53 protein-coding genes (2 of these 53 cut by a window edge) are annotated in these 55,810 nt (G+C 64.4%); 12 read left to right on the top strand and 41 right to left on the bottom strand.

Annotation, left to right across the window (positions count from 1 at the left end):
• Positions 1-4,688, top strand: the 3' portion of a protein-coding gene (locus ACO2Q4_RS09170) for a caspase family protein (protein WP_423318803.1). Its footprint begins 727 nt before the window's first position; only the last 4,688 of its 5,415 coding nucleotides appear in the window; its start codon lies beyond the left edge, outside the window; its stop codon occupies positions 4,686-4,688.
• A 25-nt stretch (positions 4,689-4,713) separates the two neighbouring features.
• Here ACO2Q4_RS09170 and ACO2Q4_RS09165 read toward each other — a convergent pair whose 3' ends face one another.
• On the bottom strand, positions 4,714-5,268 hold the full coding sequence (locus ACO2Q4_RS09165; protein WP_423318801.1) for a MarR family winged helix-turn-helix transcriptional regulator: 555 nt from the start codon (positions 5,266-5,268) through the stop codon (positions 4,714-4,716).
• A 107-nt stretch (positions 5,269-5,375) separates the two neighbouring features.
• Between ACO2Q4_RS09165 and ACO2Q4_RS09160 the strand changes: the two genes are divergently transcribed.
• Positions 5,376-6,929 (top strand): MDR family MFS transporter, encoded by a 1,554-nt coding sequence (locus ACO2Q4_RS09160; protein WP_395133124.1) that lies wholly within the window; start codon positions 5,376-5,378, stop codon positions 6,927-6,929.
• Positions 6,930-6,981: 52 nt separating this feature from the next.
• Here the strand turns inward: ACO2Q4_RS09160 and ACO2Q4_RS09155 are convergent, their stop codons facing one another.
• Genes ACO2Q4_RS09155 through paaN form a run of 7 tightly spaced genes read right to left on the bottom strand, consistent with a single transcriptional unit; the run spans position 6,982 to position 15,102 of the window.
• Positions 6,982-8,925, bottom strand: a complete 1,944-nt coding sequence (locus ACO2Q4_RS09155) for a 3-hydroxyacyl-CoA dehydrogenase NAD-binding domain-containing protein (protein WP_423318798.1) — start codon at positions 8,923-8,925, stop codon at positions 6,982-6,984.
• Positions 8,926-8,927: 2 nt separating this feature from the next.
• Positions 8,928-9,629, bottom strand: coding sequence for an ABC transporter ATP-binding protein (locus tag ACO2Q4_RS09150; protein WP_311759196.1), 702 nt, complete (start codon positions 9,627-9,629; stop codon positions 8,928-8,930).
• The gene (locus ACO2Q4_RS09145; RefSeq protein WP_423318796.1) at positions 9,616-10,392 is read right to left on the bottom strand and encodes an ABC transporter ATP-binding protein; all 777 of its coding nucleotides are present in this window, start codon (positions 10,390-10,392) and stop codon (positions 9,616-9,618) included. The genes ACO2Q4_RS09150 and ACO2Q4_RS09145 overlap by 14 nt, the downstream gene beginning before the upstream one ends.
• Positions 10,389-11,345: a branched-chain amino acid ABC transporter permease gene (locus ACO2Q4_RS09140; protein ID WP_311759198.1), complete on the bottom strand. Its 957-nt coding sequence runs from the start codon at positions 11,343-11,345 to the stop codon at positions 10,389-10,391. Before ACO2Q4_RS09140 ends, ACO2Q4_RS09145 begins: the two co-directional genes overlap by 4 nt.
• A gap of 1 nt (position 11,346) precedes the next feature.
• On the bottom strand, positions 11,347-12,219 hold the full coding sequence (locus tag ACO2Q4_RS09135) for a branched-chain amino acid ABC transporter permease (protein ID WP_311759199.1): 873 nt from the start codon (positions 12,217-12,219) through the stop codon (positions 11,347-11,349).
• A gap of 60 nt (positions 12,220-12,279) precedes the next feature.
• Positions 12,280-13,425: an ABC transporter substrate-binding protein gene (locus ACO2Q4_RS09130; protein ID WP_423318793.1), complete on the bottom strand. Its 1,146-nt coding sequence runs from the start codon at positions 13,423-13,425 to the stop codon at positions 12,280-12,282.
• Positions 13,426-13,455: 30 nt separating this feature from the next.
• Positions 13,456-15,102 carry a phenylacetic acid degradation protein PaaN gene (gene paaN / locus ACO2Q4_RS09125; protein ID WP_423318792.1) on the bottom strand — a complete coding sequence of 549 codons (1,647 nt, stop codon included), beginning with the start codon at positions 15,100-15,102 and terminating at the stop codon, positions 13,456-13,458.
• Positions 15,103-15,204: 102 nt separating this feature from the next.
• On the opposite strand from paaN, the gene paaG reads away from it, so the two are divergent.
• From paaG to ACO2Q4_RS09105, 4 genes are all read left to right on the top strand, one after another.
• Positions 15,205-15,993 (top strand): 2-(1,2-epoxy-1,2-dihydrophenyl)acetyl-CoA isomerase PaaG, encoded by a 789-nt coding sequence (paaG, locus tag ACO2Q4_RS09120; protein ID WP_423318790.1) that lies wholly within the window; start codon positions 15,205-15,207, stop codon positions 15,991-15,993.
• 14 nt (positions 15,994-16,007) lie between these two features.
• Entirely contained in the window at positions 16,008-16,439 is a 432-nt protein-coding gene (gene paaI / locus ACO2Q4_RS09115; RefSeq protein ID WP_423318991.1) for a hydroxyphenylacetyl-CoA thioesterase PaaI, read from the top strand.
• Positions 16,440-16,470: 31 nt separating this feature from the next.
• On the top strand, positions 16,471-17,781 hold the full coding sequence (paaK, locus tag ACO2Q4_RS09110; RefSeq protein ID WP_395133112.1) for a phenylacetate--CoA ligase PaaK: 1,311 nt from the start codon (positions 16,471-16,473) through the stop codon (positions 17,779-17,781).
• Positions 17,782-17,895: 114 nt separating this feature from the next.
• Positions 17,896-18,495 (top strand): TetR/AcrR family transcriptional regulator, encoded by a 600-nt coding sequence (locus ACO2Q4_RS09105; RefSeq protein ID WP_423318788.1) that lies wholly within the window; start codon positions 17,896-17,898, stop codon positions 18,493-18,495.
• Positions 18,496-18,777: 282 nt separating this feature from the next.
• On the opposite strand, the gene paaZ is transcribed toward ACO2Q4_RS09105, so the two are convergent.
• The 15 genes from paaZ to osmF all read right to left on the bottom strand — a co-directional run bounded on the left by paaZ (position 18,778) and on the right by osmF (position 33,351).
• Positions 18,778-20,841, bottom strand: coding sequence for a phenylacetic acid degradation bifunctional protein PaaZ (gene paaZ / locus ACO2Q4_RS09100; protein ID WP_423318786.1), 2,064 nt, complete (start codon positions 20,839-20,841; stop codon positions 18,778-18,780).
• A gap of 45 nt (positions 20,842-20,886) precedes the next feature.
• On the bottom strand, positions 20,887-21,639 hold the full coding sequence (locus ACO2Q4_RS09095) for a Phenylacetic acid catabolic protein (protein WP_423318784.1): 753 nt from the start codon (positions 21,637-21,639) through the stop codon (positions 20,887-20,889).
• Positions 21,640-21,658: 19 nt separating this feature from the next.
• Entirely contained in the window at positions 21,659-22,735 is a 1,077-nt protein-coding gene (gene paaE, locus ACO2Q4_RS09090; RefSeq protein ID WP_423318782.1) for a 1,2-phenylacetyl-CoA epoxidase subunit PaaE, read from the bottom strand.
• Between the two features lie 34 nt (positions 22,736-22,769).
• Entirely contained in the window at positions 22,770-23,294 is a 525-nt protein-coding gene (gene paaD, locus ACO2Q4_RS09085; RefSeq protein ID WP_395133107.1) for a 1,2-phenylacetyl-CoA epoxidase subunit PaaD, read from the bottom strand.
• 4 nt (positions 23,295-23,298) lie between these two features.
• The gene (gene paaC, locus ACO2Q4_RS09080) at positions 23,299-24,075 is read right to left on the bottom strand and encodes a 1,2-phenylacetyl-CoA epoxidase subunit PaaC (protein WP_423318780.1); all 777 of its coding nucleotides are present in this window, start codon (positions 24,073-24,075) and stop codon (positions 23,299-23,301) included.
• Positions 24,075-24,362 carry a 1,2-phenylacetyl-CoA epoxidase subunit PaaB gene (gene paaB, locus ACO2Q4_RS09075; RefSeq protein WP_311759210.1) on the bottom strand — a complete coding sequence of 96 codons (288 nt, stop codon included), beginning with the start codon at positions 24,360-24,362 and terminating at the stop codon, positions 24,075-24,077. The genes paaC and paaB overlap by 1 nt, the downstream gene beginning before the upstream one ends.
• A 39-nt stretch (positions 24,363-24,401) precedes the next feature.
• Positions 24,402-25,844: an amidase family protein gene (locus ACO2Q4_RS09070; RefSeq protein ID WP_423318778.1), complete on the bottom strand. Its 1,443-nt coding sequence runs from the start codon at positions 25,842-25,844 to the stop codon at positions 24,402-24,404.
• A 2-nt stretch (positions 25,845-25,846) separates the two neighbouring features.
• Positions 25,847-26,833: a 1,2-phenylacetyl-CoA epoxidase subunit PaaA gene (gene paaA / locus ACO2Q4_RS09065; RefSeq protein ID WP_423318776.1), complete on the bottom strand. Its 987-nt coding sequence runs from the start codon at positions 26,831-26,833 to the stop codon at positions 25,847-25,849.
• A gap of 14 nt (positions 26,834-26,847) precedes the next feature.
• Positions 26,848-28,053 carry a 3-oxoadipyl-CoA thiolase gene (gene pcaF / locus ACO2Q4_RS09060; RefSeq protein ID WP_423318774.1) on the bottom strand — a complete coding sequence of 402 codons (1,206 nt, stop codon included), beginning with the start codon at positions 28,051-28,053 and terminating at the stop codon, positions 26,848-26,850.
• 153 nt (positions 28,054-28,206) lie between these two features.
• Positions 28,207-29,040, bottom strand: a complete 834-nt coding sequence (locus tag ACO2Q4_RS09055; protein ID WP_423318772.1) for a PaaX family transcriptional regulator C-terminal domain-containing protein — start codon at positions 29,038-29,040, stop codon at positions 28,207-28,209.
• A 100-nt stretch (positions 29,041-29,140) separates the two neighbouring features.
• The gene (locus ACO2Q4_RS09050; protein ID WP_423318770.1) at positions 29,141-29,605 is read right to left on the bottom strand and encodes a PPC domain-containing DNA-binding protein; all 465 of its coding nucleotides are present in this window, start codon (positions 29,603-29,605) and stop codon (positions 29,141-29,143) included.
• Positions 29,606-29,624: 19 nt separating this feature from the next.
• Positions 29,625-30,368: an ABC transporter permease gene (locus ACO2Q4_RS09045; RefSeq protein WP_423318768.1), complete on the bottom strand. Its 744-nt coding sequence runs from the start codon at positions 30,366-30,368 to the stop codon at positions 29,625-29,627.
• The gene (locus ACO2Q4_RS09040) at positions 30,365-31,294 is read right to left on the bottom strand and encodes an ABC transporter ATP-binding protein (protein WP_423318766.1); all 930 of its coding nucleotides are present in this window, start codon (positions 31,292-31,294) and stop codon (positions 30,365-30,367) included. Before ACO2Q4_RS09040 ends, ACO2Q4_RS09045 begins: the two co-directional genes overlap by 4 nt.
• A complete protein-coding gene (locus ACO2Q4_RS09035) occupies positions 31,291-32,430 on the bottom strand; it encodes an ABC transporter permease (protein WP_423318764.1) in 1,140 nt (379 codons plus the stop codon). Before ACO2Q4_RS09035 ends, ACO2Q4_RS09040 begins: the two co-directional genes overlap by 4 nt.
• A gap of 6 nt (positions 32,431-32,436) precedes the next feature.
• Entirely contained in the window at positions 32,437-33,351 is a 915-nt protein-coding gene (osmF, locus tag ACO2Q4_RS09030; protein ID WP_311759219.1) for a glycine betaine ABC transporter substrate-binding protein OsmF, read from the bottom strand.
• Positions 33,352-33,569: 218 nt separating this feature from the next.
• On the opposite strand from osmF, the gene ACO2Q4_RS09025 reads away from it, so the two are divergent.
• Entirely contained in the window at positions 33,570-35,624 is a 2,055-nt protein-coding gene (locus ACO2Q4_RS09025; RefSeq protein ID WP_423318762.1) for an NAD(+) synthase, read from the top strand.
• A 9-nt stretch (positions 35,625-35,633) separates the two neighbouring features.
• On the opposite strand, the gene ACO2Q4_RS09020 is transcribed toward ACO2Q4_RS09025, so the two are convergent.
• Entirely contained in the window at positions 35,634-36,113 is a 480-nt protein-coding gene (locus ACO2Q4_RS09020) for an Lrp/AsnC family transcriptional regulator (protein ID WP_395133092.1), read from the bottom strand.
• Positions 36,114-36,249: 136 nt separating this feature from the next.
• On the opposite strand from ACO2Q4_RS09020, the gene hppD reads away from it, so the two are divergent.
• Entirely contained in the window at positions 36,250-37,356 is a 1,107-nt protein-coding gene (hppD, locus tag ACO2Q4_RS09015) for a 4-hydroxyphenylpyruvate dioxygenase (RefSeq protein ID WP_311759221.1), read from the top strand.
• A 55-nt stretch (positions 37,357-37,411) separates the two neighbouring features.
• Here the strand turns inward: hppD and ACO2Q4_RS09010 are convergent, their stop codons facing one another.
• The 9 genes from ACO2Q4_RS09010 to ACO2Q4_RS08970 all read right to left on the bottom strand — a co-directional run bounded on the left by ACO2Q4_RS09010 (position 37,412) and on the right by ACO2Q4_RS08970 (position 45,863).
• The gene (locus ACO2Q4_RS09010; protein WP_423318759.1) at positions 37,412-38,323 is read right to left on the bottom strand and encodes an ABC transporter permease; all 912 of its coding nucleotides are present in this window, start codon (positions 38,321-38,323) and stop codon (positions 37,412-37,414) included.
• Positions 38,320-39,390: an ABC transporter permease gene (locus ACO2Q4_RS09005; protein ID WP_311759223.1), complete on the bottom strand. Its 1,071-nt coding sequence runs from the start codon at positions 39,388-39,390 to the stop codon at positions 38,320-38,322. Before ACO2Q4_RS09005 ends, ACO2Q4_RS09010 begins: the two co-directional genes overlap by 4 nt.
• Positions 39,380-40,888 carry an ABC transporter ATP-binding protein gene (locus ACO2Q4_RS09000; RefSeq protein WP_423318757.1) on the bottom strand — a complete coding sequence of 503 codons (1,509 nt, stop codon included), beginning with the start codon at positions 40,886-40,888 and terminating at the stop codon, positions 39,380-39,382. The genes ACO2Q4_RS09005 and ACO2Q4_RS09000 overlap by 11 nt, the downstream gene beginning before the upstream one ends.
• Complete coding sequence (locus ACO2Q4_RS08995) at positions 40,888-41,982, bottom strand: BMP family ABC transporter substrate-binding protein (RefSeq protein ID WP_423318755.1); 1,095 nt, start codon at positions 41,980-41,982, stop codon at positions 40,888-40,890. Before ACO2Q4_RS08995 ends, ACO2Q4_RS09000 begins: the two co-directional genes overlap by 1 nt.
• Positions 41,983-41,997: 15 nt before the next feature.
• Complete coding sequence (locus ACO2Q4_RS08990; RefSeq protein ID WP_423318753.1) at positions 41,998-43,365, bottom strand: amidohydrolase; 1,368 nt, start codon at positions 43,363-43,365, stop codon at positions 41,998-42,000.
• Complete coding sequence (locus tag ACO2Q4_RS08985; RefSeq protein ID WP_423318752.1) at positions 43,362-44,021, bottom strand: glutathione S-transferase family protein; 660 nt, start codon at positions 44,019-44,021, stop codon at positions 43,362-43,364. The genes ACO2Q4_RS08990 and ACO2Q4_RS08985 overlap by 4 nt, the downstream gene beginning before the upstream one ends.
• Positions 44,018-44,857, bottom strand: coding sequence for an aromatic ring-hydroxylating dioxygenase subunit alpha (locus tag ACO2Q4_RS08980; protein WP_395133080.1), 840 nt, complete (start codon positions 44,855-44,857; stop codon positions 44,018-44,020). Before ACO2Q4_RS08980 ends, ACO2Q4_RS08985 begins: the two co-directional genes overlap by 4 nt.
• On the bottom strand, positions 44,854-45,480 hold the full coding sequence (locus tag ACO2Q4_RS08975) for a Rieske 2Fe-2S domain-containing protein (RefSeq protein ID WP_423318750.1): 627 nt from the start codon (positions 45,478-45,480) through the stop codon (positions 44,854-44,856). The genes ACO2Q4_RS08980 and ACO2Q4_RS08975 overlap by 4 nt, the downstream gene beginning before the upstream one ends.
• 128 nt (positions 45,481-45,608) lie before the next feature.
• Positions 45,609-45,863 carry an acylphosphatase gene (locus ACO2Q4_RS08970; protein ID WP_311759230.1) on the bottom strand — a complete coding sequence of 85 codons (255 nt, stop codon included), beginning with the start codon at positions 45,861-45,863 and terminating at the stop codon, positions 45,609-45,611.
• A gap of 313 nt (positions 45,864-46,176) precedes the next feature.
• On the opposite strand from ACO2Q4_RS08970, the gene ACO2Q4_RS08965 reads away from it, so the two are divergent.
• Positions 46,177-48,192, top strand: a complete 2,016-nt coding sequence (locus ACO2Q4_RS08965) for a cellulase family glycosylhydrolase (protein WP_423318748.1) — start codon at positions 46,177-46,179, stop codon at positions 48,190-48,192.
• A 75-nt stretch (positions 48,193-48,267) separates the two neighbouring features.
• Here the strand turns inward: ACO2Q4_RS08965 and ACO2Q4_RS08960 are convergent, their stop codons facing one another.
• Positions 48,268-48,561: an excinuclease ABC subunit A gene (locus tag ACO2Q4_RS08960; RefSeq protein WP_395133075.1), complete on the bottom strand. Its 294-nt coding sequence runs from the start codon at positions 48,559-48,561 to the stop codon at positions 48,268-48,270.
• A gap of 17 nt (positions 48,562-48,578) precedes the next feature.
• Positions 48,579-48,707, bottom strand: coding sequence for a hypothetical protein (locus tag ACO2Q4_RS08955; protein WP_423318746.1), 129 nt, complete (start codon positions 48,705-48,707; stop codon positions 48,579-48,581).
• On the opposite strand from ACO2Q4_RS08955, the gene ACO2Q4_RS08950 reads away from it, so the two are divergent.
• Entirely contained in the window at positions 48,706-49,071 is a 366-nt protein-coding gene (locus ACO2Q4_RS08950) for a hypothetical protein (protein WP_423318744.1), read from the top strand. The genes ACO2Q4_RS08955 and ACO2Q4_RS08950 overlap by 2 nt on opposite strands.
• Positions 49,072-49,082: 11 nt before the next feature.
• Positions 49,083-50,429: an esterase-like activity of phytase family protein gene (locus tag ACO2Q4_RS08945; protein ID WP_423318742.1), complete on the top strand. Its 1,347-nt coding sequence runs from the start codon at positions 49,083-49,085 to the stop codon at positions 50,427-50,429.
• Between the two features lie 19 nt (positions 50,430-50,448).
• Here the strand turns inward: ACO2Q4_RS08945 and ACO2Q4_RS08940 are convergent, their stop codons facing one another.
• From ACO2Q4_RS08940 to ACO2Q4_RS08930, 3 genes are all read right to left on the bottom strand, one after another.
• Positions 50,449-50,631 carry a hypothetical protein gene (locus tag ACO2Q4_RS08940; RefSeq protein WP_423318740.1) on the bottom strand — a complete coding sequence of 61 codons (183 nt, stop codon included), beginning with the start codon at positions 50,629-50,631 and terminating at the stop codon, positions 50,449-50,451.
• 145 nt (positions 50,632-50,776) lie between these two features.
• Complete coding sequence (locus ACO2Q4_RS08935) at positions 50,777-51,043, bottom strand: hypothetical protein (RefSeq protein WP_423318738.1); 267 nt, start codon at positions 51,041-51,043, stop codon at positions 50,777-50,779.
• Positions 51,044-51,198: 155 nt separating this feature from the next.
• Entirely contained in the window at positions 51,199-52,077 is an 879-nt protein-coding gene (locus ACO2Q4_RS08930; RefSeq protein ID WP_423318736.1) for an NAD(P)-dependent oxidoreductase, read from the bottom strand.
• Between the two features lie 155 nt (positions 52,078-52,232).
• On the opposite strand from ACO2Q4_RS08930, the gene ACO2Q4_RS08925 reads away from it, so the two are divergent.
• Entirely contained in the window at positions 52,233-53,228 is a 996-nt protein-coding gene (locus ACO2Q4_RS08925; protein ID WP_423318734.1) for a siderophore-interacting protein, read from the top strand.
• Here ACO2Q4_RS08925 and ACO2Q4_RS08920 read toward each other — a convergent pair.
• The 3 genes in view from ACO2Q4_RS08920 to fhuB are tightly spaced (at most 19 nt apart) and all read right to left on the bottom strand, a layout consistent with a single transcriptional unit that may run on beyond the window.
• Positions 53,207-54,907, bottom strand: a complete 1,701-nt coding sequence (locus tag ACO2Q4_RS08920; protein WP_311759239.1) for an ABC transporter ATP-binding protein — start codon at positions 54,905-54,907, stop codon at positions 53,207-53,209. The two genes, ACO2Q4_RS08925 and ACO2Q4_RS08920, sit on opposite strands and share 22 nt — an antisense overlap.
• A 19-nt stretch (positions 54,908-54,926) precedes the next feature.
• Entirely contained in the window at positions 54,927-55,703 is a 777-nt protein-coding gene (locus ACO2Q4_RS08915) for an ABC transporter ATP-binding protein (protein WP_311759240.1), read from the bottom strand.
• Positions 55,700-55,810 carry the 3' portion of a Fe(3+)-hydroxamate ABC transporter permease FhuB gene (gene fhuB, locus ACO2Q4_RS08910; protein WP_423318732.1) on the bottom strand. 1,860 nt of this gene lie beyond the right edge of the window, so only the last 111 of its 1,971 coding nucleotides appear in the window; its start codon lies beyond the right edge, outside the window; its stop codon occupies positions 55,700-55,702. Before fhuB ends, ACO2Q4_RS08915 begins: the two co-directional genes overlap by 4 nt.

Genomic DNA, 55,810 nt, shown 5'->3' with positions numbered 1-55,810 from the left:
CCGAGCCAGATGCGCCACGTGCGCGCGGAATGGCGCTTTGGACCTATGCTGACTGGGCGAAAAGCATAGTCGACGGCTGGGTGCTACGGCTGGGGGTGCCGGGCCGCGACGCCTTTCTGGTCAGCGCGGGCCCACAGGGAACCGAGCGGGAAACAGAGACGCCGGGCTCGACCCCATATCGCATGCTGCAGGGGAATTTCGTCAATCTGGATGCCGGTTGTCCGCAGGAAACGGGCACCTATGCAACCCCTCAGGCCGCGATCGATTCCACCGTCACCGGCATCCTGGACCGGCTCAGGGGCGACAGTCGTGGCGTGGTGCTGAGCCTGCCGGGAGTCATGGAAACCGAAACCCAGGCCTTCGCCCGCGTCGTTCGGCAAAAGCTGAAATTCGAGTCCGAAGGCCTTGATTTCTTGACATGCTTCTGGTCCGCAAACTTCGCTGCAGACCTGGATGCCGTGCTGGAAGACATCTTCGAACGTTGCCGCAAGCAGGCCGGGGCAGCGGTCGAGTCGCTCGACCGGCTCTTCGAGCTGTCGGCACGCGGCTCGGGCCACGCCTTCTGGCGCGAGATCGAACGGCACGCCCTTTGCGCGGCACTGCCCGGCGGTGCCGATCCCGGCCACGCTGAGCCCTGCGCAGCCAGACGCCGAGGCGAACTTGGGGCGATTGTCGAACGCATCGCCGATGCCTGCGCAGAGCAGGCAAAGCCGCTCCACATTCTTGCGAACGGAGCCGGCGCGCTGGTTGTCGACGGGTTGCTGGAACGGTTTCGTCGGCGTGCGGTGCTCAGCGATCCCTTGTCCTGGGTGCCCGCGCTGGGAAGCCTCGTGCTGACCTTTCCGGCCGTCCCATTGCTCCAGGCCAATGAAAGACTGCTGCCGCTGGCGCGGGCGATGGCGGCGCGTGGCCCCGATTCCGGTGCCGCGATTATTGTCCCCACCCCCGATCTGGAGCGCAGGCTGACCGTCCACGGCTATGGGCGTTCGATCCTGCATCTTGCCTCGCGCGCCTTTCTGGAACGTGATGGCGCAAGCACGGACCAGCCGATGCTGGGCAGCTATCGCGCTGCAGAGCCAGATGCCCCGGGATCCGACCTGCTGGTCGATCCGCTGGCCGCGCATCCTGACCGGGTGGAACCGCCCTTTGTGCCCTTCGGCGGGTTTCCGGCCATCCGCCTGGAACAGCACGAGCTTGATTCCAGCCCCGACCTTGAAGACCGGATCCTGCGGACCATCAGGCAGGCCCCGCCCCCTTACCCGGCCGCGCGCACCCCGCGGCCCGCTTTCCCCACGGAGGATAGCATCATGACCTCACAGGAAATTCCGACCATCACAATGTCCGAGCTTCAGCAGAAGATCTCGGAAGGCACTCTCGATCCCGAGGCGGCGCGGTACTATTTCCGGTTGGACGAAGCCGCGTCCACTCCGTTTTCGCCCGTTTACCTACCCAATCCCGATTATGTCATCATGCCGGGGGCGGATTCGCGTTCGGCCCTGGCGCTGAACTCGGCCAACACCTTGGCCCGCTGGTCGCGGCTGGCGGCCTATTACAGCAAGATCGGACATGGTTATGACGGCCCGCGCCTTGCGGCCGAAGGTGACAGCTGGTTCCAATATCCGGTCCGGCTGTTCGACGTGATCGACTATGTCGCCGAACGCTATGCCGTCTTCGATTCCTCGGCTGCGGGCGACCTGCTGGAGAACATGGCCCGTCAGCGGGAATATATCGACGCCTTGCGCCAAAGCGGGGCGGATATCCTGCTGTTGTCGGCGGGGGGCAACGATGTCTGCGCCGGTGGCGCGCTGGCGGATCATCTTGAGGATTTCGACCCCGCGCTTCAGCCCGCCGATTACCTCAAGCGCGGGTACCAGGACCTTCTGGACAGCGCCATCGCCTTTTACGAGCGGATCTGCCGCGACGTGAACGGCCATTTCCCGGGCGTCACCATCATCACCCATGGCTATGACTATGTCGTGCCCTCGGGCGGGCGCTGGCTGGGTCGCCCGATGGAAAGTCGCGGGATCACCGATCGCGGCCTGCAAAAGCGCATCGCTGCCGAGATGATCGACCAGTTCAACCGCGCGTTGCGGCGCATGGCAGCCACCATGTCCCATGTCGCCTATGTCGATTGCCGCAATGCTGTTCCCGCCAACCAGTGGTTCGACGAGCTGCACCCCACCAATGCCGGCTTCGCTCCGGTGGCAGCCCGGATCCTGACCAAGGTCAAGGAGATCACCGAAAGCCGGCGCGAACGCGAGCTGATGGTCAATCGGGTCGTCCCCGGCGGCCGCCAGCAAGCGTCGCCGCAGTTGGTTCCGCAGTCTCTGGCCGGGTCGCGAAATCTGGCCCGCTCGCTGCATCTTGGCCTGAATGAGATCGATCCCGGGCATTATGCTGGCGATTCCGGGTATCTGCGCGGCTGCGAGAATGACGCCCGCGCGATGCGGGACCTCGCCGAGGCGCAGGGCTATGCCACGACCACCCTTCTGTCCCGTGAAGCCACCCGCGATGCCGTCATCGAGGAATTGCGCCGCGCGGCGCGCGATCTGCGCGCAGGCGACCAGTTTCTGTTCACCAATGCAAGCCACGGCAGTCAGCTTGCCGATTTCAACGGCGACGAGGGCGAGATCGGCAACCGCAATCCCGACAGCACGATCTGCCTTTACGACGGCCAGATGATCGATGACGAGCTGTGGTCCCTGTTCTCGCAGTTCCAAAGCGGCGTCCGCATCGTCATGATCTCGGACAGCTGCCATTCGGGAACGATCGCCCGCGCCCAGCGTATGGGCTTTGATCCGACCTCGCTGGCCTCGGTCGGGGCGCTGGACAATCCGGCGGCGCTGGCTGCGATGGCGGTTCGCGCCGATCCGGGCCTGCTGCCCAGAAGGCTGCGCGATGCGACGGCCAGTGCGGTGCAGGATCTGCATCGCGACTTCTATGCCGATCTGTCGCGGCAATACCGCCATGTCGACCGGCAAGTGCTGGCTTCACCCGTGCGGCCGGTGCTTGCGGCCTCGCTTCTGCAGTTCAGCGCCTGTCGCGACGATCAGGTGGCAATGGACGGAGAGGAGCACGGAGTCTTCACGGCAGCGCTGCTGAATGTCTGGGATCGTGGTGGCTTCGGGGGCAGCTATCGCCAGTTCCATGACCGGATCGTCGATGCTCTGGCAACGATGGAGCAGAAACCGGCGCTATTCACCCCCGCTCCCATCGATCCGGCCTTTCTGCGGCAGCGTCCCTTCACACTCGTCGGGGCCGAGCTGAACCGCGAAACCGAAGGCATGATGCGTCCGGCCGAAGCCACCTCTCCCGCCGCTCCGGAAGAGGATCGGACAGAGGCAACCGAAAGCATCGCCACGCTTGACGGAACCGAGGGGGCAGAAGATCCGGGCGAAGCCTTGGCTGCCACATCCCGTGCGTCGGCACCCGGTATCCCCGCCGCCACCATGCAGCGGTTCAGCAGCTTCATCGCGCCTCTGGGACTACGCCACTTCGCCGCGGAAGAGTTCCTGGCCCTTGGCGCGGGGCATTTCGGGGGTGGCGCGGCCCATGGCCTGAACAGCGCCCCTCCCGAACAGCTTTGGCCGAATATCTTGCCCACGGCCCAGGTGCTGGACCAGTTGCGCGCGCGGCTGGGCGTTCCGGTCACGATCAACAGCGCCTATCGCAATGCCGCCTATAATCAGGCGATTGGCGGAGAGCCTCATTCCTGGCACATGCAGTTCCGCGCCTGCGATATCTCGGCAGACGGCGCCTCGGCTCGCAAGGTCGCGGACACGCTGTCCGAAATGCGCGGCGAAGGCCTGTTCCGCGGCGGGATCGGGCGCTATGCGGGCTTCACCCATGTCGATACGCGCGGCGTCAATGCCGACTGGTCTGGCGCGGGCCGGGGTCTGGACGCCGGCCAGAATGCCGGGGCCACCACTGCCAGTCGCAGGTTGCGCGAATTCGCGCAGTCGATCCCGGTCGATCCGAAACAAGGTGGCCGCAGCCGCAGCACCGGACCGGGCGACCTCGCCGATGCCGATGCGGCGGTGAACGGCGCGCAGATCATGGCGCTGGACCGCAAGCTGTCGCCCGAATTGCGCAAGGCCGTGCTTTATTCGACTCAGTTCGCGCAGCGCGCCGCCAATGCCGCCGCCGATCCGGTCGAGGATCACGATACCTGGTGGCAAACGCTCAACTCAGCTCTTGGCGCGGTCGGGTGGAGCGTCCAGCAATCGACCTATCGCCGGGCATCGAACAGCGACCAGGACGCCACGCTCGACTCGCTGGCGATCGATGCGATTGCCGCACTGACCAGCGTCGCGGGCAAGCTAAATGCCATTCGCGCGGTTCTTGACGCGCTGCGCGGCGCGGCGGCCGGAGACAAACGCCTGAAACTGCTGGACCTGCACATGTCCGAGAAAGCCAGCGGCGCCTTTCAGATCGGCGAGACCGAACTTGGCGAGAATGACGAGGTGCTGATGAGCATTGGCGCGGTGCAATTCCGCAGCCTTGACACGCGCAAGGGCGTCCTGTTCGCGCAATGGGGCAAATCGGTCGACTCGGTCGGGATCGCGGCAGAGCGGATGATCTTCAACCATGACTTCTATGAGAACATGGCCCGATCGGTGGTCGAACAGCGCCTGACCGACGCGCAAAGCCAGATCCTCGCCTTCAAGCTGGAACGGCAGCCGTCCTGAGGGCGAACGGCAGGCGCGGGGCGATCTAGCCCCGCGCTGCCTTGGCGTCGGCCGCGGCAGGCTCGGGCTGCCCCTGCGCGGTTGTCATGCGGCCCTCCAGCGCCAGGGTGAAGGCCTCGAACCCCTCGGCAAAGGCGGTCACGCGTTCCTCGGGCCATTCCGCCAGGATCTCGGCGATCATGTCCAGCTTGACGCGCCGGATCTCGGAAAAGATGCGGTCGCCCGCTTCGGTCCTTTGCAGGACGGCGCGACGCGCATCCTCCTGCGAAACGGCGCGGATCAGGTAGCCCTGCTCGACCAGCCCGGCGACAAGGCGGCTGGCACGCGACGGATCGACCCGCAACTGCCGCGCGATGTCGCCCACCGAAACCTCGCCTTCAACATGGCGGGGATCTTCACGGCCCGGCTGTGCGGGGACAAGCGTCAGCGCGTCCAGATCGGATATGTCCAGGCTTGGCGCGACATTGGCCAGCGCAAGCCTGCCGATCACCCGGCGACCGATCAGGACCCGGAACCGTCCCATCGCGGCCGAGATCCTGTCCAATCCCGCCTGCTTGCGCGCCTCGTTCACCACGTCCATCCTTTCCCGCAGAATTTATGTGCGGTTGACATATATATGATCTTTGCACATATATGGCGACAGTCATCGCGTTGCAACGATTCGCAGCCGGAAGCAGGTTCCAATTCATGTCCAATCACGTTCAGCCCACGGTCGGGCCTTCGGGTCTGACCCATCGTCGCCGCATGGCGATCTTTTCATTTCTGATGCTCAGCCTGTTCATGGCAACCTTGGACAACCAGGTCGTATCGACTGCGCTGCCGACGATCATCGGCGAATTCGGCGCGATCGAGCGTTTCGCCTGGATCGGCTCGGCCTATCTTCTGGCGCAAAGCGCGATCATGCCGGTCTATGGCAAGCTGGGCGACCTGTTCGGGCGCAAATACGTCATGATGTTCGCGGTCGGCCTGTTCACCATCGGATCGCTGCTTTGCGGCCTGTCCTGGTCGATGGACAGCCTGATCGCGGCGCGCGTCTTCCAGGGCCTGGGCGCGGGCGGGATCATGGTGTCGATCTTCTCGATCAACGCCGACCTGTTCGAGCCGCGCGAGCGCGCGCGCTATCAAAGCTTTTCCAGCCTGGTCCTGATGGCATCCGGGTCGATCGGTCCCACCCTTGGCGGCACGATGAGCCAGTATCTGGGCTGGCGCTCGATCTTCCTGATCAACCTGCCCATCGGCATCATCGCCTTGGCGGGGCTGATGTTCATGCTGCCCTATCGCCGCCCTGAACGGCAGCCCAAGATCGACTATGTTGGCGCGTTGACGCTGGCCATCGCGATCTCGGGGCTGGTTCTCTGGGCGGACAGCCAGTCGCTGTTTGGCTCGCTGACGGCCTGGCCCTCGCTTGCGCTGCCCGTGATCTCGGCGCTGGCCCTGACCATCTGGCTGCGAGTCGAGCGTCGCGCGGCCGAACCCGTCATTCCGTTGGGGCTGTTCCGCGACCGGAATTTCTCACTGCTGCTGATCGTTGGCATCGTCAGCGGCGGAATCGGCATCGGGCTGGTCAACTATCACGCGCTGTTCCTGCAGATGACGACAGGCCTGTCTCCTGCCCACGCGGGCCTGTTCTTCATCGCGATTACCGCTGGTATCGCCGGCGGATCGCTGACCGCGGGGCGGCTGATCTCGCGCACGGGGCACTATAAGCCCTGGCTGGTGCTGGGCCTGTTCCTGTCAACCCTGTGTCTGGCCGGACTGATGGTGCTGCCGCTGCACGTGCCCTTCTGGGCTGTCGCCGCGGTCCTGCTGGCGCAGGGCATCGCCATCGGGCTGGGCCAGCAGGCACCGGTGATCGGGGTGCAGATCGCCTCTCCGACCAAGGATGTGGGTGCAGCGACGGGCGCGGTGACGCTGTCACGCATGGGGGGCGCGGCCCTTGCAATTTCTATCTACGGCGCGATCCTGACCGACCAACTGATGCGGGCAGTGGTGCCGGGCGTCGGTTCCATCGCCGAGATGACGCCGGACCGTATGGCGGCCCTGCCCCCCGCTGCCCGCGAGGGGGTGGCTGCCGCGTTCCGAGGTGCCTTCGACTGGGTCTATTTTTCGGCGGTCGTCATCGCGGCGGTCGGCTTCCTCGCCGCGGCCATGTTGAGGCCGGTCCAGCTGGCGCCGATTGGCGAAGCGGAAAAGCCGCAGGCAAAGCCCGCCGACATGCAGGCCGCGCCCCGCGCCGGCTGACCCTATCCTGACAGAACGGGGCGCGACGATCCTGCGCCCCGTTCGCGCGGATTTAGATGCGCGAGCGGCTCGCAAACATCGGCCCGCCGCGCCAGCGCGGAAAGCCGTAGCCGTGGATCTTGACCAGATCGATATCCGCAGGGCTGGCGGCAATGCCTTCGTCCAGGATTGCCTGCCCCTCGGCCGCCATCTCGCCAACCAGAACGGCGGCAATCTCATCCTCGGTCATCCCCGTTTCGGGAGCAACCTGCCCGCGCAGCAGTTCCGCGACGACCGCCGAGACCTGCGGCCGACGGTCGCCCGCGACATAATCATACCAGCCGCCACCGGTCTTCTGCCCCTTGCGACCCGCACGAACCAGGATATCGCCCAGTGTCTCGGGCACGTCCTGACCCTTGGCGCGCGCGCCCTCACGCTGCAGGAAGGCGATGTCGAGCCCGCCCAGGTCCTGCGCCTCGAACGGTCCCATCGCAAGGCCATAGCCCCGCATCGCCGCGTCGATCCGCGCGATGGGCACGCCCCGCCGAAGCAGCCCTTCGGCCGCAGCGCGATAGCGTTTCAGGATCCGGTTTCCGATGAATCCATCGCAAATACCTGATTGCACGGGTATCTTCTTCAGAAGGCGTCCAAGAGCAAAGCCGGTCGCCAGCGTCTCGGGCGAGGTGTCAGGCGTGGGCACGATCTCCAGCAGCTTCATCACATTGGCCGGGCTGAAGAAATGCAGGCTGATGAAGCGATCCGGGTTTGGCAAAGCCTCGGCAATCTCGCGCGGGTCAAGATACGAGGTATTGGTGGCCAGCACCGCATCCGCGCGGCAGACCGCACCAAGCTGGGCAAAGACCGCGCGCTTGACGCCGATTTCCTCGAACACGGCCTCGATCACCATGTCCACATCGGCCAGCGCCTCGTAATCGGTCGTTCCGGTGACGCCATCCCTGAGAGCTTGCGCCTGAGCTTCGGTCAGTTTGCCGCGCTTGACCCCGCCCTCGAAGACATTGGCGACATTGGCGAGACCACGCGCGACGGCATCGTCGTCGCGCTCGATCAGGATGACCGGTAGACCCGCGTCGCGGATCGCCGAGATAATGCCTGCGCCCATCGTGCCGCCGCCAATGACGGCAATCTTCTTTAGCGGCAATGCCGCGACATCGCGCAGGGCAGCCGGACGGGAGGCTGCACGCTCGGCAAAGAAGACAGTGCGCAGGGCGGCGGCCTGTTCCGTGCCGCGCAGCTCCATGAAAGTCTTGCGTTCAAAATTCATCGCATCCGCGAAGGGTGCTTCAGCGGCCTTGCGGATCGAGGCCAGAACGCGGGCGGGCGCGGCCGCGCCTTTGGCGGATTTTGCGACGGCTTTCTCGGCGTCAAGCCAAAAGGCCGCATCGGGGGTCTCGATCGGGCGGGCCGAAACCGGCAGCGGCAAGGGCTGTTCGATCGCCGCGCGGGCAAAGGCCACGGCACCTTCCAGCAGATCGCCCTGAATCACCGCGTCGATCAGACCTGCGGCCAGAGCTTTCGGCGCGCGCAGCGGCTTGCCGGTCGTCGCCATCTCGACCGCCTTTGCAACGCCGCAAAGGCGCGGCGTGCGCACCGTGCCACCCGCGCCGGGAATGATGCCCAGCGTCACCTCGGGCAGGCCGATCTGGGCATCGGCCAACGCCACGCGGAAACGACAGCCAAGGGCGATCTCGAAGCCGCCACCAAGCGCCGAGCCGTGAATCGCCGCGACCCAGGGCTTTTCCGCCGCCTCGATCCGGGCGACCAGATCGGGCAGATGAGGCTCGACCGGGGGCTTCCCGAATTCCGTGACATCCGCGCCTGCGATGAAGGTCCGACCCGCGCAAACCAGCACCACCGCCCGGACAGAAGGATCGGCGTCCAGTTCTGCCACGGCGTCCCAAAGCCCTTGGCGCAGCGCCAGACCCAGCGCGTTGACGGGCGGGTTGTCCACGGTGACGGTGGCGATTTCGCCGATACGGGCAATGGTGACGACGGACATGTTCAAATTCCCAAGTAAGCTTCGCGAATGCGGGGATCGGCGATCAGTTCGGCCGCCGCGCCCTGCATGGTGATTTGGCCGGTTTCCATGACATAGCCACGGTCAGCGATCTTGAGCGCGCCGAAGGCGTTCTGTTCGACCAGCAACACGGTGACGCCAAGCGCCTTCAGCCCGCTGACCACGTCGAAGATCTGCTGCACGATGATCGGAGCAAGCCCCATCGAAGGCTCGTCCAGCAGCAGGCAGCTTGGCCGCCCCATCAACGCACGGGCCATTGCCAGCATCTGCTGCTGGCCGCCCGAAAGGCCCCCCGCCGCCAGATTGCGCTTCTCGCGCAGGATCGGGAACATGGCGAAGGCGTCGTCCATGTCCTTCTGGACCCGGTCGTCATGGAAAAGGAACGCCCCAAGCCGCAGGTTTTCCTCAACCGAAAGGTTCGTGAAGATCTGCCGCCCCTCGGGCGATTGCGCCAGCCCCCGCGACAGCCGCTTATAGGCCGGAACGGTGGTCAGCGCCTCGCCCCGGAAGGTGATCTTGCCTGCGGATACCGGCTGCACGCCCGACAGGCAGCGCAGAAGCGTCGTCTTGCCCGCGCCATTCGCGCCCACCACGGTGACAATCTCGCCGCTGTCAACCTGCAGATCCAGGCCGTGCAGCACCTCGATCCGGCCATAGCGCGAGCGCAGTCCCTCAACTGTCAGCATCGGCGGCCTCCGTTCCCAGATAGGCGGCGATGACCGCCGGGTTGCGGCTGACCTGTTCGGGGGGGCCTTCGGCGATCTTCTCGCCGTGATCCAATACGACGATATGGTTCGAGATGCGCATCACCATCTTCATGTCATGCTCGACCAGCAGGATTGCGACGCCGGATTTGGCGACCTCGGCGATCAGGTGGTCGATTTCCTCGGTCTCGACGGCGTTGCAACCGGCGGCGGGCTCATCCAGCAGCAGCACAGCCGGGTTCATCGCCAGCGCGCGGGCGATCTCCAGTCGCTTGAGAGAGCCATAGGACAGGTTCCCGGCCTCGCGGTCAGCGGCCCGGTCAAGTCCGACACGGGCCAGAAGCTCGCGCGCACCCTCCTCGGCCATGCGCGAACGACGCCTCGACGAGGGCAGGTTCAGAAGATCAGCAAGAACCGGTCCGCATTCCCGCAGGTGAAAGCCCGCCATGGCGTTTTCCAGCACCGTCATGTTCTGAAATATCTGAAGGTTCTGAAACGTGCGGGACATGCCGCGCGCGGCCAGCAGGTAAGGCTCCATCCCGGTCACGTCCTCACCCTTCAGGCGGACGCGGCCCGAACCGGGGCGATAGACGCCCGAAATCATGTTGAACAGCGTGGTCTTGCCCGCGCCATTCGGCCCGATGACCGAGACGATCTCGCCCGGTTCAACGGAAAAGCTGACATCATGGACGGCGCGCAGCCCGCCAAAGGCGATGCCAAGGCGCTCGATCTGCAACAGGCTCATTCGCCCCTCCCCCGGATCTTGCGCATGATCGAGGGCACCAGCCCTTCGCGCAGAAAGATCATCACCAACATCATGACAAGGCCAAGGATCAGCTGTTCATATTCGGCGAACACGGTCAGCACCTGCGGCAAAAGCGTCAGGATGCCCGCGCCAAGGATCGCGCCGGGGACAGACCCCACCCCGCCCAGCACGGCCATCGTCACCATTTCCACCGAATGCATGAAGCCCGCGATGTCCGGGGTGACGAACTTGTTCTGAAGCGCCAGCAGCGACCCGGCCACCGAGGCATAGACTGCCGAGATCACGAAAGCCTGCAGCTTGACCCGCGCGACATCGATGCCGACGGTCCCGGCGGCGATCTCGGACCCGTGCAGCGCGCGCAGCGCCCGTCCGGTCGGACTGGCATGCAGGTTCAGCGCGATCCAGGCCCCGATGACAAGGCAGAGCCCGGTAAAGGCATACCAGAATTCCCCATTCGAGAGGTTCAGGCCCCAGTCCTTCAGCAGCCCCCGCAGGCCCAGATCCGCAACCTCGATCCCGTCCGGGCCCTTGGTCAGGTGCCGTTCGTTGTTCAGGACCATCGCGACAAGAATACCGAACCCCAGCGAGGCGACGCCAAGGTAATAGCCCTTGAGCCGCAGGATTGGCTTACCGACAAGATAGGCAAGGATGGCCGAGATGACCGCGCCCAACACCACGGCCAGCGCCGGGTGCAGGCCAAGATGCACCGGGGCCAACGCGCAGGCATAGCCGCCGATCCCCGCAAAGCCGGCATGACCCAGGCTGATCTGCCCGGCATAGCCGGTCAGGATCACGATGCCGGTCACGGCCAGCGCATTGACGAAGATCAACGCGCCGACGCGGAAGTAATAGCCCGAGGGAAAGAAGAAGGGCGCGGCCGCGATCAGCACGGCCATGGCAAGAATGGTCAGGTGTTTGCCGGAAATGCGCATGTCAGACCCGTTCCGTTGATTTCCGGCCAAACAGGCCCTGCGGCATGAAGAACAGGACCGCCAGGATCACGACAAAAGCCGCCGCCTCCTTGTATTGCGAGGAGAGGTAGCCCGCGGTCATCGCCTCGATCAGTCCCAGCAGAAGCCCGCCCGCGAAAGCGCCCTTGGGATTGCCCATGCCGCCCAGCATCGCGCCCGCAAACCCCTTCAGCGCAAGGCCAAGGCCCACGTCATACGAGGTCATCGTGATCGGCGTGATCAGCACCCCCGCGAAGGCTCCGATACCCGCCGAAAGCGCGAAGGACAGCGTCATCACGAAATCCGTATTGATCCCGACAAGCTGCGCGGCCAGCCGGTTGTTAGATGTAGCGAGCACCGCGCGGCCAAGGATGGTGCGGGTGAAGAACAGCCACAGCCCGACAAAGACCGCAAAAGCCCCGCCGATGGCCCACAGGCTTTGCGACAGGATCGTGGCCCCCATGACATGGATCGGGTCATCGCCCGAAAAGGCCGGGAAACTGTGGATCTGCTTGTCGAAGATCAACTGCGCCGCGCCCCGGATGAAGATCGAGGCACCGATGGTGATGATGATCAGCGACACGACCGGGGCCCCGCGCGCGGGCTCGATCGCCAGCTTGTTGAGCGCGACCCCGACCGCCGCTGTCGCGGCAATCGCGACAAGGGCGGCCAGTGGCAGGGGCAAGCCCGCCGCCGTGGCAAAGACGGTGATCATGCCACCCAGCATGACGAATTCGCCCTGTGCGAAGTTCACCACCCCCGAGGCGTTGTAGATGATCGTGAAGCCAAGCGCGACAAGCGCGTAGACCGCTCCGACGGTCAGGCCTGAAAACAGGAATTGCAGGAATTCGGACATGCTGGGTCCTGTGGCTAAGGGCTCAGGGCGAATGCGGCCCCGAAGGCGGGGCCGCGGGGATCATTCGACGATGGTCCAGTCCCCGTCCTTGATCTCGAGCATCCGGAACGCGGTCAGGTCGAGGCCAAGGTGGTTTTCGGGTGACATGGTGTAGATGCCGGTCGTGCCCGCCAAACCAGAGACCGTCTCCAGCGCATCGCGGATTGCCTCAGGCTCGGTGCTGCCCGCACGGGTGATCGCGTCGACCAGCAGCGAGAAGCCGTCATGGGCATAGCCGCCGAAGGTGCTGACCGGGACCTTGTATTTCGTCTCGAATGCCTCCTTGTAGGCGGCAACCACCGGTTTTTGCGCATCGCCATCGGCCAGCAGCCCCGCGACCAGCAGCGCCGTTCCGGGCAGGCGCACACCTTCGGCGGCGTCCTTGCCGGCAAGTTCGATGAACCCATCGGACGCCACGCCATGCGACTGGTAAAGCGGCAGGCCGATCGCCAGCTGCTTGTAGTTCCGCGTCACGATCGACGGACCCTGACCAAAGCCCGGGTTCAGCACGGCCTGAACGCCTGCGGCATTCTTGATCTTGGTCAGCTGCGCCGTCATGTCGGCGTCCTTCGGGTCATAAGTCTCGTCCGCGACGATCTCGATCCCGTATTCGCCGATGACGTCCTTGCACTGCGCCTGCATCGACGCGCCGAAACCGTCCGTTCCCGAGATCAGGCCGATCTTGGTGATGCCCTGCTTCTTCATGTCCTCGAAGATCTTCTGGCAGGCCATGCGGTCGGTGTGCGGGGTCTTGAACGTATAGGGCTTGACCGGCTGGATAATGTCGATCGCGCCCGCCAGCGAGATGAATGGGATCTCGGCATCCTCGGCGACCGACAGGATCGACATCGAGGTTCCGGTGGTGGTGCCGCCAATGATCGCCTGGACCTCGTCATCCTCAATCAGGCGGGTGGCGAAGGTGCGCGCCTTGTTGGCGTCGCCACCATCGTCATACAAGACCAGCGCGACCTCTTCGCCGTTGATCCCGCCCTTGGCGTTCAACTGCTCGACCAGCATTTCAAGCGTCTTGGCCTCGGGATCGCCCAGAAAGGCGGCAGGGCCGGTGGCCGAGATCGAGGCGCCGACCTTGATTTCAGCGCTGGCGGCGGTCGCAAGGCCAAGCGCGATCAGCGCGGCCGGAACGGTCGTGGTCAGGGTCTTCTTCATGTCGTCTCCTCCCAGAGAACTTGATACGGATCAGGCAGCAGCAGGGCGTCGCCACATCACCCGGCGGAAACGGGTGGCGACGAAGGCGGTATCGGTCAGGCTGGCATTGCCGGCGGGATTGGCGCCGGTGACGTGAAAATCGCTGAAGGCCGCCGACTGGTTGACGAAGATATTGCCGGTGAGGTTGATCGACAGGTTCACCCCGGCATCCGCAAACGCCAGCACGGCGCGGGCAATGCGGCCCTCGTCCAGATCATAAAGCGCCGCCGTGATCGCGCCCTTGTCACGGGCGAGGCTGGCGGCGCGGGCGATGCCCGCATCTGCATCATCGACCGCGACCAGATAAGTGATGGGGCCGAAACATTCCCGCTCGCAAGCCGGGTCGCCATCCTCGACCGCCAGCAGCAACGGCGTCGCGGTGCGTCCTTCGCCCAGCGGCGTCGAGTCGCGGATAACCCGTCCGCTCGCGCGCGCAGCATCGATTCGCGCCAGCGTCGCCGGATTGGCGATGGCCCCGCAAACACCCGCCGCGCGAGCCGGATCGGAAAGAAGGGTATCGATCGCGGCCGCGATGGCCGATGCGACCTGATCGAAGCTTTTCCACCCCTGATCGGTCTGGATGCCCCGGCGCGGGATATGGATGTTCTGCGGCGCGGTGCACATCTGGCCCGAATAAAGCGCCAGCGAGAACGCAAGATTCGCACACATGCCCGCAAGATCGTCGGTCGCGGCAATGGTGACCGTGTTGACGCCCGCCTCTTCACTGAAAAGCGCGGCAGTCGTGTTCCTCCGCAACCAATCCCCGAATGTGCCGGAGCCGGTATAATCGATCAGGCGGACCGCCGGGTCGGTTGCAAGCTGTTTGGTGATCTCTGCCCCCGGCCCGTCCACGGCCAGAAGCACGGCATCGGCGGGAAGTCCGGCTTCGTCCAGCACCTCGCGCAATACGCGCACGGTCAGCGCAAGCGGCAGGATTGCGGCCGGATGGGGCTTGATCACGACGGGGTTGCCGGTCGCGAGGCTGGCGAAGATGCCTGAATAGGAATTCCAGGTCGGAAACGTGTTGCAACCGATCGCCAGCGAGACCCCGGCCGGAACCACCGTCCAATGCTTGTCCAGCACGACGGGCGCGCCTTTGCCCTGTGGCTTTTCCCAGCGCGCAGCGCCGGCGAATCGGGTCATTTCGTCCCAGGCCATCGCCACGGCCTCAAGCCCGCGATCCTGCGCATGGGGCCCGCCAGCCTGGAACGCCATGGCGAAGGCTTGCCCGGTGGTGTGCATCGTCGCATTGCCGATCAGGAAGCTCATGCGGTTCAGCCGAACCAGCGCCTCAAGGCAGGCACCGACCCGAACCTCGATTTCCGCCTGCGCAAGGGCGGGTGCTGCGGCCTGCGATGCGGCGATCAGGGTATCGACCGATGCCGAGGGATAGGAAATTTCCAGTGCCGGGCCAAAGGGTGACTGCTCGGCACCAAGGCGGCTTTCTTCGGGATGGCCGGGCAGATCAAAGGGGCGACGCTGCAACGCGGTAAATGCGACGGCTCCGTCCTCACGCGCAGTCTCGCCATAGATCTTGCCGCTGGGAACCTCGGGAAACGGGGTCCAGAATTCTCGCCGGCGCAATGCGGACAGAGCAGTGTCCAACATCGGCCGGTGGCGGTCGAAAAACTGTGACATGGCATCCCTCCCAAACGCGTCATATTATCATTGACCGACCGGTCGGTTTATGCAACAAAAATCTTCGAGGAGCCTCGGAAGATGAGGCAGGGAGTTTCAGACATGACAGAAACGGTTCTGGTCACGCTGGTCGATGGCGTCCTGACGCTGACCCTCAACCGCCCGGAAAAGCTCAATTCCTTCAACGAGGAAATGCATCTGGCCCTGCGCGCGCAGATCGAACGCGCCCATGCCGACCCTGCTGTCCGCGCGGTCCTGCTGACGGGCGCGGGGCGTGGCTTCTGTGCCGGTCAGGATCTGGGGGACCGCGATCCGCGCAAGGGCGGTCCTGCCCCGGATCTGGGACACACGCTCGAAACCTTCTACAACCCGACGCTGCGGCTGCTGCGCAATCTTGAAAAGCCGGTCATCTGCGCGGTCAACGGCGTGGCGGCGGGCGCAGGCGCAAATATCGCCTTTGCCTGCGACATCGTGCTGGCGGCCCGATCGGCAAAATTCATCCAGGCATTCTCGAAAATCGGGCTAGTTCCCGACGCGGGTGGAAGCTGGAGCCTGGCCCGCATCCTGGGCGAGCCGCGCGCCAAGGCGCTGGCCCTGACGGCCGAGCCGCTCAGCGCCGAGCGGGCCGCAGATTGGGGCCTGATCTGGAAGGCGCTCGATGACGAGACCCTGATGACCGAGGCGGCGGCACTGGCAGCCTCGCTTGCCGCGGGGCCGACGCTGGGTCTGGGGCTGACCAAGCGACTGATCCAGTCTGCCGCGACCAACAGCCTGGACGAACAGCTTGATCTGGAGCGCGATTGCCAGCGTCAGGCCGGCCGCAGCAGCGACTATGCCGAAGGCGTCACCGCCTTTCTTGAAAAACGCAAGCCGGAGTTCAAAGGTCAATGAAAGCCCTTGCCAAGATGACCCCGCAAGAGGTGGCCGAGGCATCGGCCAAGGCCATGTGGAACGACGACTCGGCAAGCCAGCGACTGGGGATGAGCCTGGATCACATCGCGCCGGGCGAGGCGGACCTGACCATGACGATCACCGCTGACATGTCGAACGGGCACGGAAACTGCCACGGCGGCTATATGTTCACACTGGCCGACAGCGCCTTTGCATTTGCCTGCAACAGCTACAACCAGCTGGTCGTGGCGCAGCACTGCGCGATCACCTATCTTCAACCCGGCCGGATCGGAGACCGGCTGACGGCCCAGGCCCGCGAAGTCTCGCGCCGGGGTCGTTCGGGGATCTACGACATTCGCATCACCAACCAGCACGGCGAGCATGTGGCCGAATTCCGCGGCCATTCGCGCACCGTCAAGGGCACCCACCTGCCGGTCGAAGACTGACCGGAACCGCATTTTGCATAGGGAGGAAACCATGCAAGACCTGTCCCCGATGACCGAAGGTCTCGAACCCGTCGAGACCGCCTCGCGCGATGAGATCAGCGCGCTGCAACTCCAGCGCATGCAATGGTCGCTGAAGCACGCCTATGAGAACTCGCCCTTCTACCGCAGGCGTTTCGACGAGATGGGCGCCCATCCAGACGATCTGAAATCGCTGGCCGACATTGCAAAGTTTCCCTTCACCGTGAAGCAGGATCTGCGCGATACCTATCCCTTCGGCATGTTTGCCACGCCGCGCGAACAGCTGGTGCGCATTCACGGCTCGTCAGGCACCACGGGCAAACCGACCGTCGTGGGCTATACGCAGCGAGATATCGACACCTGGGCGACGCTGATCGCCCGTTCGATCCGTGCGGCGGGTGGGCGTCCGGGCGACATGTTGCACAACTCGTATGGCTACGGCCTGTTCACCGGCGGTCTAGGTGCCCATTACGGCGCCGAGAAGCTTGGCTGCACCGTGGTCCCGATGTCGGGCGGCATGACCGAGCGCCAGGTGACGCTGATCAACGACTTCAAGCCGCGCATCATCATGGTGACGCCCAGCTACATGCTGTCGATCCTTGACGAATTCCGCCGCCAGGGCCTCGACCCGCGCGAAAGCTCGCTGGAAATCGGTATCTTCGGGGCCGAGCCCTGGACCAATTCGATGCGTCAGGAAATCGAAGAGGCCTTCAATATGCATGCCGTGGACATCTACGGCCTGTCGGAAATCATGGGCCCCGGCGTCGCGCAGGAATGCGTCGAGACCAAGGACGGGCTGCATGTCTGGGAAGACCATTTCTATCCCGAGATCATCGATCCGGTCACCGGCGAGGTTCTGCCCGACGGCGAGTTGGGTGAGCTGGTCTTTACCACGCTGACCAAGGAAGGTCTGCCGATGGTCCGCTATCGCACGCGCGACCTGACCCGCCTGTTGCCGGGTACCGCGCGGTCGATGCGCCGGATCGAAAAGATCACGGGACGCAGCGACGACATGATCATCCTGCGGGGCGTCAACGTCTTCCCGACCCAGATCGAAGAGCAGATCCTGAAATGCGAGGGCCTCGCCCCACATTTCCAGATCGAGCTGAACCGCGACGGCCGCATGGACAACATGACCGTCCATGTCGAATGCACCCCCGAGATGCGCGACGAATCCGCGCGCGCAAAATCGGCCAAGGAACTGTCGCATCATATCAAAAGCGTGGTCGGGGTTTCGACCCGGATCAATGTCACCGATCCGAACGGCATCGCCCGTTCGGAAGGCAAGGCGAAGCGGGTGGTGGACAACCGCCCCAAGGAATGACGAAAGCCCCGCGCCGGGGACATGACAATCGGCGCGGGGAACGCTAAGCCGACGGGAGGAAAGGCTTTACCGTCGGATTTCGGAAACGTCTTTGAAGAAGACGAAAGGTATTTCATGGCTCGGACACGAGCAGTCGATTTCGATGAAAAGCGGCGCGGGATTCTGGACAGCGCCGCTGCGGTCTTTGCCGAACAAGGCATGGAAAAGGCCTCGATGGCGCAGATCGCGGCCCATGGCCAGGTCTCCAAGGCACTGCTTTACCATTATTATCCCAGCAAGGGCGAGTTGATCTTCGCGATCATCATCACCCATCTGGAAGAACTGATCGAGGCGATCGAAAGCGCCGATGACCCGACGCTGGAATCTCAGGCTCGCCTGCGAAAACTGGTCGGGACGGTGCTGGAAAGCTATCGCGGTGCGGACAATCAGCACAAGGTGCAGCTGAACGCGACCTCTGCCCTGACCGATGAACAGAAGGCCGAGATCCTCGCCATCGAAAAGCGTATCGTGCGCCATTTCGCGCAACTTCTGCGCGAGATCAATCCGAGCCTCGACACGCCCGAACGCCCGCTTCTGACCCCCGTCACCATGTCGCTTTTCGGCATGATGAACTGGGTCTACATGTGGTTCCGGGACGGCGGCCGCATCTCTCGCGAGGACTATGCCGACGTGGCAACGACCCTGATCCTGGAAGGGATCAAGGCGGTTCGGTGAAGCTGGGGGCGTGGAAAGAAGTTGGGGCGCGAAGCGTTCGCTTTCGCACTCACCTATCTCGATCTGTCCTGCATCCTTGCGCCTTCCGAGGTAATCGGCCCCAATCAGATCATGGGCCGAAACGCCTTGGATTTCGGTTTGGCCAGCTTTTCCTGAACTGAGTTCACCGACAAGCGCAAGACGGCTGATGCAAGTTCAGCACATCGCGAACCCGCGATCACGCTGCCCATCAGATATTCTCGCCAGCACAAAGGCGGTGCCAAGGCACCGCCCCCTTTGGCGTCACTCCGCAGCCTGCACGGCTGCGGGCCAGGTCTTGGCGACCATGGTCAAGACGTCGTATTGAGCCACCACCTCGGATTTCTGGTTCGTGACCTGGCAATCCCAGCGCACCTCGCCATGGTCGGCATTGGCGCGCGGGTTGATCTCTTTGCAGGTCAGGCGGACCTGCAGCGTATCGCCGAAATAGACCGGGGCCAGAAAGCGCATGTTGTCGACGCCGTAATTCGCCAGCACCGGCCCGGGATTGGGCTCGACGAACAGGCCGGCAGCAAAGGACGCGATCAGATAGCCATGGGCAACGCGGTCGTCGAAGAATGGGTTCGCTTTGGCCGCGACCTCGTCCATATGGGCATAGAAGGTATCGCCGGTGAAATGGGCGAAATGTTCGACATCCTCGCGCGTGATGGTGCGGGTCGCGGTGACCAGCTGGTCGCCGATGCGCAGTTCGGCCAGCGACTTGCGGAACGGATGGACACCCTGGTTCGCGGGTGCGCCCTCGATCCAGCGGCCGGTGACCGCGGACAGCAGGCGCGGCGTGCCCTGAACGGCGGTGCGCTGCATGTAGTGCTTGACGCCGCGGATGCCGCCCATCTCTTCGCCACCACCGGCACGCCCCGGCCCGCCATGCACCAGCGGCGCCAGCGGAGATCCGTGCCCGGTCGAGGTCCGGGCAGAGGCGCGGTTGCCGATCAGAACCCGGCCATGGAAAGGCGCGACCCCGAGCACCACGTCCTCTGCAACCTTCGGATCGTCGGTGAAGATGGACGACACCAGCGACCCCTTGCCCATCTGCGCAAGGGTGATGGCCTGATCCAGATCATCATAGGGCATCACGGTCGAAACGGGGCCGAAAGCCTCGACATCGTGGATCGCCGTCGCGGCAAGGGGGCGCTCGGCATAAAGCAGGACCGGGTTCAGGAAGGCCCCGCGCGTCGCATCGCCCGAGGTCAGGCGGACATCATCGGGATTGCCGGCGACAATCTCGGCATCGGCCTGCAGGTCGCGGATACGGTCGCGGACTTCGTCGCGCTGATCGAAGCTGGCAAGCGGGCCCATGCGCGTGCCCTCCTCCCCCGGCATGCCGACCGGTGTCTTTTCCAGCCGTTCACGCAGCGCGGCGACCAGCGCCTGCACATGTTCGCGCGGTGCGATGACGCGGCGGATGGCAGTGCATTTTTGCCCGGCCTTCGCTGTCATCTCTCGCGCGACTTCCTTGACGAACAGATCGAATTCGGGCGTTCCCGAAACGGCATCGGGGCCTAGGATCGCAGCGTTGAGGCTGTCGGCTTCCATCGTGAAGCGCACGGAATTGGCGACAACCGCCGGATGCGATTTCAGCTTGCGCCCGGTCCAGGCAGAGCCGGTGAACGTCACCGCATCCTGTCCTGTCACATGATCCAGCAGATCGCCCACCGAGCCGCAGATCAGTTGAAGCGCGCCTTCGGGCAGAATGCCGGTCTCGATGATGCGACGCACCATCAGTTCGGTCAGATAAGCCGTCTGCGAGGCGGGCTTCACCACGCAGGGAACGCCCGCAAGCAGTGTCGGCGCGATCTTCTCAAGCATCCCCCAGATGGGAAAGTTGAACGCGTTGATATGGACCGCGACGCCTTGCAGCGGCGTCAGGATATGCTGGGCGCTGAAGCTTGCATCCTTGGACAGCGGCTCGACATCACCGTCAGTCAGGACGCGCGTATTCGGCAACTCGCGCCGCCCTTTCGAGGCAAAGGTCAGCATCGTGCCGATCCCGCCTTCAATATCGACCCAGCCATCGCTGCGCGTTGCCCCGGTCTTCAGGCTTTCGGCATAGAATTCCTCTTTCATGCCCATCAGCGCCAGACCCAGGGCCTTCAGCATGGCGGCGCGGTCGTGGAAGGACATGGCACGAAGCTTCGGCCCGGCCACATCACGGCCATGGGCCAGCGTCGCCGCAAAGTCGATGCCCGTCGAGTCGATCAGTGCAATCGCGTCCCCGGTCGAGGCGTCAAGAAGGCTCTGGCCCTCTTTCGCCCCTCGGGTCCAGCGGCCGCAGACATAGCTTTCAAGCCGGCGCGGAGTGGTCATGGGTCTTGTCCTTGATCAGTTCAGATGCGGGGGCTGTTGCCCCTGTCAAAGGTCGAATGCGGCCAGCGTGTCGTCGGCCAGCGCCTGCCAGCGGGCAAGCAGCGTCTCGTTCGGGATATGGCGCAGGCCGAATTTCGCGAGCGTCTGGAAACGGTCGGAGTTCGCCGCTCCAAAACCCTCGGCCACGCGACCCCGCCAATAGGAGACCGAAGCGCGGGCGGCCTCGCGCCCCTCCTCGGTCGCGGCGATACGTTCCAGCCCCTCCAGGCCCAGTTCGGCATGGTGTGCCTCGCGCGGCTCAATCTCGCGGAAGACATCGGCCAGCGGGCCATAGGAGACGCGGGTCAGCTCGGTCATCTGGACGCCGGTCGCAAGCCCCTGCAGGATGTTCATCACCACCGCATCGACCCAATCCGTGACGGGATAGTGAAAGACCGACAGGCGCATGTCGCCCGGTCGCCGGGCCGCACCCAGATCCGCATTGCGCTCCACCCGCGCCGCCCAGTCATGACTTGCCTGGTAGCGCTCGGTATCGGTTCCGAAATCACCCATGACCGCCAGAACGCGACCCGCATGATCGGCCTTTTCCAGCGTGATAAGGCTGGCAGCAATGCGTTCCTTGATGCCGGGCGCGAAATTGATCGCGTCGGCAAATCCGGCCGAGGCTGCAAGCTCGCTGTCGACGAAGCTCGACATCAGCCGCAGCAATTCGCCGCGATAGCGCGCGGGCACGTTTTCCGGCGCGGTCAGCACCCCACCCTGCGCCAGATAGTCTTCGATATTCATGGTCTCGGACATGGCTCCCCCCTTGTCCCGGTCATTCGTCATAGGTCACGACGACCCGTTCGCTGAGAGGATAGGACTGGCAGCTCAGGACATAGCCCGCGCGCACCTCGTAATCCTCCAGCGCGTGGTTCACGGCCATCTCGACCTCACCCTCGATTACCTTGCATCGGCAGGTCGAGCAGACGCCCGCCTTGCAGGAATAGGGTGCGTCCATCTTGTTGGCGATGGCGGCCTCCAGGATGGTCTCGCCTTGGCGCGCCATGGTGAAGCTGCGCGTCGCGCCGTCCAGCGTGACCGTTGCCTCGGTCCCGGCGCCCGGCGCGATGGCATCGCGCGACACGGCACGGGCCTTGGCCTTGCCCGGCTGGCTGCTGGCGAACAGCTCGAACTTGATCTGCGCATCCGTCAGCCCGTGTTCCTTCAGCGAGGCAGCAATCGCCAGCATCATCGGCTCGGGGCCACAGATGAAGGCGGTATCGATGGACTCGGCATCCAGCCAGTGCTGGAACAGCGCGGTCATCTTGTCCGCATCGATCCGGCCGGTGAACAGGTCGATTTCCTGACCTTCCTGCTCCAGCACATGGATGACCGAAAAGCGGCCCAGATATTGGTTCTTCAGGTCGTCCAGTTCCTCGCGGAACATGATCGTGTTGATCTGGCGGTTCGCATAGACCAGCGTGAACCGCGATTTCGGCTCGCGCGCCAGCACCGTCTTGATGATCGACAGGACCGGCGTGATGCCCGAGCCACCCGCAAAGCCAAGATATTGCTTCGCCGAGGCTTCTTCGATCGGCGTAAAGAAGCGACCCATCGGGGGCATTGCCTCTATCTCGTCGCCCGGGGCAAGGTTTTCATTCGCCCAGGTCGAGAAGGCACCGCCATCGACGCGCTTGATGCCGACCTTCAGGCAGCCCTCGTCAAGGCCCGCGCAGATCGAATAGCTGCGGCGCAGTTCCTCGCCGTCGAAATCGCGGCGGAAGGTCAGATACTGGCCTTGGGTAAAGTCGAACATCGCGCGATCCTCGTCGCGCGGGGCGAGGGTCAGCACCACGGCATCGCGGGTCTCGCGGCGCACATCGGTGACCTTCAGCGTGTGGAAGCGTGCCATTTGGGTGTCCTTCCTGAAGAAGCGGGATGCATCCTCAGATGCATTTGAAATAGTCGAACGGTTCCAGACAGTCGGTGCAGCGATAGCTTGCCTTGCAAGGCGTCGAGCCGAACTGGCTGAGTTTTTCGGTCTTGGTCGAGCCGCAGCGCGGGCAGGCGATGGTCAGGTTCGATGACCCCGCCAGCCGCGCGATCCGCCCGGCCAAGCGTCCGTCTGCGGCAGTGCCGTCGATCGGGGGCGCGATGCCATAGGCGCGCAGCTTGTCGCGGCCTTCCTCGGTGATCCAATCCGTCGTCCAGGGCGGAGAAATCTGTCGCTCCAGCCGCAGCTTGTCGATGCCATGGCCGCGCAGTGCCGTCTCGATATCAAGGTTGATGATCGAGGTCGCCGGGCAGCCGGAATAGGTCGGCGTGACGGTGACGACCAGCGTGTCATCAGCCCAAGCAACATCGCGGATGATGCCCAGGTCGGTCAGGCTGATGACCGGGATCTCGGGGTCCGGGACCTGCGAGAGCCAGTCCCAGATCTGATCCGTGCCGGGGTGCTGCGCGGGGGTCATGGCGTTACCAGCTTGCGCCCGGATAGGCGCGCTGCAGGAACTGCATCTCGGCCAGAAGAAAGCCCAGATGTTCGGAATGAACGCCCTGCTTGCCGCCCTTGTGCTGCCAGGTTTGGCCCGGATTCTCCAGCGTCGCCTCGGCCAGAACCGCGTTCACCGTCGCCTCCCAAGCCGCTTTCAGGGTCGAGGGCAGCGGCGCAATGCCCGCCTCGGCCACGGCCTGATCGGTCGCGTCGTCAAGGAACATCTCGCCGGTATAGGCCCAAAGCGATTTCAGCGCCTTGTCCATGCGCGCATGGCTTTCCGGGCTGCCGTCACCCAGACGGATCACCAGATCGGCCGAGCGTTCGAGGTGATAGGCGACCTCTTTCTCGGCCTTGGCAGCGATTTCGGCGACGCGCGGGTCGGTCGAGGTCGCAAGTGCACGCAGCAGTTCGATATGCCAGGCGTCGAACAGGAACTGGCGCATCAGCGTCTGGGCGAAATCGCCATTCGGGCGTTCGACCAGCAGCAGGTTGCGGAAGCCACCCGCGTCACGCAGGAAGGCCAGCTGATCGGCACTGCGACCCTTGCCTTCGACCTCGGCGGCTAGACCCAGCCAAAGCTGGCACTGGCCGATCAGGTCAAGTGCGGTGTTCGCGAGCGCAATGTCTTCCTCAAGCGCCGGTGCATGGCCGCACCATTCGGAAACCCGGTGGCCAAGAATCAAGGAATTGTCCCCAACCCTTTGCAGCCACTCGGCAAATATGGTCCCGTCGACCGCTTGCAGCGTGCTGGTCATCACATATGCCCCACTTCGTCGGGGATGTCGAAGAAAGTCGGGTGGCGATAGACCTTGGAATTCGACGGCTCGAACAACGGCCCTTTTTCCGAAGGCGACGAAGCCGTGATGTCGTTCGAGCGCACGACCCAGATCGAGACGCCCTCGTTGCGCCGCGTATAGACGTCACGGGCGTTGCGGATCGCCATTTCGGCGTCGGGCGCATGCAGGCTGCCGACATGGCGGTGGTTCAGGCCATGCTGACCACGGATGAAGATTTCCCACAGGGGCCATTCATTCTTGGACATGGTTGGGTCCTCCCTCGAGTGCCGATAAGGCGGGTTCATTCATTTTCGGACGGGCAATGACGTGCGCCCGAGCAGGGATTCAATTGCCATCCCGATCGCGATCAGCTTGCGATCGGAACCGGCAGGGCCGTCGAGTTCGATGCCGACCGGCAGGCCCGTGACGGGGCCAAGACCCGCAGCAACCGAAAGGCCTGGGATGCCCGCATTCGAGCTGGGATCGGCATTGCGGATGAAGGTGCCAAAGACCTCGGGCGCGCTGGCCTCGGGACCTTGCTTGGCGGCAACCTGCGGGGTGGTCGGGAAGATCACCGCCGCAACGCCGCTTTCCGCGAAAATCTTGCGATAGGCCTCGATCAGCGCCGGGCGCGCGACCTCGATCGCGTGGCGATAGATCGGCGCGGTATCGACCAATTGGCCATTCGGCGTCGGCATCTTGCCGGGCAGCACGAAGGCCTCATAGGTCGCCCGCACATCAGGGCTGGCCATGGCGGCGACAACATCCTCGATGGTCTTGCCGGGCACATGGGTGGCCAGATAGTCGCGCAAGTGGTCTTCCGCCTCGCCGAAGCAGAGCGGGAAGCTGACCTGATGGTTCAGCTCAAAGATCTGAGCGACATCCAGCGTCTCGAATTCGACGCCTGCAGCTTCCAGTTGTGCTTCCACGCCGTCCCATACAGCCTGAACATCCGCGTCGAGTCCTGCAAGGAACTCGGCCCCAAGGCCAAGTTTCAGCCCCGACAGCGAAGCGGGGGTGATTTCCGCGTCGCCAGTGATCACACGGTCGAGCAGCTCGATATCGGCGACGCTGGCGGCAATCGCGCCAGCGGTGTCGCGGGTACGTGAGATCGGGATCAGTCCCTGCCCCGGATAGCGACCGATGGTCGGGCGCAGACCCGAGATGCCATTGATCGCTGCCGGAAGGCGAACCGAGCCGCCCGTATCCGTACCCAGCCCCGCCGTGACAGCACCCGAGCCGACCAGAGCGCCGGTCCCGCTGGACGAACCAGCCGCGAAGCGGGTCAGGTCATAGGGGTTGCGCACACCCATATCCGCGCCGGTCTGGTAGGTCGGGTTATAGCCCGAGATACCAAAAGCCAGTTCGTGCATGTTCGTCGTCGCGACGACGATGGCACCAGCCTCGATGAGCTTCGCCAGGACCGGGGCATCAGTCGTGGCAATCGCGTCCTGCAAGCCGGGTGTGGCAGCCGCCGCAGGAAGTCCCGCGACCTGAATATTGTCCTTGACCACGATCGGAAGCCCGGCCAGCGGGCCGTTGATCTCACCCGCATCGACGGCGCCGGCCGCTTGCAGGGCCGCCGGGGCATTCGAATGCGCGACGGCGTTCAGGCCGGACCATGCCGCGATCTCGGCCAGCGCGGCCTCGACCGCCGCGACTGCGGAAATCTCACCCGCGCGGATCGCAGCAAGGCATTCGGTCGCCGAGCGTCGTTCACCAGACTTCCTGACGGATGCGCCGTCCATGGTCATTCCGCCGCGTGGGGACGCGCGGACGCCTTGTCGGCATGGGCCATCAGCCCGTCGCGGAACCATGCACCGTCATCCCAGGCCTTGACGCGGGCGCCAAGGCGCTCTTCGTTGCAGGGGCCATTGCCGGCGATCACGGCAAAGAACTCGTTCCAGTCCGGCTCGCTGAAATCGTGGCCGCCCTTTTCCTCGTTCCACTTCAGGTTCTCGTCGGGCACGGTCAGACCCAGATATTTCGCCTGAGGCACGGTCTGGTCGACGAATTTCTGGCGCAGTTCGTCGTTGGTGTTGATCTTGATCTTCCAGGCCATCGACTGCGCCGAATGGACCGAGTCCTTGTCCGAGGGTCCGAACATCATCAGCGAGGGATACCAGAAGCGGTTCAGCGCATCCTGAGCCATCGCCTTCTGCTCGGGCGTGCCCGAGGCCATCTTCATCATGATGTCGTAGCCCTGCCGCTGGTGGAAGCTCTCCTCCTTGCAGATACGGACCATCGCTCGGGCGTAGGGACCGTACGAGGTTCGCTGCAGCGGCACCTGGTTCATGATCGCCGCGCCATCGACCAGCCAGCCGACCGCGCCGATATCGGCCCAGGTCAGCGTCGGATAGTTGAAGATCGAGGAATACTTCATCTTGCCGCTGTGAAGCTGCTCAAGCAACTCGTCGCGGCTGATGCCCAGCGTTTCGGCGGCGGAATAAAGGTAAAGGCCGTGGCCCGCCTCGTCCTGCACCTTGGCCAGCAGGATCGCCTTGCGCTCCAGCGTGGGGGCGCGGGTGATCCAGTTGCCCTCGGGAAGCTGGCCCACGATCTCGCTGTGCGCGTGCTGGCCCATCTGGCGGATCAGGGTCTTGCGATAGCCCTCCGGCATCCATTCCTTGGGCTCGATCCGCTCGCCGCGGTCGATTCGCTCCTGGAAGGCGATTTCTTCGGGCGTCATCTCGTCGCGGGTCTTGGACCCTTCGGATTTCACAAGCTGTGCATACATGGCTGGCCCTCCTGTCAGACGCGTTCGATGATCATTGCAATGCCCTGCCCCACGCCAATGCACATGGTGCAAAGGGCATAGCGCCCTCCGGTCCGGTGAAGCTGATACATCGCGGTGGTCACAAGCCGGGCGCCCGACATGCCCAGCGGATGGCCAAGCGCAATGGCCCCTCCGTTCGGGTTAACATGGGGTGCGTCATCCGGCAGTCCAAGATCGCGCAGCGTGGCAAGTGCCTGGCTGGCGAAAGCCTCGTTCAGCTCGATCACGTCCATCTGGTCGATGGTCAGACCGGCGCGTGCCAGAACCTTGCGGGCGGCGGGCGCGGGGCCGATGCCCATGATGCGGGGTTCGACCCCGGCGGCGGCCATGGCGACGATGCGGGCCTTGGGGGTGAGGCCCTGCTTCTCGGCGGCAGCCCCCGACAGGATCGCGAGCGCAGCAGCGCCATCGTTCACGCCCGAGGCATTGCCCGCAGTAACGGACAGGTCCGGGCCGTTCACGCCCTTGAGCTTGGCCAGTTGTTCTGCGGTGGTGCCGGGACGCGGATGCTCGTCAACCGCGACGATGATCGGGTCGCCTTTGCGCTGCGCAACGCTGACCGGGACGATCTCCTTGGCAAAGATCCCGGCCTGCTGTGCGGCGGCCCAGCGGGCTTGGCTGCGGGCGGCAAAGGCGTCCTGATCCTCGCGCGAGATGCCGAAATCGGCGGCCACGTTGTCGGCGGTCTGCGGCATCGTATCGACGCCGAATTGCTTTTTCATCGCGGGGTTGATGAAGCGCCAGCCGATGGTGGTGTCATAGACCGCGTTGTTGCGCGAAAAGGCGCTTTCCGCCTTGGGCATGACAAAGGGCGCGCGCGACATCGACTCGACGCCGCCGGCCAGAACGAAATCGCAATCCCCTGCCCGGATGGCGCGGGCGGCCATGCCAACCGCATCCATGCCCGACCCGCACAGCCGGTTGATCGTGGTGCCCGGAACCCCGATGGGCATGCCCGCGAGCAGAACGGCCATGCGGCCGACATTGCGGTTATCCTCGCCGGCTTGGTTGGCGCAGCCAAAGATCAGGTCATCGACAGCGGACCAATCGACACCGGGATTGCGCTCGATCAGCGCCTTCAAGGGCAGAGCCGCCAGATCGTCCGCCCGAACCGTGGCCAGCGCCCCGCCGTAGCGCCCAATGGGCGTCCGAACCGCGTCGCAGATGAAGGCTTCCTGCATGTCCACTCCCTGATTCTGTCGGCGAAGGATCCCCCAATTCACCGACCGCTTGGTCAGCTTATACGCTGTGATACGTCACATTAAAATATAAATTTATCCAATCGTGTGATGTTTTAACCGAACCCCACAGTGCTTTGATCCATCTTTGTTTTTTCAGTTCAGGCTTGAAAGCCGGGCAGCGCTGAGTGGTGTGCTGGCCGGCAACGCGCCGTCGATTCCTTCGAATCGGGCAGCGATATGACGCTCTGCCCCTGGCGTCAGCCGGGTGTATAGCGTGCGGAACAGCTCGCGGGCGACATGACCCTGCCAATCAGCGGGAAGCACCTCGACCGGCAGGCGGGGGTCGCGCAGCAGGACGTTGCGATAGTCGTGAACCAAGAGCAGCCGTGCCGCCAGCGCGGCCGCATCAGACAGCGCGCCCCGGTCGGCCAGATGGTCCAGGGGTTCGAACCGGGCAAGCATATTGCGATATCCCGCTTGTAAAGCTGACAAATCCCAGTAACTCGCCAGCGAAGAGGGGTCGCCGGGATCGGCGGCATGAAACAGCACCGCGCCCAACGGCGCGGGCTGCCCACGATCTGGACGGATAAAGACCTGACCGCCCATCCGTCCCATGCGCAGGTGCCGCGCCTCATCCTCGGCGAGGGCGGGGGCGTGCAGGATCTGCCAGCCCCGGGGGGGAATATCGGGCGCATAAAGCAGCGCGGCCGCTTGGTCGAACTCTTTCTGCGCCGAGGCGTCCAGCCGATAATAGCTGCGCCGCCCGGCCCGCACGCCGGACAGACGCCTGGCAGCGACAAGCCGCGACACGGCAGTGCGGACAAGGGATTCGCTGATACCGACGCGCTTGCAGATCTCGATCAGCGTGCCGGTCCACAGCACCCCACCGCGCGGCACCACGACATCGCCATAGACCGTCACGATGAACGAGGCCGAGCGCAGGGCAAGCCCGTCAAGCATTCCGGCAATCAGTTGGTCATCCGCCATCGCGCCCTCATCCGTCTGCCTTTTGGGCCCGGTCGCGGCCCGCGCGGGCCTGCTTACGATGCGCGCCGGGTTTGCGCCATAGCGCGCAGGGACCGTCCTGTCATCCCTGCCCCAAGGCCGGATCCGCGCCCGAGGTCAGCAGGGCAAGCCCGGTCGCGGGATCAAGGGTCTTGCGCAGGTGCCGCGGGGATTCCGTCAGGATGACCTCCAAGGTCGGGCGAACATGGCCCCGTTGCAGATGACCCGCCAACGCAGCGCCTCCGCGACGACCCAGCACCGCATGCATGTGCACGACCGCCTGTCCCGTGGGGTCCAGTGCAATGTCACCGGTCAGCGACGCCACCTCGACCTGCTCATCAACATCGATGGGCAGATAGGTCTTGGTCTGCCAGTCGAAATAGGCAAGGGTCGCGCGGCTGAACGCGCCGATCGCGGTAAAACCCGCCGCCGTGATCCCCTGCGCGCGCGCAAAATCTTGCAGGCAGGTCATGGCCTCGTCCCCAGTCTGCAGGATGACCGCGTGCGATCTCTGTCCGTCCGCGTCGTGAAGAAGTCTGGTTTCCATCGGATGTCCTTTCCTTGCCTCAGTCCGCCACCACATGTCCCGCCCGCGCCGCAGAGATCCGCTCCAGCCCTTGGAAGCCGGCGTGGATCAACACCGCGATGACGCCGACAATCATGCCGCCCTGCACGACAAAGGCGGTGTTCGACGACAGAAGTCCCGCGATGATGACTTCTCCCAAGGTCCGCGCCGCCACCGTGGAACCGATGGTGGCCGTGCCAAGCGAGATCACGGCATTCAGCCGCATCCCCGCCAGCAGCATCGGCAACGCCAGCGGCAGGTCGACCTGCCACAAGCGTTGGCGAGGGGTCAGACCCATCGCGCGTGCGGCCTCGGCCACCGCCGGGGGCTGAAGGGTCAGCCCTGCCAGCGCGTTTTCAAAGACCGGCAGCAGGCCATACAGGAACAATGCGACCAGCGTCGGCGCGGTTCCGAATCCCAGGACGGGCACCGCCAGCGCAAGCACTGCAACAGGGGGGAAGGTCTGCCCAACCGCGGTAACGGTTCGCGCCAGCGGCAGGAACTCGCGCCCGGCGGGTCGCGTGACCAGCACAGCCAGCGCCACCGCCACCAGGGTCGAGGCCGCGACGGCCACCGCGACAATGCCAAGATGGGACAGGGTCAGCGCCAGCAGGCTGCTTTGGCCATAGATGGGCGGTGCGCCGTTCCGGGTCAGCGGGCGGAACAGCGGCGCGAATGCCTCGGGCATCATCAGAAACGCCGCCACAAAAACGACGGCAAGCGCCAGGATCAGGCGACCGATCATTCCGGCGCCTGCTGCGCGGCACTTGCCCGCAGCGCCGCAAGGGTGACAATCCCACCCCCTTGGATGGGCAACGCCTCGCGTCCGCTCCACAGGCATTCGGCCAAAGCGTCGCGCAGGGTCGTCTCGGGGTGAATCGCTGGACCGGGAGCGCTGCCTTGCGTCGCGATCCCCGCAACCGTGGACAAGGAGAGCAGTCGGAAAGCGCGCTCGGTCGTGCCCAACATTCGCGCGACGAATGGCGAGGCGGGATGCCTCAGCACCATGCCGGGACGGTCGTGCTGCAGGATGCGGCCCCGATCCATGACCGCCATGCGATCACCCAGCCGCACGGCCTCTTCGATGTCATGCGTGACAAGAATGATCGTCGTCCCCAGTTGGCGCTGGATCTGGCGCAGGTCGGTCTGCGCCTGCGCGCGGATCATGGCGTCAAGTGCACCAAAGGGTTCATCCATCAGCAAAAGGTCCGGCCGTGCCGCCAGCGCCCGCGCCACTCCGACGCGCTGCGCCTGACCGCCCGACAATTGATGCGGCATCCGGTCGCGAAAGGTCGCGGGATCAAGCTGAAACAAGGTCAGCAATTCGTCGATCCGGGCGTCGATGCGTGCCTTCGGCCAGCCCAGCAGCCGGGGCACGGTCGCAATGTTGCGCGCCACCGTCCGATGCGGGAAAAGGCCGTCGCCCTGGATTGCATAGCCGATCCTGCGCCGCAGATCATGGACGGGCACGGTGCGCGTGTCGACGCCATCTATCAGGACCATGCCCGCATCCGGCTCAACCAGGCGGTTGATCATCCGCAGCAAGGTGGTCTTGCCCGATCCCGAGGTTCCGACAAGGGTCGCGATCTCTCCGCTTGGTACCGTCAGGCTGACATCATCGACGACCGCGACGCCGTCATAGGTCCGGGTCAGGCCGCGAAGCTCGATCATGCGGTCTGTCCCCCGCCTTTACTCAGTTGGACCAGCAGGTCCATGACGATCCCCGCCAGCAGCGCCAGGGCGATGGTCGGCAGCGCACCCAACAGCACTAGGTCCATCGCGGTCTGGTTCAGCCCCTGAAAGACGAAGGTGCCGAATCCGCCGCCGCCGATCAGACCCGCAATGACCGCCAAGCCGATATTCTGGACCAGCACGATCCGAACCGCCGCCAGCAAAGCCGGTAGCGCCAGTGGCGCAAGCACCTGCAGCAGGATCTGATGCCGGGTCATGCCCAGACCTGCCGCAGCCTCGCGCGCAGGGGCGGGCACTCCCGCCAACCCGGCGACGGTGTTCGACACCACCGGCAGCAAGGAATACAGGAACAACGCCAGCATGGCCGGAAAAATGCCGATCCCCGACACGCCCAGCCGCGCCGCACCCGGCAAGGTCGCAGCCACCCAGCCCAGAATCGGGATCATGATCCCGAACAGCGCAAGCGAAGGGATGGTCTGCAACACGTTCAGCACCGCCAGGACCGGGCCCCTCCAGCGGGGACGTTGAAAGATCGCCGCGCCCAGCGGCAAGCCGACCAACAGCGCAAGCGCCAGCGAACCGAAGGCCAGAAGCAGATGGGTCCGCGCCTCGTGCAGGAAAGGGTCACGGCGGGCCGCATATTCCCTCATGACCGACACCCCGTCGAGCAGCCCGGATCCAAGCAGACCCGCCCCCAGCGCCACCGCCAGAGCAAGGATCAGCCAGCCCTGCGCCAGCGTGGGACGCAAGCGAGAGATCGCCTCGGCCAGCATCAGCCCGAAGGCCAGCAGCAAAAGCCAGAAGCCCGAGGCGGGCGCGACCCGCGCCAACCTGTTCCCCGGCGGGGGCAGGTGATCCGCCGCCAGTCCAAGCGCCACCACCACCGCCAGCAGGCCAAGCGCCGCGGCAAGCAACCGCCACGCCACCCGCCAGCGCCCACAGCACCCCGCAAGCAGCATGATCGCCAGCGCACCGGTGAAGAACGCACCGTCGGGGAACGAGGAGAACAGGGGAATGCCCTGCCCGGCCACGATCCGGTTCGGCTTGAACTGGACCAGTGGCAGGATCAGCCCGAAAAGCCCGATGATGGCGAACAGGATGCCGGGGCGCGACATCGTGGCTTATTTCAGGAACCCGGCCTCGGTCATGAAATCCTTGGCGACATCGGCGGCCGGTTCGCCCCCGACCTGAATGCGGCCGTTCAGTGTCTGCAAGGTCTGAAGGGTCAGCGCCTGGAAGATCGGGGCCAGTACCTCCTTGATCTCGGGATGGGCGGCGAGCACCTTGGCGCGGATGATCGGCGCGGGCTCATAGACAGGCTGGACGGCCTTGTCATCCTCCATCACCAGAAGCCCCGCCTCGGCAATTGCGCCATCGGTGCCATAGACCATGGCCGCATTCACCCCCGAGGTCTGCTGCGCCGCCGCCGCAATGGTCGCCGCGGTGTCCCCGCCCGCCAGCTGCACCAACTGTTCAGGCTTCAGGGTAAAGCCATAGGTCGTTTGAAAGGCGGGCAGCGCCGCGGGCGATGTCACGAATTCGGTCGATGCCGCCAGCTTGATCTCGCCACCGCCCGCGATCCACTGACCCAGATCCGACATAGTGGTCAACCCGTTCGCGGTCGCCACATCCTGCCGCACCGCAATGGCCCAGGTGTTGTTCGCGGGCGCCGGCTCAAGCCAGACGATGTCGTTCTGCGCCTTGTCCAGCTCGGCCACGCGGGCATAACCCTTGGCCGCATCCTTCCAGACATCGCTGTCAGCCTCGTTGAAGAAGAAGGCACCGTTCGCGGTATATTCCGGATAGATGTCGATCTGCCCCGCGACGATGGCATCGCGCACGATCGGGGTGCCACCAAGCTGCAACCGGTCCTGAACAGGCAATCCGGCATCGCGCAGCGCCAGCAGGATCACGTTGCCCAACAGGCCACCCTCGGTATCGATCTTGGAGGAGACGACGATATCTTGCGCCGCAAGCGGCATCGCGGACAGAAAAAGCGAGGTAGAGGCAGCAATCAGGAAGTCGAGGCGCGGCATTTCGATCTCCGGTGATGGGAAGAGGGGCCAACCCTAGACGCCCGGATCGGGAATTGGTTCCATGAAACTATCATGCGAATGCAGGAACCCCCTTTGCGCTGCCACAGTTTGCATCAGCCCCTATCCGCCCGCGCATTGCTCATGCACCTTTCCCTGAATGCATGAATGCGCTGTTCTGGCGCTGCGCGCCCGAATGCAGCGGACCGAAAGGAAGATCGATGACCCCCGACGCCCCCGGCCAGTTTTTCGCCATGCACCGCCACGGCTTCGTCCGGGTCGCCACCAGCACACCCCGCGTCCGCCCGGCAGACGTGACCTTCAACTGCGACAGCATCCTGGCCGAGGCGCGGCGAGCCGACGAGGCGCGGGCCGACCTGCTGGTCTGTCCCGAGCTTTGCCTGTCTTCCTATGCCATTGACGATCTTCACCTGCAGGATGCCCTGCTGCAGGCGGTCGAGGACGCGGCCCAACGGATCATCGCGGAAAGCGCGGAGCTTGCCCCCATGCTTCTGGTTGGCGCGCCGATCCGGGATGGCGACCGCCTGTACAACTGCGCGCTGGTCATTTCACGCGGTCATCTTCTGGGGGTCGTGCCGAAATCCTATCTGCCGAACTATCGCGAATTTTATGAGAAACGGTGGTTCTCGCATGGCCGTGGCGTGGTCGGCCAGCAAATCCGGGTGGCGGGGCAAAGCGCGCCCTTTGGAACCGACCTGATCTTTCAGGCAAGCGACCTGCCGGGCCTGAGCCTTCATGTCGAGATCTGCGAGGATTTGTGGACCCCTGCCCCGCCCTCGGGCGACGCGGCAATGGCTGGGGCGCTGATCCTTGCGAATCTTTCTGCCTCGAACATCGTCATCGGCAAATCCTCGGACCGTCACCTGTTGGCCCGGTCCCAGTCGATGCGGGCGATCGCGGCCTATGCCTATTCAGCGGCCGGACCGGGGGAAAGCACGACCGACCTGGCCTGGGATGGGCAGGGCTTCGTCTATGAGATGGGCGACCTGCTGGCAGAATCCGCGCGCTTTCCAACCGAGCCTCAACTGGCCGTCGCGGATGTGGATACGGGCCGCATCCAGTCCGAGCGCCGGCGCACCGGCAGCTTTGCCGATGCGGCTGGGTTCCGCGTGCCGTCCTTTCGCCGCGTCGCCTTTGAGCATCGGCCGCATGGCGCGGATGCGGGGTTGATCCGTCCGCTTCGCCGATTTCCCTTTGTCCCGAACCGGCAAAGCCACCTGGACCAGGATTGCTACGAGGCCTTCAACATTCAGGTCGACGGCCTGCGCCGCCGGTTCGAGGCCACGGGCGGCAGCCATATGGTGATCGGGGTTTCGGGCGGGCTGGATTCGACACATGCCCTGATCGTCGCCGCGCGGACCTGCGACCGCCTGTGTTTGCCACGTGACCGCATCCTGGCCTTCACCATGCCGGGCTTCGCGACCTCCGAGGGCACACGCTCGAACGCTTGGCGGCTGATGCGTGCAATGGGCGTGACCGCTGCCGAAATCGACATCCGTCCCGCCGCCCGCCAGATGCTGGCCGACATGGGCCACCCGTTCGCCAATGGTGAGGCAGTCTATGATGTCACTTTCGAAAATGTGCAGGCCGGGCTTCGGACCGATTACCTGTTCCGTCTGGCCAACCAGCGCAGCGGTTTCGTCATCGGCACCGGCGATCTGTCCGAACTGGCGCTGGGATGGTGCACCTATGGCGTCGGCGACCAGATGAGCCACTACGGAGTCAATGCCGGGGTTCCCAAGACGCTGATCCAGTACCTGATCCGCTGGTGCATCCAGACCGCGCAATTCGACGCACCCACGGCCGAGGTGCTTCAGTCGATCCTGGATACCGAAATTTCGCCCGAGCTCGTCCCCGCTGGCAAGGATCAGGCAATGCAAAGCACCGAAGCCCGGATCGGCCCTTACGAGCTGAACGACTTCTTCCTGTATTACATCCTGCGACATGGCTTCGCGCCCTCGAAGGTTGCCTTCCTTGCCTGGCAGGCCTGGAACGATGCTGGCCGTGGCACCTGGCCCGAGGCGTTTCCCCTGCACAAGCGGCATGCCTATGACCTGGCGCAGATCACGCATTGGCTGGAAAGCTTCCTGTTCCGCTATTTCCAGACCAGCCAGTTCAAACGCTCGGCCTTGCCGAACGGGCCCAAGGTTTCCGCCGGCGGGTCGCTCAGCCCGCGGGGCGACTGGCGCGCGCCGTCCGACAGCGTGGCCGACGTGTGGCTGGACGAATTGCGCCGCAACGTGCCACGGTCGTGAACTCCCGGCTCAGGGCGGGGTCGCTGCACCAAGGGGCGTGACGCCGCGATCCTCCTTCAGCGTGCGCAGGACGATTTCCGATCGCACCTGCGACACCTGGGGATGGGGCAAAAGGTGACGGTGGACGAAATCGGCAAAGGCCTCGAGGTCGGGAACCCGCACGTCCAAGACGTAATCCGCATCGCCCGAAACCGAAAAGGCTGATCGGATCTGCGGGTGGCTGGCCACAAACCGGGCAAAGTCATCCTCTTTCCGCTGGCCGTGGCTGGACAGGTTGACCCGGATGATTGCGCGTAGCCCATAGCCCAGCTTCGCCGCATTCAGGCGGGCGGAATACCCCTCGATCACGCCAGCCTGTTCCAGCGCCGCCCGCCTGCGCGAGCATTGCGAGGCCGACAGGTTCACCACCTCGGCCAGCGCGGCATTGGTCATCGCGCCGTCGCGGGTCAATGCCGCAAGAATGGCGATATCAAAGCGATCCAGTTCCATTTCACGCACCAACAGCCGGATTTCTGCACAATCCGTGCATATTGAGAGCCATATCCGCGCGCTTTGCAAGCTGTGAGCGCGCCACAAATGAGACGCTGGAAAAGACCAAGAACCCAATCAAGGACAGGAGGAGATCATGGGTCCCTTTCCGCATGACGCCCCCAAGGCCACCATCAGCCAGGACAATCCCGCCGGCACGGACGGGTTCGAATTCGTCGAGTTCGCCCATCCCGACCCGGCGCGGCTGGACGTGATCTTTCGCCAGATGGGTTTTGTCCCGGTGGCACGGCACAAGACCAAGGACATCACCCTGTATCGGCAGGGTGACATCAACTATTTGCTGAATGCCGATCCGCACAGCCATGCCGCCGATTTCGTCGGCAGGCACGGTCCCTGCGCCCCCGCGATGGCCTGGCGCGTCGTGGATGCCGCGGTCGCGCTGAAACGCGCGCTGGAACTGGGCGCGCAGGAATATACCGGACCGGGCAAGTCGATCGAGGCCCCGGCGGTGATCGGGATCGGTGGCTCGCTTCTGTATTTCATCGACCGCTATGCCGAGACGGGCAGTGCCTATACGGCGGATTACGACTGGCTGGACCAGCCCGATCCCAAGCCCGAAGGCTTCGGCTTCTATTATCTGGATCACCTGACCCATAACGTGATCCGCGGCAACATGGATACCTGGTACAAGTTCTACCACGACACGTTCAACTTCCGCGAGATCAGGTATTTCGACATCAAGGGCAAGCAGACCGGGCTGGTCAGCCGTGCCCTGACCTCTCCCGACGGCAAGATCCGCATTCCGATCAACGAGTCGACCGATGACCACAGCCAGATCGAGGAATACCTGCGCCGCTACAAGGGCGAAGGCATCCAGCATATCGCCATCGCGACCGAAGACATCTATGCCGGCACCGACAAGATCAGCGAAGCCGGCATGAAGTTCATGCCCGGACCGCCCGACACCTATTACGAGATGTCGCATGCCCGCGTGAAAGGCCATGACGAACCCGTCGAGCACATGAAGCGGCACGGCATCCTGATCGACGGCGAAGGCGTCGTGGGGGGCGGCGAGACGCGGATCCTGCTGCAGATCTTCTCGAAAACGGTAATCGGCCCGATCTTCTTCGAGTTCATCCAGCGCAAGGGCGACGATGGCTTTGGCGAGGGCAACTTCCGCGCATTGTTCGAGTCGATCGAACAGGACCAGATCCGCCGCGGCGTGCTGAGCGCGGCAAGCTGAAACGCCGACCGCGTCATTGCAGGGACCTGCCTGCAATGACACGGTCGGGCGAAAGTCAGCGCTCGAACGGTTCGCCCAGCGAGGCGACCGAATTCAGCCGCATCCGGTTGCGGTTCGACGAGATCACGCCCAGCACCACGATGGTGACAAGATAGGGCAGGCTCGCCAGCAGTTGCGACGGCAATTGCCAACCGACCGCCTGTCCGGTCAGTTCGGCCAGCGACAGCGCCCCGAACAGGCAAGCGCCCAGGAAGACCCGTCCGGTCATCCAGGTCCCGAAGACCACCAGCGCAAGCGCGATCCAGCCTCGGCCCGCAATGATGCCATCGGCCCACATCGGGGTGTAGACGGTCGAGGCATAGGCCCCCGCGATTCCCGCCATTGCCCCGCCAAAGGCGATGGCCGCCAGGCGAAGCGCCAGAACGCGCGTGCCGATGGCATGGGCGGCATGGGGGTTTTCACCCACGGCGCGGATCAGCAGCCCCAGCCGGGTCGCCCGGAACATCCACCAGATCGCAAATGTCGCGACCAAGGCCAGCCAGACGACGATATCCTGCGAGAAAATCCCCCCGACCACGGGAATGTCGGACAGGCCCGGAATGGCAATCGGTTTCAGCCCCGTGATCGTCATGCTTTCATAGGGTTTTCCGACCAGCGCTGCGAGTCCGAGGCCCAGGATGCCGATGGCCAGCCCCGCAGCAACCTGATTGGCCCGAAGCCACAGGACCAGCACGGCAAAGATCAGCGACAGCGCCGCGCCGCCGATGGCGCCGAGGATAAAGCCGGCCAGATGTCCCGCGCCCATATGCACCGTGATGAAGGCAATCGCGGCGCCAAGCGCCATCATGCCCTCGACCCCAAGGTTCAGAACGCCCGAGCGCTCGACGACCAGCTCGCCAAGCGCGGCCAGCAGGAACGGCGTCGCCGCCGCCAGCATTCCCGAGATGATGAATTCAAGGACGCTCATGCTTCTGCCGTCCTTGCAATGACCAGCCGATAACGGATGAAGGTCAGCCCACCCAGGTAAAAGACCAGCAGCAGCCCCTGGACGACGCGGACTGCCGCGACAGGCAGGCCCGCAGAAACCATCGCGCTGTCGCCGCCGATGAACAGCGCCGCCAGCAGGAAGGACGAAAAGATCATCCCGATCGGATGCAACCCGCCCAGATAGGCGGCGATGATCGCGGAATAGCCATAGCCGCCCGAGACCGAGCGTTGCAGCTGGCCGATGGGCCCGGCAACCTCGGCGGCCCCGGCCAGTCCGGCTGCGGCACCGCCGATCAGCAGCGAGATCCAAATCGCGCGGCTTTCGGAAAAGCCGGCATAGCCCGCCGCCCGAGGGGCAAGCCCCCCGACCAGCAGGCGATAGCCGCCAAAGCTGCGCTGCATGTAAAGCCAGGCCGCCAGGCTCGCCGCCAACGCAAACAGAAGCGAGATGTTGACCCGCGTCCCCGGCAGCAGGGTCGGCAGCATCGCATCCCATTGGAACATGATGCTTTGCGGAAAGTTGAACCCGGCCGGATCCTTCCACGGCCCCAGCAGCATGTAGTTCAGAAGCTGGGCCGCAACCAGGCTCATCATCAGGGTCACAAGGATCTCGCTGGCATTCAGGCGGCTGCGCCAGAATGCCGGAACCACCGCCCAAAGCAGACCGCCAAGCGCGCCCAGCACCATCATCAGCGGCCAGACCCACCAGCCCGCCGCGGTCGGAAACGTGATCGGGATCGCCGAGGCGAAGATCGCGCCAAGGATCAGCTGGCCCTCGGCCCCGATGTTGAAGACCTTCGCGCGATAGCCGATGGCCAACCCCTGCGCGATCAGCAGCAAGGGGCCGGTCTTCAGCAGGATCTCGGAAAAGCTGCTCCAGTTCTGGAACGGCTCGATCAGCATGGCGTAAAGCGCCTTCAGTGGCGGCACGCCCAGAATGGCGAACAGCACCGCGCTGGTCAGGATGCTGAGAAGCAGCGCAAGAAGAGCCGCGATTACCGCCGCCCGGGCCGAGGCGCGTTCGCGCCGGATCAGGCTAAGCCGCATGGTTTGCCCCCCTTGCCCCGATCATCCATTCGCCGATTTCCTCGGCGCTAGTTTCGGGCAGTGGCAAGGACGGCGACAGATGGCCGTGATGCAGGACATGCAGCCGGTCGCAAATTTCGAACAGTTCTTCCAGCTCCTCGGAAATGACCAGTATCGCCTTGCCTGCATTGCGCATGGCGGCCAGGCGACGGCGGATCTGGGCGGCGGCGCCGATATCGACGCCCCAAGTCGGCTGGGCGACGAACAGCAGATCGGGCTCCAGCATGATTTCCCGACCCATGATGAACTTTTGCAGGTTGCCACCGGAAAGCGACCCGGCCTCGGCCTCCGGGCCAGAGGCACGGACGTCGAAATCGGTCATGCAGCTGTTGGTGAAGGCAGCCTCGCGCCGGCGGTCGATCAGACCATGCCGGACCAAACCGCGCCGATGCGCGGTCAGCAGCGTATTGTCGGCCAGGGACATGTCGGGCACGGCACCCCGGCCCAGCCGATCCTCGGGGACAAAGGCGAAGCCCAGCTTGCGGCGGGCCGACGTGCCCATCCGCCCGACCGGTCGAGCCTTGATGCGGATTGCGTCGCCCTGGGGCAGCCTGTCTTCACCCGAAATCAGGGCGGCAAGTTCGCGCTGGCCGTTCCCGGAAACCCCGGCAATGCCCACGATCTCGCCCGCGCGGACCTGCAGGGACGGAACCGACAGCGTGACGCCAAAAGGATCGTCGGGAACACAGGTCAGCCCCGTGATCTGCAGCAGGGCGTCGCCCGGCGCAATGGGTTCGGCGGGCAACGGTTGAGGCATCGCGCGCCCGATCATCAGCGTCGCCAGCGCATGCGCGCTGTGATCCCGGGGATCGACCTCGCCAGTGACGCGGCCGCCGCGCAGGATGGTCGCCCGGTCACAAAGCGCACGGATTTCTTCCAGCTTGTGCGAGATGAACAGGATCGAAACCCCGCTATCGCGCAGGCGCCGCAGGGTCTGGAACAGCAGTTCGACATTCTGCGGGGCAAGGACCGAGGTCGGTTCGTCCAGGATCAGAAGCCGCGGCTCAAGCATCAGGCAGCGCAGGATCTCGACCCGCTGACGTTCGCCCACCGACAGGGAATGGACCAAAGCCGCAGGGTTGACCTCAAGCCCGTAGCGCGCGCCAAGTTCGCGCACACGCGCGGCGATCGCGGCCTTGCGGCCCGGCACGACCAGCGCGATGTTCTCGACCACGGTGAGGGTCTCGAACAGCGAGAAGTGCTGAAAGACCATGCCGATACCCAAAGCCCGCGCCTCGGCAGCCGAACCGGGGCGAACGGGCTGGCCATTCCACTCCATGCTGCCTTCGTCTGCTGTCTCGACGCCGTAGATCAGTTTCATCAGCGTCGATTTGCCGGCACCATTCTCGCCCAGGATGGCGTGGATCGAATTCGGCATGACGTCGAGGTCGATGGCCGCATTCGCGGCCACCTGACCATAGGTTTTCGACACACCCCTGAGGCGCAGAAGCGGCTGCATTACTTCGGCAGCGGCGTGACGACGCCTTCGACGTGATAATCCATCGCCAGCACCTGCTCATCCGGCATGACGGCACCGGCGGCGACCACTTCCTGACCGGCGGCATTCTTGATCGGGCCGGTGAAGGGGTTGAAGGTGCCAGCGGTCATCCCGGCCTCGGCCTCGTCGATCTTGGCCTTGGCGTCGGCGGGAACATCGGGGCTGAGATCCAGAAGCCGGACCACGCCGTCCTTCATGCCCAGCCAGTGGCCCGCACCCTTGAAGGTGCCGGACAGATGCGCCTCGATCTCGGCCTTGAAATAGGGCGACCAGTCGGTATCCGCCACACCCAGGTATTTCGTCGCCGCATAGGCCTTCATCGACGAATTGAGGTTGCCGACATAGACGCCCGCCTCTTCACAGGCGGCCACCACCGAAGGCGTATCCTGCGCGTTCGAGAAGATGACATCCACGCCCTGCGCGATCAGGGCCTTCGCGGCCGATTGTTCCTTGGCCGGGTCGAACCACGAGTTCACCCAGACGACCGAAACCTCGACTTCGGGGTCGATGGCGCGTGCGCCCAGTGCGAAGGCGTTGATCGATGTGATAAGTTCGGGAATGGCGAAGGCCGAGACCGAACCGATCTTCTTCGACTTGGTCAGCGACGCCGCGGCCATGCCCAGCAGATAGGTGCCCTCGAAGTTCTTCGCGGCGAAGTTCGCAAGGTTCGGCGCGGTCTGATAGCCCGAGGCATGGATGACCGAGACGTCGGGAAAGCGGCGCGCCAGTTGCAGCGCGGCGTTCTGATAGCCAAAGGAACCCGCGATCAGGACCTTGTTGCCGTCCGACACCGTCTTTTGGAAAATCCGGTCGGCATCGGGACCGTCGCCGATGCTGTCCAGAACGGTGATGTTGATCGGGCTGCCCAGCTCGGCCTTGGCCTTCTCAAGCCCCGCGACCAGCGAATGGGTCCAACCCACGTCGCCCAGGGGCGAGGGTGCGACCAGCGTGACGCCCAGCGGGTCCGCCGCATGGGCCTTATGGGCAAGGCCAAGGCTCGCGGCGCTGGCAAGCGCTGCGCCGGTGGTCAGAAACTGACGGCGGGTTTGGGTCATTTCCGGGCTTTTCCTTCAGAAAAGTGTTGAATTCAGAACGGTTTCGGCTTCCGCGAACAACTTCTGCTCGTCCAGGCCGGGGAATTCCCCATTCTCCCAGACGATGCGGCCGTTGATCATGGTCAGGTCGGTCGGCATCCCGACGCCGACCTTGGCGATCAGGCTGTGGGGGTCGTGGCGCGTGCCGATATAGTCCATGCGCCGGGTGTCGATGGCGAACAGGTCCGCCGCCATGCCGGGTTCGAGCCGGCCGATATCGTCACGCCCCAAGCACGAGGCGCCACCCTGCGTCGCATAGCCCAGGAACTCGGCGGGCAACGGCACCGGGTTGTCGCGACCCGACGCGGCAAGGCATTGCAGCATGTAGCCGGAATGGATGCAGTGCATCAGGTTCGAATTGTCGTTCGAGGCCGCGCCATCCGCCCCAAGGCTCAACCGCACGCCCTGCGCGGCCATGGCCGGAATGTCGGTCACTTCCGCCCCGACCAGATAGACCGGTTCGGGGCAATGCGAGACGCCGGTGCCGCTGGCGGCAAGACTTGCGATCTCGGACCGGGTCAGTTCCCAGCAATGGGCATAGAAGCTGTCGGGCCCGGCAAAGCCCAACTGTTCGAGATAGTCGATGCTGCGCAGACCAAAGCGCGCCTCGATCACCGGGCTTTCACCTTCGCCGGCATGGGTGTGCAGGATCACGCCCTTGTCGCGGGCAAGGCGCACCGACTCGGCAAACGTTTCGCGGTAGCAATTGACAGGCTGGCAGGGCGCGACCGCGACCTGGCGCATCGAAAAGCGATCTGCGTCGTGATAGGTGTCGATCAGGCGCGCGCAATCGGCGATGAAGCCATCCGTCGTCTCAAGCATCTCGTCGGGGATGGTCGAGCCTTCGGATTTCGGCAGGGTATTCCCACCCCGCCCCGCATGGAACCGCATCCCCAGAAGCTCGGCCGCTTCGAACTGGCGGTCGACGATCCGGCCGCCGGCGTGGCGCGGAAAGCAATACTGGTGGTCAAAGGCGGTCGTGCAACCATGCTTGATCAGCTCGGCCATTGCAGTGACCGAGCTGTGATAGAAGCAATCCTCGGTCAGCCGGGCGAAGATCGGATAGATCGTGTCCAGCCACTCGATCAGCGACAGCCGCGTCCAGTCCAGTTCGACCCGGTTGCGCACAAAGGTCTGGAAGAAGTGGTGATGCGTATTGACGAGACCGGGGTAAAGAAACCAACCGCTCGCATCGATCACGCGCGCGCCGTCCGGCGCGGCCAGGTTCTTGCCAATGGCTGCGATGGCCGGTCCCTGCGTCAGCAGATCCGCGTCGCGCAGGACCGCAGCCCCGGACGAGGGCACAATGGCGGCGCAGTTGCGAAACAGGATCGCGCCAGTCATGCGGACGCGACCACCGGATCGCCGCCGATCTCGTTGTTCGGCTCTGGGCTGAGATCGTGCAGGCGGTGGATGCCCGGCATCTCGATAAAGCCCTCAAGCGAGCGGACCGCCCGCAGCCACAGCCGGATCGCAGGGTAATCGTCCAGGCTGACCCCGCCATCGGGGGCAAGCGCCACATGCGGAAAGACGGCAATATCGGCGATGGTCGGCGCGGGCCCGGTCAGGAAGGCATGACCGTTGATCCTCGCCTCGGTCAGCGCAGCTTCAAGGATCCGCAGCCACATGATCCCATCCGCCTGCAACCGGTCAAGATCGCCGGGCTGACCCAGCATCTCGTGCGCGCGCGCGCCGCCAAGGCTGGCGGCAAGATGGGTCGCTCGGGCCAGCCACTCCTGAACCAAGGGCCCCTGCCCCAGCCATTCGGGCGCATCCGCCACAAGATGGTTCAAGATCGCCGCAGGCTCGGTCAGGGTCAGCGGCCCGTCGACCAGAACCGGGATGCTCCCGGCCGGGTTGATCTGGCGAAAGGCCGCGCCGCGATGTTCCGCGCCGGGGTGGAAATCCACGGCCACCTGTTCAAACCGCTTGCCCAGCAGCGCCGCCATAAGCCGCGCGGTATAGCATTCGGGGGAAAGGATGTAATCGTAAAGGATCATGCTGCCACCAGCTGCGCGCCATAGGAAATGCCATTCCGCTTGAGCCAGCGGCGATAGGCGATCGAGGTCATGTCGGCGCGCGTCGGCGTCTCCATGCCGGGATCCAGCGGCAGCTTGCGCGGCAACTGGTTTTCAAGGATCGAACGGTCCTGCATGAAGATCATCTGCTGGAAATGGATCAGTTCGGCCATCGAGGTTTCGTCGTCGAACAGCGCCATCCAGGGCCAGACCTCGCACAGTTCCTCGGTCAGCGGCTGCACGAAAAGGGTAATGACGTCCCATTCCCCCGGCCTGGGCGGCGAGGTCTTGTAAAGCACCGAGCAGGTCGGATGCGGCACGCGGTACATGTATTCGATCTCGGTCCCGCCTTCGGCCGATTTGGCGGCCTGCGGTTGATAGAAGCGCACCTTGGTCGCCCAGACCTCGTCGATCTCGTCGCGGATCTGGACTTCGTAGCGATAGACCTCGGTATGAGGCTCGGAACCCAGGATGTCGGTGTGAACGAAGGGGAAATGCGCGATGTCGAGGAAGTTCTCGACCGCGCGAAGGGGCGAGCATTTCACCCGCACGCTGCCCACGTCTACCAGCCTGCGACCGGGCTGCGTCGCTTCGGGCAGCGGGAATATCTCACCCGGTTCGCCAAGCGAGGTCCAGACATGCCCATAGGCGATCTTCACCGGCAGTTTGCGTCCGTCCAGCGTCTCGACCACGGGGGTGCCATCGACCCCGGTGATCCGGATCGCCTGCCCAAGCAGCAGCGTTTCCCGGCCAGGAGCCGTGGGAAGAAGTGCGGCGATGGCGACAGGAAACCATTCGTTCACGATGTCACGGGTCATTGGGCGGCCTCGGTCGTTTCGGTTTCAAGCCCGCGACGCAGGGCTTCCAGCGCACGCGATGCCGCGATGCGCGTCGCGGCATCCGCTTCCGGCATCAGGGCATGGAGAACGGTCCGCCCCTGCGCGTCAAGCAAAGCAAGTGTCAGCGCTTCCTTGCAGCCCGGCAGGCTGACCTTGCCCATCAGGCCGTCGATGCCCAGGGCTGCCGCCACCTCGGCAATCGGGCGCTCGACAGCAATCGAGCGCAGCGGCAGGACGTCCCCGACCTCGGGGGGCGCGGTTTCGGTCCCTTCGGCCGCGACCCAGATCAGGCCGCCCTGCTCGACGCAGGCAAGCCTGCCCGCGCGGACGGCGGCGGGCGGAACCAGGTCGGGATGCGCGGGGATCTTGCGGCACTGGCCGGTCCCGTCATAGCGCCAGCCGTGATAGATGCAGGACAGCATCTCGCCCCGCACGAAGCCGTGCGACAATCTCATGCCGCGATGCGGGCAGCGGTCGTGAAAGGCCGAGACGCGACCCGAACCGCCGCGCCAGATCGCAAGTTCTCCCAGCGGGGTCTTGGCCGGCATGGCGGTGGCGATTGAAAGATCGGCGGACAGGGCGGCTGGAACCCAGTTTGGCATAGGCGACTCTTATTGGCGTGGCGCGACACTAGGATTGCCGAAAGCGCTGGCAATCCAAAGCGTCCTGAAAGGCTGCGATATGTTCGATTTGCTGAAACGATGTGCAAACTGGCAAGCGCGGATCGAACTCACTCGGGCACGGGATGTCTTTCGATCTCCTCCACCCAGGTTTCGGCCGGTCCAAGGCTGCATCCCAGTTCCATCGCGTCGATCAGGTCGGCAGGACCGCCGACGGTCAGGTCAAGACGGTGGTCTGTTTCGTGCAGAAAGGTGACGTTCAGCCCCAGCCTGCCCGCATGGCGCGTGATCCAGGGCCGAAATGCCGCGGGCGCAAGTCGGCCGGAAATCACGAAATGCTCGACCATTGTGGCTGTGGCAGACATGACGGCGCTTTCGGCGGTTGGGGTGTTGTCGCGGCGCTTATACTATCCCCTGCCCGGTCCGCAATCCACCCTGCGCGGCCAGAAGGCACCAGCCGTGGATGACGAGCCGTCAATTGGTGATAAATCGTTAAAATCGTTTACTTCCCCTTCGCGCTATTCGTCCCAAGAAAGGACACGCCGGCCAAGTTCTGCCGAGCCATGGGCAAGCGACCGGATCCGCTTTTGAACGCGGCGCGGTTCTGGCAGTTTCGCCGGGCAACAACTCATAGCCGGTCGCCCCTCCGTCGATCGCTGCAACCCCCTCGAGGCCCAAATGGACTGCGACAGCTCGCATTTCTACTCTCAGACCGCGGACTGGAATGTCGTTTCGCTGGCGACGCGCTATGTCAACGTCGTCGATGACCCTTCTCGGCTTCGTACCCGGGACGGGCGGCAGCTTGATCCTGCGCTGCGCGGGTACCAGATCACCGAAGTTCCCGCGGACGAGGCGGCGAGGCGGTTTCCCGGCCTTGCGGCGGGGCGCCTTGGCGCAAGCGGCAAGCAGCGGATCGCGCTGCTGCTGGATCCCGAAACGGGCGAACCCGCACAAGCGGCGGACGGAACCCCGGTGATCCTGCCCCCGACCCGCGGCACTGATCCGGGCATCGCGAACATGGTCAGCTGGCGGGCGGATACCGGAGTCGTGCTGCAGACGGGCGGTCCGCCCGAATCCTTCCTGACGGTGCTGGGCACAGCATTCCCCGAGGTTAACGTGATCCGTCTCGACATGAATGCCGAGACGCTCGACAATCCGCAGCGTGCCAGCGACTGGCGAGCCTTCGCCGAACTGGCCGCGAAGTACGGCTATGGCTTGATCATCCAGAATTCTGACGGTGAACTGGCCGGCGGCTTCCTGTCCGACGGTGTACCGCGCAAGTCGCACAAGCTGGGCCTGCGGGACATCGGCCCGGCCAATGCGCTGCGCAATCCTTCGGCCCGCGGTGACTGGAAGATCAACGACGTGCGCGATGACTGGGACGTCATGCTGAAATGGTTCCGCAAGCCGGAAAACAACCACATCCTTGACGCGGTCGTCGGCTGGGAGCTGATCAACGAGCCGATGGCCTATGGCCGCAGCCCCAAGGCCGGAAAGATCTATGCCCAGCACATGCACGACCTGATCTTGGACCTGGATTGGGGCGGCAAGCGGATTCTTGTCGGTGGGCTTGGCGCATCGGCCCAGTTCAGCCGGATAGATCTTGCCCCGATCCGACAGGCGGCAGGCGACAAGCTGATCTGGTCCGTCCACATGTATCCGGGCTGGGTCGCCGCCGATGTTCCCGACCCCGCGGGGCAGCGCTTTCACGGCGCAATCTGCAAGGGCATCGGCGCATTGAAGCAACCGGGAAATGACATCCTGCTGACCGAGACGCATCTGCAATCCTCGCCCAGCCTGCTGGATCCCGGCACTCAGGATCCGGATGTCGCACCCTCGTACAACCTGGCGCGAGAGTTTCCCTGGTTCGCCGATAACGGCATCGGCCTGTCATGGTGGACGCCTGTCGGGCGCAGGTCGTCCTTCCTGATCCCCGAGAAAGGCGATACCGGGCAGTGGTCGGTGCTGCTCGACCTCGCGGCTTTCGCGCATTGGGGCTGGATCCGCGACGAAACCGCGCCTCGGCCCGGCGCAGAGGAGCATTACGGAACCGCAGGGGCCGACCGCGTCGCTTTGGCGTCAGGCACGGGGCTGGTGGAAGGCGCGAATATCGCGACGCCGCACGGTCTGTTCTTCGCGCTGGACGGCGACGACCAGATCATTGGCAGTGATTTGCCCGACCTGATCTATGGCGGCTCTGGAAATGACAGCATCGCCGGAGGAGATGGCGGCGACTACCTGTTCGGTGATCAGGGCGATGACACGCTGGATGGACAGGGTGGCGACGACGTCCTGATCGACAGCGAGGGCCAAAACCTCCTGACCGGCGGCAAGGGGAACGACCACCTTGAGGGCAGCGGCACGCTGGACGGCGGCGCGGGAAATGACCTTCTGATCGCGGTCCCCGGCACGCAACAGATGACCGGAGGGCCGGGGAAGGATCGTTTCGTACCGGGCCAACAGGGGAAAGTAGAGATCACCGACTTCCAGTCGGACCAAGACAGCATCGACCTGTCGGTGCTTGCCGCGCAAAAGCCCCGTCTCACGGTCGAAGCGGTTTCGCAGAATGGCGGGATCACGATATCCGCGGGGGAGACGACGATGCGCCTGACCGATGCCACCGGTCTTGCCTGCGGGGACTTCCGGAATGGCAAGGCGCTTGCCGTCACCATCGACGGCAAGCGCTGCGACTAGCTCAGCGGAAACGGAATCGCCGCGTCTTCCGGCGAATCAAAAGCCCGGCCCGGATCATCCGAGTCGGGCAGATTTTCAGCGACCGGACAGGGCCTGCATCAGGCTGATCACGCCCAGAACCTTGTTCGTGTGGTTGTCCACGCGATAGATCTGGTTGTCATCCTGATAATAGTTCCAGTTGGAACGGCGTTCGAGTTCGTAGCGGTTCGGGTCGGCCAGCACGCGGCGATAGTCGGCCGGTGCATAGCGATCCCCGACGCGAAGCGCGCGATAATCCCGGTAGTCGCGGTGGTCCCTGTGATCGCGATGATGGCGATCGTGGCGACGGGCATGGCCCGGCGGATAGCAGCCGTTACCCTTCTTCGCCAATCCGGGCGGGCAACCGTTCACCCAGCCGTGACGGCGGTCATGATCGCGATCGCGGTGGTGATCGCCGTCATGGCGGTGCCGATCGCGGCGATCATGCCGGTCACGACCGTGGTCGCGGTCATAACGCTCATGACGGTGCTCGTCATGCTGGCGATCCTGCCAGTGGCGGCGCGGGCCGGAATCGGCATTTGCCACACCAACTGCAAGCGAGGAAAGAAGAAGGGACGTAAGAAGGAGCCGAAGTTTCATGGCGATCCGGGTAAAGTAGTTGGACAATTGGCTATTGCGCCTTTCCCCTTGGACCGGCAATGCACGAATCCGGCAGCCTTGCCGGATCGGCATTTTTTTGCTGGCGCCTTCAGTAAGTTAGGCGCAGTTGCGCCCACGCCATCTTCGCGGCGGCGGCAGAGTGGAACAAGTGCTGTCCGCCGACACAGGCTTTACGAATTCTCCATCCCGCCGCAGTCTGGCTGTCATCATGCCGGACTAGCAGGGGCGCGTTCCGTTTGATGGAGATATTCATGCGCCTTGTTCCGATCCTGCTGGCCTGCGGTGCCGCGGTCTCGCCTGCCTTTGCCGAAGAGGTCTTTCCCGCGAAGCTGGCGGGTCATGCAATGCTTCCGGCGTTTACCCTGGTCACGCCGCCCGCCGACGCACCGCGCGACCTGTGGATGTCGGGAAAGTTCACCGGCAAGACCCGCAATGACGCCCTGATGAGCGTCGAGGGGGACGTGGGCAAGGCCTATGGCGGGCACAAGACGGGCGTCTCTCTGCCCTTTCCCGGTCAGCCGGTGCAGGGCATGTCGGGCTTTGCGATGAACCGGGCCGATGACGGAAGCTGGTTCACGCTGACAGACAACGGATTCGGGACCAAGCTGAACAGCCCCGACGCCATGCTGTATTTCCACCGGATGCAACCCGATTTCGCGTCAGGCAAGGTCGAGCGCCTGCAGACCGTCTTCCTGCGCGATCCTGACCACAAGGTGCCATTCCGGATCGCGAACGAGGCAACCGAGACGCGTTACCTGACCGGTGCTGATTTCGATCCCGAAAGCATCCAGTTCCTGAACGGAGAGCTTTGGATCGGCGAAGAGTTCGGCCCGAACATCCTGCGGGTCGCGGCCGACGGGCGCGTGCTGTCGGTTCATCCGACCGTGCTGGACGGTGCGGTCCTGACCGGACCGGACACGGCGGGCACTGCGGTGCCGGCCCAGCCGGGCAAGGATTTCCGGGTCCAGCGCTCTGGTGGATATGAGGGTATGGGCCTGCAACCCGGCAGCAACCTGCTGTGGGCGATGCTGGAAAAGCCGCTTCTGGCCGAGAATGGCCAGCCCGAGGGCGACTTCCTGCGGGTGATGACCTTCGACACAGCCAAGGCTGACTGGACCGGCGACAGCTATCGCTTCCGCTTGTCCGATGGCGCGACCGCGATCGGTGATTTCAACTTCATCGACGACACCCGCGCATTGGTGATCGAGCGGGACAATGGCGAAGGGGATGCCGCGCATGCCTGTGCCGAAGGGACCACCGACCAGAGCGGTTGCTATCCGCAACCCGCGCGTGTCAAGAATATCGTGCTGATCGATACAGCGACTGTCGATCCCGAGGGCTATCTGCGACGCATCGGCCATATCAACCTGCTGGACATCGCCGATCCCGATGGCAAGGCCCTGGCGGGCATGAAACCGGCAGAGGGCAATTTCACCTTTCCGTTCTTCACGATCGAGGATGTGGCACGCGTCGATGACACCCACATCCTTGTCGCAAATGACAACAACCTGCCCTATTCCGGCGGGCGCGAGATCGGTAAGGCCGCGAATAACGAGTTCATCCTGCTCGACGTCGCCGAACTGCTGGCCGCGAAGTGAACGAGATCCGTCAGTCTGATCACGACTGATGTCTGCGCGGGCGAAGGGTATACACCATCGCCCGCAACACCGCGCACAGGAACAGGGTCACGACTCCGGTCAGGGAATAGACGCCAAGCGCCCGCAGGGGAGACACGCCGATCAATAGCGCGAGCACCGCGGCCAGCGCGGCAATGGCAATCGACAGGAACAGTGCAGGCATGGCGAAACCCTTCGCATCATCCGCGTCCCGTTCCACAAAGCCTGAACTGCACCTTTGGTTCCCTGAAATGGCGTCCGGTCTCGGAACGCCCTTCCACCGCCTTGGCCGCTTCTGGGCAAAAACACCCAGAGAGAATGCGTGACGGTCAGGACAGTCCCGTGCTCAACCCGGGTTCGATGTGGCGCGCCAGCGCGATGCAATCCTGCATCGCCTTGGCGAGCACAGGGTTCAGGATCAGATCGACCGCCATGCCTTGTTCGTCGATCAGACGGAAGGTCAGCCCTGTTTCATCGACCTCGCGCAGGCCGAGCGATACCGGAGAGATTGTCAGCCCCGGTTCCGCGCTGTCATCGGACAGGGGCACGTTGATCAGCATGCTTCGCTTGGCGGACTCGATCATGTCCTCGGTCATGGATGCATCCTGTGAAGCCGGTTTCGGACCTGCGGCGGGACAATGGCTGCCCAGCTTTCTACTCCAACACCGACAATGCTGCCACGGTTCCCTAATGGCATCCCGGTAGCAAAGGGTGCGGAAGGCGAAACTTCGCCGGTTGCGGATGCACCGGTTTAACGCGGATCCGTTCTGCGGAAAATGCGGGCAAGTTCAGGAACATATTTCGTTCCCTCCCCCGCATCGACGGCCGTCGACATGGCGGCATGGATTCCGTCTGCGATGACGTGGGCGGCGCCGGATGCATCGGACATCTCGCGGTAATAGGCGATGTCCTTCAATCCGTTCGCAATGGCGAATGGCAGGTTGTCCGCATCACCGTCCAGAAGGAAGGGGGTCATCCGATCCAGCGCGACCCCCGCGCCACCGCCCTGCGCCAGAACTTGGACGAAGGCGACAGGATCGATTCCAGCATCGATCGCACCCGCCGCGGCCTCGGCGATAAGCGCCAGCGAACCCACCGAGACATAGTTGTGCAGCAGCTTCAGCCGATGGCCCGCGCCAGGACCGCCGACATGAAAGACCTGTTCGGTAAAGGCAGCCAGCACGGGGCGGACGCGATCAAGGGTTGCTGCATCTCCTCCGATCAGCAGGTTAAGCTGACCATCATGCGCGTGACGCGCGGTCCGGGTCATCGGAGCATCCAGAAAATCGGCGCCGACCTCAGCCACCGCCCGCGCCATGCGAAGGGTCGATTCCGGCAGTGAGGTCGAGCAGTCGATCACTGTCGATCCGGGGCGCAGCGATGACAGCACTCCGTCCGGCCCAGTCAGCACCGCTTCGACCTGGGGCGAGCCGGTGACGCACAGGATAAGGACATCGGCCCCGCGCGCCACCTCGGCCGGGCTGTGGCAGGCATGCCCGCCGAGTGACAGGATTTCGTCCACGGGGCGGTTGCCGGGATGATCCAGGAACGACAGCGGAAAACCCTTGCGCAGCACGTTCCTTGCAATTCCGTGCCCCATCAGGCCCACGCCGATGATCCCGACTTTCATGCAACCCCACTCCCCGCTTGCTTCGCCAAACCAGTTGTGGACCCTGACAGCGGGTGCTGCCAACCCCCATGCTTGTCTGCGTATTGATCAAAACGGGAATTGCCGATGTTTTCTCTTGGGTATATGGTCCCGGCGACACAAGTGGAAGGCACGGCATGTTTCCCATTCGCCCGCACCGCAGCATCGGAACCCTGAATTCGGCTTCCGGCGTCGCCTCGGCCTTGCTTCGCGCGCGCGCGGCGGAATGGGAAATAGATCTGTTCGAGACGCCGGAAAGCCTGACCATGCATGTCTGGGGCAGCGAGATGTCCCTGATCCCCGGTGACGGGATCGCGCGGATCGAACTCAGCGCGCCCGAACAGCGACTGATCGGTGTCCTGCAGGACAGCGCCACCGAGCTGTTCGAAAGCCACGGCATGTCGATCATTTGGGACAGCGTTGACGAAGGTGCGCTTGCTCCGGGTCTGGCCCTGATGCAGCTGGTCAGCGTCACCCAGCGCACACCCGGCTTCATCCGCGTCCGCCTGTCCGGCCCCGAGGCCGCGCGCTTCGGCCAGGGCAGCATGCATTTCCGTCTTTTGCTGCCGCCCGAGGGTCGCAGCGCCATCTGGCCGCGCATCGCCGCCAATGGCCGCACGCGCTGGCCAGAGGGCCAGGATGCGCTGCACCGCCCGGTCTATACCATTGCCGAACAGCGCGAGGACTGGATCGACTTCGATATTTTCAGCCATGTCGGCAGCCCGACCTGCGACTGGGCCGCGCGTGTCCAGCCCGGCACCATCATCGGCATCATGGGACCGGGCGGCGGTTGGTGCCCCGAAGCCGAGGAGCTTTGGCTTTTCGGGGATGAGACCGCGCTGCCCGCGATCACCCGCATGCTGGACCTGGCGCAGGGCCAGGCGCGCGCCTTTGTGCGCGCCGCCGGTCATGATCTGGGCCCGGTGGCCGACGATCCGCGGGTGACCGTGACCGAAGACCTGATGAAGGCGCTGGCCGACGCCCGGATTGACGCCGATGGTGACTTGCATGTCTGGTTCGCTGGTCACGCGACCTTGGCCCGCGAGGCGCGCCGCCATCTTGCGGCGCGCGGCCTGAACAAGCGGCAGTTCACCGCCGCCGCTTATTGGGGTCAGCCCGACAGCCGGGCGTAAACCCCACCCTGCGCGATCAGCGGGCCGTGCTGCCCGCTTTCGACGATCCGCCCCTCCTGCATGACGATGATCCGGTCCGCATTGCGGATCGTCCCCAGCCTATGCGCGATGACCAGCGTCGTGCGACCCACGGCCAGCGCGTCCAGAGCCGACTGGATCTCGCGCTCGGTCTGGCTGTCCAGCGCCGAGGTCGCCTCGTCCAGGATCAGGATGGGCGGATTCTTCAGGAAGGCCCGCGCAATGGCGACGCGCTGCTTCTGGCCGCCCGACAGCATCACGCCACGTTCGCCGACGATGGTATCCAGCCCTTCGGTCAGACCGGCAATCATCGGGCCAAGCTGGGCTTGTTCGGCGGCACGCATGATTTCAGCATCCGAAGCACCAAGCCGGCCATAGGCGATGTTTTCGCGCAGCGTCCCACCGAACAGAAAGACATCCTGGCTGACGAGACCGATCTGGCGGCGCAGGCTGTTCAGCTTCATCTGGTCAAGCGGGACACCGTCCACGGTGATCCGGCCCTGTGTCGGTTCATAAAACCTCGGGAGCAAGGCCAGCAGCGTCGTCTTGCCGGCGCCCGAGGGGCCGACAAAGGCCACCGTTTCGCCAGCCGAGATCGTCAGATCGATGCCCTTCAGGATCGGCCGGTCGGCATCATAGCCGAAGCCCACATCCTCGAACCGGATATCGCCTCGCAAGGCGGGGGCGTCGATCGCATCCGGGGCGTCCCGGATTTCGGGCTCGGTCCCCAGCAACTCCTGATAGCGACGAAACCCGGCCAGGCCGCGCGGATAGGTTTCGATCACGGCGGCGATCTTTTCGAGTGGGCGATAGAATACGCCGACCAGCAGCAGGAAGCCGACGAATCCGCCGGTGGTCAGCTGCCCCGAAAGTACATAGCCCGCCCCCATGACCATGACCACGACCTGCACCAGGCGCAGTCCCATGTATTGCAGCGCCGAGGATACCGCCATGACGCGATAGGCCTGCAGCTTGGTCTGGCGGTAACTTTGGTTGTCGGTGGCGAAAAGATCGGATTCATGGGCCTCGTTGCCAAAGGCCTGCACGACCCGGACGCCACCCAACGCCTCTTCCAGACGCACGTTGAAATCGCCAACGCGGGCATAGATCGCGCGCCAGGTGCGCGTCATGCGGCCGCCGTAGAAGATCACAAGAACCAGCATTGCCGGCACGATCAGCGCCACGATCAGCGCAAGCTGCGGATTGATGCTGAACATCAGAAGGAAGGCGCCAATGAAGGTCATCAGGGCGATGAAGGCGTCTTCGGGACCGTGATGGGCAACCTCGCCGATCTCTTCCAGGTCACGCGTGACACGGGCCACCAGCTTGCCGGTGCGCGCGCGGTCATACCAGCGCCAGCTGAGGCGAGTCAGGTGGTCAAAGGCGCGGGCCCGCATCTCGGTCTCGATATTGATGCCCAGCATGTGACCCCAATAGATCACGATGGACATCAGCCCGGTATTGACCAGGTAAAGCGCCATCAGGCCAATGGCCGCGACGACGGTCAGTCCCCAGTTGCCCTGCGGCAGCAGGTGATCGATGAAGGCGGTGACCGCCAGTGGAAAGGCCAGTTCCAACAGCCCCGACAGGACGGCACAGCCGAAATCCAGCCAGAACAGCCCCATCCAGGGGCGATAATATGCGAAGAAATCGCGCAGCATCTTAAGTCCTTGTTCGTCCTTATGCGGGAATGGCGACCCGGCCGCCATCCTCGCGTCGCAGAACCTGCATCGGCAGGCCATAGATCCGGGCCAGCGCCTCGGCGGTCATCAGGTCGTCCGGCGTGCCCTGCAGGGTCAACCGACCGCCCTTCAATGCAATCACATGGTCGCTGAACCGGGCGGCCATGTTCACCTCATGCAGGACCACGATCGCGCTTCGGCCCTGCTCATGGCACATCCGGCGCACCAGCGAAAGAACCTCGACCTGATGGGCAATGTCGAGCGCCGAGATCGGCTCGTCCAGCAAAAGCGCGCCCGCCTGCTGCGCGACCATCATGGCAAGCCACGCGCGCTGGCGTTCACCGCCCGACAGCGTATCGACCAGACGGTCGGCCAGCGGCTCGATCGCGCATTCCGCCAGCGCCGCATCGACCGCTGCATGGTCCTGCGGACCGAAGCGCCCAAGCGCTCCGTGCCAGGGATAGCGGCCGAGCGAGACCAGTTCGCGCACGGTCATCCCCTCGGCCGGGGGGGTGGTCTGGGGCATGAAGGCCAGCGCGCGCGCATAGTCCCGCGCCGACCACTCTGGCAGGCCGCGCCCAAGAAACGCCGCCTGCCCCGACGAAGCACGGATCTGCCGTGCCATCACCTTCAGCAGCGTGGATTTTCCCGATCCGTTATGGCCGATCAGCGCGACGACCTGACCCTTGGGAATGGTCAGGTCCAGTCCATCCAGCAACCGGCGGCCGGGCACATCCACACAAAGCCCGGACATCCTGAAAAGCGGTTCGGTCATCGCCTGATCCTCAACATCAACCAAATGAGCCAGGGTGCACCCAGAAGCGAGGCGAACAGGCCCAAGGGCATTTCATAGGGGAAGCCCGCCATCCTTGCGCCGAAATC

This window comes from Paracoccus sp. KR1-242 (genome assembly GCF_049446195.1).
Lineage (GTDB): Bacteria > Pseudomonadota > Alphaproteobacteria > Rhodobacterales > Rhodobacteraceae > Paracoccus > Paracoccus broussonetiae.
The sequence above is the reverse complement of the archived record's forward strand: the minus strand, read 5'-3'. Positions and strand labels throughout refer to the sequence as shown.

Excerpts from the sequence above, each read along its gene's own strand:
- ACO2Q4_RS08965 (WP_423318748.1), top strand. The coding sequence starts at position 46,177 with ATGGACTGCGACAGCTCGCATTTCTACTCTCAGACCGCGGACTGGAAT.
- ACO2Q4_RS09095 (WP_423318784.1), bottom strand. The coding sequence starts at position 21,639 with ATGTCCGAGACCATGAATATCGAAGACTATCTGGCGCAGGGTGGGGTG.
- ACO2Q4_RS09070 (WP_423318778.1), bottom strand. The coding sequence starts at position 25,844 with ATGGACGGCGCATCCGTCAGGAAGTCTGGTGAACGACGCTCGGCGACC.
- paaG (WP_423318790.1), top strand. The coding sequence starts at position 15,205 with ATGACAGAAACGGTTCTGGTCACGCTGGTCGATGGCGTCCTGACGCTG.
- ACO2Q4_RS09145 (WP_423318796.1), bottom strand. The coding sequence starts at position 10,392 with ATGAGCCTGTTGCAGATCGAGCGCCTTGGCATCGCCTTTGGCGGGCTG.
- pcaF (WP_423318774.1), bottom strand. The coding sequence starts at position 28,053 with ATGCAGGAAGCCTTCATCTGCGACGCGGTTCGGACGCCCATTGGGCGC.
- ACO2Q4_RS09040 (WP_423318766.1), bottom strand. The coding sequence starts at position 31,294 with ATGATCGAGCTTCGCGGCCTGACCCGGACCTATGACGGCGTCGCGGTC.
- paaD (WP_395133107.1), bottom strand. The coding sequence starts at position 23,294 with ATGACCCCCGCGCAGCACCCCGGCACGGATCAGATCTGGGACTGGCTC.
- ACO2Q4_RS09020 (WP_395133092.1), bottom strand. The coding sequence starts at position 36,113 with ATGGAACTGGATCGCTTTGATATCGCCATTCTTGCGGCATTGACCCGC.
- ACO2Q4_RS08925 (WP_423318734.1), top strand. The coding sequence starts at position 52,233 with ATGTTTCCCATTCGCCCGCACCGCAGCATCGGAACCCTGAATTCGGCT.
- ACO2Q4_RS09135 (WP_311759199.1), bottom strand. The coding sequence starts at position 12,219 with ATGTCCGAATTCCTGCAATTCCTGTTTTCAGGCCTGACCGTCGGAGCG.
- ACO2Q4_RS08940 (WP_423318740.1), bottom strand. The coding sequence starts at position 50,631 with ATGCCTGCACTGTTCCTGTCGATTGCCATTGCCGCGCTGGCCGCGGTG.
- ACO2Q4_RS09045 (WP_423318768.1), bottom strand. The coding sequence starts at position 30,368 with ATGATCGGTCGCCTGATCCTGGCGCTTGCCGTCGTTTTTGTGGCGGCG.
- ACO2Q4_RS09160 (WP_395133124.1), top strand. The coding sequence starts at position 5,376 with ATGTCCAATCACGTTCAGCCCACGGTCGGGCCTTCGGGTCTGACCCAT.
- paaB (WP_311759210.1), bottom strand. The coding sequence starts at position 24,362 with ATGTCCAAGAATGAATGGCCCCTGTGGGAAATCTTCATCCGTGGTCAG.
- ACO2Q4_RS08985 (WP_423318752.1), bottom strand. The coding sequence starts at position 44,021 with ATGATCCTTTACGATTACATCCTTTCCCCCGAATGCTATACCGCGCGG.
- paaA (WP_423318776.1), bottom strand. The coding sequence starts at position 26,833 with ATGTATGCACAGCTTGTGAAATCCGAAGGGTCCAAGACCCGCGACGAG.
- ACO2Q4_RS09000 (WP_423318757.1), bottom strand. The coding sequence starts at position 40,888 with ATGCAGCCGCTTCTGCGCCTCAGGGGTGTGTCGAAAACCTATGGTCAG.
- paaN (WP_423318792.1), bottom strand. The coding sequence starts at position 15,102 with ATGTCACAGTTTTTCGACCGCCACCGGCCGATGTTGGACACTGCTCTG.
- ACO2Q4_RS08990 (WP_423318753.1), bottom strand. The coding sequence starts at position 43,365 with ATGACTGGCGCGATCCTGTTTCGCAACTGCGCCGCCATTGTGCCCTCG.
- ACO2Q4_RS09010 (WP_423318759.1), bottom strand. The coding sequence starts at position 38,323 with ATGAGCGTCCTTGAATTCATCATCTCGGGAATGCTGGCGGCGGCGACG.
- ACO2Q4_RS09025 (WP_423318762.1), top strand. The coding sequence starts at position 33,570 with ATGACCCCCGACGCCCCCGGCCAGTTTTTCGCCATGCACCGCCACGGC.
- ACO2Q4_RS08945 (WP_423318742.1), top strand. The coding sequence starts at position 49,083 with ATGCGCCTTGTTCCGATCCTGCTGGCCTGCGGTGCCGCGGTCTCGCCT.
- ACO2Q4_RS08935 (WP_423318738.1), bottom strand. The coding sequence starts at position 51,043 with ATGACCGAGGACATGATCGAGTCCGCCAAGCGAAGCATGCTGATCAAC.
- ACO2Q4_RS09140 (WP_311759198.1), bottom strand. The coding sequence starts at position 11,345 with ATGCGCATTTCCGGCAAACACCTGACCATTCTTGCCATGGCCGTGCTG.
- ACO2Q4_RS08915 (WP_311759240.1), bottom strand. The coding sequence starts at position 55,703 with ATGACCGAACCGCTTTTCAGGATGTCCGGGCTTTGTGTGGATGTGCCC.
- ACO2Q4_RS09165 (WP_423318801.1), bottom strand. The coding sequence starts at position 5,268 with ATGGACGTGGTGAACGAGGCGCGCAAGCAGGCGGGATTGGACAGGATC.
- ACO2Q4_RS08930 (WP_423318736.1), bottom strand. The coding sequence starts at position 52,077 with ATGAAAGTCGGGATCATCGGCGTGGGCCTGATGGGGCACGGAATTGCA.
- paaZ (WP_423318786.1), bottom strand. The coding sequence starts at position 20,841 with ATGACCACTCCGCGCCGGCTTGAAAGCTATGTCTGCGGCCGCTGGACC.
- paaI (WP_423318991.1), top strand. The coding sequence starts at position 16,008 with ATGACCCCGCAAGAGGTGGCCGAGGCATCGGCCAAGGCCATGTGGAAC.
- ACO2Q4_RS09155 (WP_423318798.1), bottom strand. The coding sequence starts at position 8,925 with ATGTCCGTCGTCACCATTGCCCGTATCGGCGAAATCGCCACCGTCACC.
- paaC (WP_423318780.1), bottom strand. The coding sequence starts at position 24,075 with ATGACCAGCACGCTGCAAGCGGTCGACGGGACCATATTTGCCGAGTGG.
- ACO2Q4_RS09055 (WP_423318772.1), bottom strand. The coding sequence starts at position 29,040 with ATGGCGGATGACCAACTGATTGCCGGAATGCTTGACGGGCTTGCCCTG.
- ACO2Q4_RS09150 (WP_311759196.1), bottom strand. The coding sequence starts at position 9,629 with ATGCTGACAGTTGAGGGACTGCGCTCGCGCTATGGCCGGATCGAGGTG.
- hppD (WP_311759221.1), top strand. The coding sequence starts at position 36,250 with ATGGGTCCCTTTCCGCATGACGCCCCCAAGGCCACCATCAGCCAGGAC.
- ACO2Q4_RS09005 (WP_311759223.1), bottom strand. The coding sequence starts at position 39,390 with ATGCGGCTTAGCCTGATCCGGCGCGAACGCGCCTCGGCCCGGGCGGCG.
- ACO2Q4_RS09105 (WP_423318788.1), top strand. The coding sequence starts at position 17,896 with ATGGCTCGGACACGAGCAGTCGATTTCGATGAAAAGCGGCGCGGGATT.
- paaE (WP_423318782.1), bottom strand. The coding sequence starts at position 22,735 with ATGGCACGCTTCCACACGCTGAAGGTCACCGATGTGCGCCGCGAGACC.
- ACO2Q4_RS09130 (WP_423318793.1), bottom strand. The coding sequence starts at position 13,425 with ATGAAGAAGACCCTGACCACGACCGTTCCGGCCGCGCTGATCGCGCTT.
- ACO2Q4_RS08980 (WP_395133080.1), bottom strand. The coding sequence starts at position 44,857 with ATGACCCGTGACATCGTGAACGAATGGTTTCCTGTCGCCATCGCCGCA.
- ACO2Q4_RS08920 (WP_311759239.1), bottom strand. The coding sequence starts at position 54,907 with ATGCTGCGCGATTTCTTCGCATATTATCGCCCCTGGATGGGGCTGTTC.
- paaK (WP_395133112.1), top strand. The coding sequence starts at position 16,471 with ATGCAAGACCTGTCCCCGATGACCGAAGGTCTCGAACCCGTCGAGACC.
- ACO2Q4_RS09035 (WP_423318764.1), bottom strand. The coding sequence starts at position 32,430 with ATGTCGCGCCCCGGCATCCTGTTCGCCATCATCGGGCTTTTCGGGCTG.
- ACO2Q4_RS08995 (WP_423318755.1), bottom strand. The coding sequence starts at position 41,982 with ATGACCCAAACCCGCCGTCAGTTTCTGACCACCGGCGCAGCGCTTGCC.
- osmF (WP_311759219.1), bottom strand. The coding sequence starts at position 33,351 with ATGCCGCGCCTCGACTTCCTGATTGCTGCCTCTACCTCGCTTTTTCTG.
- ACO2Q4_RS09050 (WP_423318770.1), bottom strand. The coding sequence starts at position 29,605 with ATGGAAACCAGACTTCTTCACGACGCGGACGGACAGAGATCGCACGCG.
- ACO2Q4_RS08955 (WP_423318746.1), bottom strand. The coding sequence starts at position 48,707 with ATGACGAGCACCGTCATGAGCGTTATGACCGCGACCACGGTCGTGACC.
- ACO2Q4_RS08970 (WP_311759230.1), bottom strand. The coding sequence starts at position 45,863 with ATGTCTGCCACAGCCACAATGGTCGAGCATTTCGTGATTTCCGGCCGA.
- ACO2Q4_RS08975 (WP_423318750.1), bottom strand. The coding sequence starts at position 45,480 with ATGCCAAACTGGGTTCCAGCCGCCCTGTCCGCCGATCTTTCAATCGCC.
- ACO2Q4_RS08950 (WP_423318744.1), top strand. The coding sequence starts at position 48,706 with ATGCTGGCGATCCTGCCAGTGGCGGCGCGGGCCGGAATCGGCATTTGC.